Below are 54,041 nucleotides of genomic sequence, written 5' to 3' on the forward strand. Positions count from 1 at the left end.
CGCTCGTTACCGGCGTCTTCGTGCTGGTGTTCGGTGGCTTGACGTTGTGGCTGCAGGACGACCATTTCATCAAAATCAAGCCGACCATCGTCAACGGTCTCTTCGCGGCAATTCTATTCGCGGGGCTTCTCTCGGGCCGTCTGTTTCTCAAGATCGTATTTGGTGACGTCATGCGCCTCTCGGAGGAGGGCTGGCGAATTCTGACGCTCAGATGGGCGTTATTCTTCGTATTTCTCGCGATCCTCAACGAAGTGATGTGGCGGCTGTTCTCCACCGACACGTGGGTGGCATTCAAAGTTTTCGGTATTATGCCGATAACATTCCTTTTCGCACTCGCCCAAATAGGCCTTCTGAAGAAATACGAGGCCGCAGCCGGCGATGGGCCTAACGCGCCGTAATTCGCGAGTCCGCGTCGGCGCCTTTCTGTTATTCGCAAATTTTTGAACGCCGTTTGCCTTTTCACTGGACGGAGCACTCCGCGTAGTATTTCTTGGCAGGAACTACCGGACTAAACGTTGGGTTTGATCATTTCGCCTTATCGCTGAGCCACGATTTTTGAGTCGTGGAACTTCGATGAATCTTTCGGGGGGAGATGGGTGGAATGTACTGGGGCATGGAATGGCACGAGATACAATCAACCGCCTTGAACGGTCGCCTTTGCATCTTCTACACCGAGCCGGACAATGTGCGGCTGAAATCTTCCAGAGTGAACTTGGCGAGGATGATCTAACACCTCGCCAGTATGCGATCTTGCTGACGGTCGCTAACAACGAGGGCGTAAGCCAGACTCAGCTCGTGGAGCTGACAGGCATCGACCGCTCGACACTGGCGGACGTGGTCCGCCGCATGCTCAAGAAGGGCTTGCTTCAACGCCGCCGTACGCGGGACGATGCGCGAGCCTATGCCGTCAAGGTGACGGACGAGGGTGCGAAAGTTCTGAAGGCGCGCGATCCGCTTGCTCGCAAGGTCGATGAGCGCATCCTGTCGGGGCTGCCCGCAGCGCAAAGAGACCGGTTTCTCCAGGATCTCGGCGCGATCATTCAGACGCTCAACCGCCTGAAAGAAAAAGAGAGCGCCGGCAAATCTGCGGACGCTCCCTCTGCTCAGCGGCGTGGAGCTTAAGCGGCCTTCGGTACGAGCCGCTGATTAACGATCGTCTCTGCAATCTGCACGGCGTTGAGAGCTGCGCCCTTGAGTAGATTGTCGGAGACGATCCACATCGCGAGACCGTTTTCGACGGTCGCGTCTTCGCGGATGCGCGATACGAACGTCGAGAATTCGCCGGCTGCCTCGACGGGGGTGATGTAGCCGCCGGGTTCGCGCTTATCGACGACGACAATGCCGGGCGAAGCGCGCAGAATTTCGCGGGCTTCATCTGGGCTGATCGCCTTCTCGAACTCGATGTTCACCGCTTCGGAATGTCCGACGAAGACCGGAACGCGCACGCACGTCGCCGTCAGCTTGATCTTGGGGTCCAAGATCTTCTTGGTTTCGGCGAGCATCTTCCATTCCTCCTTCGTGTATCCGTCCTCCATGAAGACGTCGATGTGAGGAATGCAGTTGAAGGCGATCTGCTTCGGAAACTTCTTCGGATCGACTTCCTGGCCGGGCACGTACTTGCCTTTGGTCTGCTGCCAAAGTTCGTCCATCGCGTCCTTGCCGGCGCCGGAGACGGACTGGTAGGTCGAAACGACGACGCGCTTGATCTTCGCTGCATCGTGAAGCGGCTTCAGGGCCACAACGAGCTGAGCCGTCGAGCAGTTCGGGTTCGCGATGATGTTCTTCTTGGTGAAGCCGCGGACCGCGTCGGCGTTCACTTCCGGCACGATGAGGGGCACGTCCTGGTCGTAGCGCCAGCACGAGGAGTTATCGATGACGATCGTTCCCTGAGCGCCGATACGCGGCGACCATTCCTTCGAAACGGATGATCCTGCCGACATCAAGCAGAAGTCGACGCCGGCGAAGTCGAACGTTTCCAGATCCTGACATTTGATGACGCGATCGCCGAACGAAACCTCAGTGCCCAACGAACGGCGCGATGCCAGAGCATGGAGTTCGCTGACGGGAAATTTGCGTTCCGCGAGCACATTCAGCATCTCGCGGCCTACGTTGCCCGTGGCGCCGACGATGGCGACCTTATAGCCCATAACGTTATGTCCTTGAAAATCTTGGTTTTTATCTACGAGCCTGGCTCGCGCGACGCATGTCTTCCTGGGCGTTCACATACTCGGCCAGACCAAGATTTTCAAGGATTGTCGAGGCATGGCAGCTGCACGCGTTTTTAAATGAACTTCGCGTACGGAAAATGAGGGTCGAGACATCCTGTCCAAGCGTCCGCCGCCGCGAAGGAAACATTTTAAGTCTTTAGTAGCGGCAACACTTCGCCGCTGATGGCAGAAGAAAAAGGGGGCCACCGTGAATCCGTTGAAGACGCTTTCGATGTTTGCCATCGGGGCGCTTGTGCTTACTGCTCCGGCATTCTCGCCATCCAGCTTCGCGATCAGCGCGTGGCTGGACGATGCGGAGCTTCAGCGGTTCAAGGACGCGACGCTAGACGGCCGCTATGCGAACGGCAAGCATTTCACCGAACATTACGGGAGCGATGGGCGGCTCCACTATGTCGAAGCCGCGATGACGCTCCGCGGGCATTGGTCGATCACCCAAGGCACGCTGTGCACGATCTATGATTTCGACGAGACGGGTGGATGCTATCGTGTCAGTCGCGTCGATACGAACTGCTACGAATTCTATTTCGTTTCGCGAACGGAACAAGCAGCGCCAGGTCCTGGCGATGGCAAGCCGCGCTGGACAGCGCGCGGGGCCATACAGGGTCAGCCGAGCGCCTGCCAAGACGAGCCGGCCGTTTGATTGCGCTTGGCGACTCGCGTTCCGCGAGCCGGCCGCCAAGCGCGGCCGTCGTAGCGAAGCGGAGAGCCCGGAACTAGCGCATCTTGTGAAGTGCGATCAGGCGGCGAGCGACTTCAGCTCGTCTTCGATCGCCTTGCCCATCTCGCTCGTGCCGACCTTGGTCATGCCAGGCTGCATGATGTCGCCGGTTCTGAGGCCCTTTTCGAGGACGCGTGCAATCGCCTTATCGACGAGATCGGCTTCTGCGCCGAGGTCGAACGAATAGCGAAGCGCCATCGCGAACGAGGCGATCGTCGCGATCGGGTTCGCAAGACCCTTGCCGGCGATGTCGGGCGCTGAGCCATGCACGGGCTCGTAAAGCGCTTTGCGGCGGCCGGTTTTCGGATCGGGAGCGCCAAGGGATGCCGACGGCAACATGCCGAGCGAGCCCGTCATCATGGCTGCTTCGTCAGAGAGGACATCGCCGAAGAGATTGTCGGTGACGATGACATCGAACTGCTTCGGATTGCGGATCAGCTGCATCGCGCAATTGTCGGCGAGAATGTGCTCGAGCGTTACGTCGGGCGCGTAAGATTTATGGACGTCGGTCGTGACCTGCTTCCAGAGCACGCCAGTCCGCATGACGTTGTGCTTTTCGGCCGAGTGGACGAGATTTTTGCGCTTCCGTGCAAGGTCGAAAGCAACCTTGGTGATACGCTCCACTTCGTGCGTGGTGTAGACCTGCGTGTCGACTGCGCGGCGCTCGCCGTTCTCGAGCGTCACGATTTCTTTCGGCTCGCCGAAATACACGCCGCCCGTCAGCTCGCGCACGATCATGATGTCGAGGCCTTCGACCAGCTCGCGCTTCAGGCTCGAAGCGTCGGCGAGCGCGGGGTAGCAGATGGCCGGGCGAAGATTGGCGAAGAGATCGAGATCTTTCCGCAGGCGCAGGAGGCCGGCTTCCGGGCGATGCTGATAGGGAACGTTTGCCCACTTCGGTCCGCCGACAGCACCGAAGATCACGGCGTCGGCTTTTTCCGCTTTCGCCATTGCCTCGTCGGTGATCGCGACGCCGTGCGCGTCGTATGCCGCGCCGCCGACAAGATCGCGGTCAACCGAGAAGCGGACGACATTGCTCTTGCTGTTGAAGAAACCGATGAGCCGTTCGACTTCAGCGATTGTTTCAACGCCGATGCCATCGCCAGGGAGCAAAAGAAGGTTGTGCGTCGTCATCGGTTAACAATCCTTGGTCCAACTCAGGTGGGGAAATCATTCGGGGGGAGTGCTAGCGTTTGGACAGGCGCGCGGCAAGCTCCCGGCCGCGAAAAACGGCACTTTGGCGCAGAGGGGTGATATGCAGCTTCGACGGTGTCGGTCCGCTTCGGCGGCAATAGGACTTCTGCTGACTGGCCTTCTGACCCCCTTCGCGTTAACCCGGGGCGCGGCTTCAGAGGACCGGCCGGAGCTCTCATTGCCGCTTGCCTGCCAGCCCCATAAGACCTGCTTCATTCAGAACTACGTCGATATCGACCCTGGGCGCACAGCCAAGGACTACATGTGTGGCCGGGCCACTTACGAGAAGCACAGCGGCGTCGATTTCCGCCTGCTCTCGGCCGCCGCGACGACGCCTCCGGTCGCCGTCCTCGCGTCCGCCGACGGTACCGTGAAAGCGGTGAGGGACGGGGTCGCGGACGTTTTCTTCAAAAAGGCAAAGCCACAAGACGTTGCGGGCCGCGAATGCGGCAACGGCGTCATTCTCGATCATGGGGGCGGCTGGGAAACCCAGTATTGCCACATGCGCCAGGGCAGCGTGCGCGTCGCCAAGGACCAGACCGTCAAGCGCGGCGATCAGCTGGGGGATGCCGGATTTTCCGGAATGGCGGACTTCGCGCAAGTCCACATCAGCGTTCGTCACGACGGGAAAATCGTCGATCCTTTTCTCCCGGATGCGGCAGAGGGAAAATGCGATCCCGATGCTCGCGGGCCGGGGATGTGGCAGCCCGCGGCCGCAGCGGCGTTTCCCTATAAAAACGGCGAGATGATCGGCGCGGCCTTCGCAGGCGCGCCGCCGACTGTCGAGGGGCTTGAGATCAACCACGGCGACGTCGTTCCGCTGACGGCGTCGTCGCCCGCAATCGTCCTCTACGGCCGCTTCATCAACCTGATGAAAGGCGACCTCGTGCATTTCGTCGCTTCGGGGCCGGGGAGTGAGATTTTTGACGAGAACGCCGCTCCGCTCGAGCGCGATAAGGCGACGTACGTTGCGTTTGCCGGCAAACGCCGCCTTGGGGATACATGGCCCGCGGGACACTACAGCGGGCGCGTGGAGCTTATTCGTGATAGAGGCGTGATCGCGACCAACCTCGTCAGCTTCGATCTCTCTGGCGCGTCCGGGCCCGAGGCGACGGGGTCCGAGAAGTCTTCCGAGAAGTCTGGCGCGTCAGGACAGGAAGCCCGGTAGCGGAACGAGAAGGGTGAAGCCGCCGATCGTCAGCACCGCGCCGACGCCGCCGAGCACAAAGCTTACGAACAGGAGGAGGTTGCCGCCCGAGATCAGCGCAACGGAAGCAAGCACGATGGCGATTTGCAGGAGCGCCTGACCGTAGTCGAAATAGGGGCCGCGCTTCAGGGCTTCGTCACGCGAGGCTTCAAGGGTTTTGCCTTTCGCAAAGAGTTCATCGAGACCCTCGCCCCGATCCGGATCGGAAGTGAGCAGCTTATCCTGGTTCTTGTAGTCGGCGATTTTTGCTTCGATCATTTTTTTGGCGTCGTCCGGCATCCCGGGCGTCGACTTCAGCATCACATCGAATTCGTCGGCGTGAAGTCGCAGTGACTGGCGGCGGGCATTCTTGGCCTGGAAGAAGGACCAGACGTTCGCGGCGGCGATATTGTGCTGGGTTGCGTCTTGCTGGGAGTTGCTGTCGCCGAGGCTGCAAAGAGCCAGAACGACCGCTAGAATGCCGACATAGACGCCGATGAGCCTCTCTCGGGTTTTTACGGCGTGGTCGCTTGTGCCTTCGCGCTTGACGCTTTCTGCGGCCGCGTCGCCACTGAGTTCTTGCAACGCCATCTCACCCCCCGGTCGATCAGCACTGTCTAGACGATATGGTCCTTAGTCGATGCGGTCGTTGATGCAGTTCTGGCCTCAGACAATACGATCCTCAGGCGGTGCTGCTAATGAGCGTGCCGGAAGCAGATCCTTGCGGTCGATTGCCTTGCCGTCTGCTCCGAGCCTGTAAAGAATTGGAGCGCCTGTCGCGAGTTCGCGCTCTAGGATTTCATCCTTCGACAGATTTTCCAGGATCATCACGAGGGACCGAAGCGAGTTGCCGTGCGCCACGATGATCACGTTCTTGCCCGCCGTGATTTGTGGCCAGATGGCTTCATCGTAATAGGGGCGGACGCGGGCGAGGGTGTCCTTCAGGCTTTCGCCGTCGGGGGGCGCAATGTCGTAAGAGCGGCGCCAGAGCTGGACCTGGGATTCGCCCCACTTCTTGCGCGCCTCATCCTTGTTGAGGCCGGAGAGCGCACCATAGTCGCGCTCGTTCAAAGCGGCGTTGCGAATGATCGGCACATCAGGCTGGTGAAGCTCCGACAGGATGATGTCCAGCGTGCGCTGAGCGCGTTTCAGAGCGCTCGTGAAAGCGATGTCGAACTTGACGCGGTGGTCGCGGATCATCCGGCCCGCTACGCGAGCCTCTATCACGCCCTTCTCCGTCAGATCCGGATTGCGCCAGCCAGTGAAGAGATTGAGCTTATTCCACTCGCTCTCGCCGTGCCGAACAAGCACAAGAATGTTGTCTGTCAGAGCGTCCGTCATTTCTTCTCCCGGCGTCTCCAGCAGCGGTCGGCAATTGCCTGATTAGATACCCAGCACGTCGGTCATCGCGTAGAGACCCGGCGCGCGGCCTTTTGACCAAAGGGCAGCTTTCACTGCGCCCCTCGCGAAAATCCCTCGATCGGCCGCGCGATGGGTAAGCTCGATGCGCTCTCCCTCGCCGGCAAAAATCACCGTGTGATCGCCGACGACACTGCCTCCGCGCAACGTGGCAAACCCGATATCGCCTGCCCGGCGGGGACCGGTGTGTCCGTCGCGGACGCGAACGGAATGTCCTTCGAGCGCAATTTTTCGGCCAGCGGCAGCGGCTTCTCCCAACATCAAGGCCGTTCCGGACGGGGCGTCTATTTTCGCCCGGTGATGCATTTCAACAATTTCGATGTCGTAGTCGTTCCCGAGCGCGGCGGCCACCTGACGTGTCAGCGCCTGCAGGAGGTTGAGGCCGAGGCTCATGTTTCCAGCCTTGACGATCGGCGTCCGCTTTGCGGCGTCAGCAATCGCAGCCAAGCCTTCTGCGTCGAAGCCGGTCGTGCCGATGATATCGGCCGTTCCGGAGCTCGCCGCCAGCCGGGCAAATTCCACGCTTGCTTTCGGGATGGTGAAATCGACGATGGCGTCCGCCGCGGCGATAACGGCGGCGGCGTCGCTCGTCACGGCGATGCCCAGGTGCTCGAGCCCCGCGAGTTCGCCGATGTCCTTTCCAAGGACCGACGAGCCCGGCGTTTCAGTGGCGCCGCTAACGGTGCAGCCGGGTTCGGCGGCGATCGCGCGGATCAGTTCGCGGCCCATTCGGCCGGCCGCGCCCATGACGGCGATCTTCATGACGTCTCCGGTAGCTCGAAGGTAAGCCGCTCAGTCGGGCGGATATAGCAACTCGGTTGCTCGACCGTAAAGGGCAGGTCCGGGATAATTACCGGATTGAGGCCCTTAACGGCGAGCAATCGTCGTCAAATCCCTTAAGCGGGGGTCTTGGCGCGCTTCAGAGCATCCACAATGAGCGATTTGGCTTCGTCAGCGTGGCCCCAGTGGTCGATCTTCACCCATTTCCCGGGTTCAAGGTCTTTGTAGTGGGCAAAGAAGTGCTCGATCTGCTCGATGGAGATCTTCGGCAGGTCGGTATAGGTCTTCACGGTCTCGTAGCGCTTCGTCAGCTTGCTCGACGGCACCGCGATGATCTTTTCGTCGCCGCCGCCGTCGTCCGACATCACAAGAACGCCGACAGGGCGGCAGTTGATGACTGCGCCCGGAACGATCGCGCGCGTGTTGCAGACGAGAACGTCGATCGGATCGCCGTCACTTCCCAATGTATGGGGGACGAAGCCGTAATTGCCGGGGTAACGCATCGGCGTATAGAGAAAGCGATCGACGACGAGAGCGCCGGACGCCTTGTCCATCTCGTACTTGATCGGCTCGCCGCCGACCGGGACTTCAATTACGACATTGATATCATCCGGCGGTGTGTTGCCCGGGCTGATTGCGTCGAGACGCATGGTGGACCTCAAATTAAATCGTTTCGTTTGGTGGCCGGACTTCGCGTGGAAGAGCGGCGGTTCCACGACCGCTTAGGTCACAGCTTGAAAGCATCACATGCGGCAAAAGCAGCCCGCTGGCCATAGGCCAATGGTGCCTTTACCACTCGAACGCGATGCGGGTGCTGAGGACTTTGCCAAATCGGACGCAAGACCGGCGCGTCGGGCGGCCGCCGCAGCGGATGTAGAAGGCGCGGGCCCTGTCATTGCCTTCGAGCGCCCAGACGATCAAGCGCTCCAGGTCGAGGCCGTCGAGCGTCGCGCGGCAGGCCTCGAACAAATGTCCGCCGATGCCGAGGCCTTGGTAAACGGGCGTTAAGTAAAGCTCGTAAATCTCGCCACCGTCACGGCTGCTGCTGCGAGCCCGCCCGCACGTTGCATAGCCCGCGATGGTGTCGCCATGCAGAGCGACGAGCAGATTTCGTTCAGCCGCGATCGCACGACGCCACCAAGCGGCGTCCCGGCGCATAATTTCTCGTTCGAGATGGAGAGCAGGGAGGATGCCGGTATAGGCGAGCCGCCATGAATCGCGGAAAACCTGAGCGATCTCGGCTGCGTCGGCGGACCGGGCGTTGCGGACAGAAACCTCGAGGCTCTGGTTCAGCATAGGAACAGTCTAGCGCCAAGACGGGTAAAACGCATCAGCGGTTCTGGCCTCGATCGAAATAAAAAAGACGCGGAACAAGTGTCCCGCGTCCAGTCTTCGACCGAAGTGCCCCACTCGACCGGCCTTGAAGGCGGCCGTCGTCATACTCGAGTGCTTAGCCGACGCTCTTGAACTGCTCGAACGACTTCGTCGTCGCGGCGCCAACCGTTTCAAGAGTCTGCTTGGTGACCTTGTTCGAGAGCTCGAAGAGCTCCTTCGACTGGGAGCCTGCAACTGCGAACTGCTGCTGCCAATAGTTTGCCTGCAGGCGTGCGATTTCCGGGAACGTGCGGGCGCGTGCCATAGCCTGGGCGGCTTCGAAAGCGGCTTCCGTGTTGGCAAGCGTGTTCGCAACGATCTTCTCGCCGATCGACTTAGCGCCGGCCTGCGTCGTCAAAAGGACTTCCTCGGCGACCTTGGCGTTGTCTTTCGCGAGGGATGTGAACTTGTGATAGGCGTCGCGCGATTTCGCGATTGCATCTTCAGCGAATGCAGAAATGTTCTCAGGAACCTTGGCGTCCTTGCCAGCGGTGAACATCTCTTGAGCCTGCTTGGTGAAGTCTTGAACTTGACGGGTAAAAGCATCGGTCATTGGGGTGACTCCTAATTTTTGAATAAATCGAGTGCGACTTCCAAAGAGGGGCTGGCGCCCGATGGCGAAACCAGTGCTCGATATATATGCAAAGCCATTGTGCGATGCAACATGTTTTTGCTTCGCACTTCAAGAAATGCGAGTTTCAATGCCTAAAGCGCGTCGTTATGCCTCAAATATGTTTAAACGCCGACCCGGAAGGGCAGTTATCCCCTATCCTGTTGTTCGCATGTGCGAAGGGGAGTGCCCGTTTCAAATGCGTCAAAGTTTTGAAAAAACATCGCGATAGCCGATCGCGCTCGGATCGAACATAACGTCGCGGCGCGTGAGAGGACGGGCCAGCGCCAGTCCTTCGAGCGTCCGGCAGCGCGATAGCGCGACATACGTTTGGCCGTGCGCGAACGTGCCTCCGCCGAGATCGACATAGACCTTATCGAGGGTCAATCCCTGGGCTTTGTGAATGGTTAGCGCCCAAGCAAGACGAAGCGGGAATTGCTTGAACGTCCCTGCGATCGTCTCGACGATCTTTTCGGCGGATTGATCGAAAGCATAACGCCGGTGCTCCCAGGCGACCTGCTCGACCTCGTATTCCTTACCCGAGACTTCGACGAAGATCTGCTTTTCCGTCAGGCGCGAGACGCGGGCGATTGTGCCGTTGACCCAACGCTTGTCGGGATCGTTCCTCAGCATCATCACCTTGGCGCCGACCTTCAGCTCGAGAGCGACGTCGGCCGGCTGGACGTTCGTTGCAAAGTCGCCGGTGATGTTCGCATCGAAACGCGTCGGCTGGCCTTTCAGCGCTTCGAGATAAGCGGTGTTGATGCGCTTGGCGGCTGCGTTCGTTGTCGTCAGAATCACGTAGGGCTCGCCTTCGGCAAGCGTGCGGATCGGGCTGACGCGCTTATTGATGAAAGCGAGATCGTCGTCGCTGACGTTGCCCTCGCGCACGGAGTTCAGCACGTGGATCAGCGCGTCATCGGTCTGGCGGAAGATCTGGTCGAGTTCGAGAAGCGCCGTGCCGCTTCCTTCCCGCAGCGCAGGGATCGAAAAGAAAAACGGGCTTCCGTGCGCTTCGACGAGATGCGCGAGGACTTCGCGCTCCTGAATGACGGGCGGCAATTGATGGAGGTCGGCGAACAGCAAGATACGCGCGCCGCCGAAGGGCTCGCGCGGGCGTCCGCGGTTGACCCGAAGCGAGCGGTCTATCGCCCACATCATATCGGATCGCACCATCGAGGCTTCGTCGATGACGACGAAATCGAGTTCGCGCATCACGCGGCCGTTGCGGCTTCGCCGGATGTCGCTTTCCTGGATGAGCCGAGGCGGGAAGCCGAAGAATGAATGGATGGTCTGGCCGCCGATGTTGATCGCGGCGAGGCCCGTCGGTGCGAGCACGACCATGCGGTCTTCGTAGGCGTCGCGCAGCGCTTTGAGCAGTGTCGACTTGCCGGTTCCGGCGCGTCCGGTGACGAACAGGTTGCCCGTCTCTTCTTCCATGAAGGCTGCCGCCCGCTCGAAAGCCGGTGTCGGCGTTACACCATTGGGCCAGTCGATCACTGCAGCCAACGGCTGTCGATGGCCGTCTCCAATGAGGTGTCGATGGAAAGAGGCATTGTCAGGTGGTTCGGCCCATTTCCCCGGTGACGCCGAATTGGCGCCCGGAAGTCAAACCAAACGTCGTCTCATAAGTCAAATCAACGCCGAAGCCTGAGCGGCGGCGGGTCTGCTCAAGGGGCGTGATATGGTCCCGTTGGGTGATGGAGATAAAATTACGGGCGGAACTCCGAAGGAGCCGCCCGAAATGTCAGTCAATGAGTTTGCGACGTCAGTCGGCGCTCATGTCGATCAGCTTAAAGTTCTTATCAAACTTCAAGTCGTACTGGCCGCCCTCTTTGCATTTGGCGTCGTCGAGTTCGTAAACGCCGGTGCCCTCGGATTCCTTTTCCCACTTGCCGCCTTCGCATCCCCATGCGGCTGCTGCGGCAGTCGCGCGCTTCGCCTCATCCTCAGATAGGGGAGCATCGGCGAATGCCGGCAAAGACATCGCAAATACGGCGGATGCCACAACGGCGAAACGCTTCATCAAATCGTTCTCCTATGCTTTCGTAATCGATCCCCTTTAAGTTGGGGCGCACATAGGCATTCGCAACCCGAGATTTTTTCCCGAGGATCCAAATCACGCCGAAATGAAATTGTGTTACGCTAAGCAGCGCCGCTTTCGCGTTCGGCTTCGATCTTACGGCTCTGGCGCTTGCGCTCGTTGGGATCGAGCCAGCGCTTGCGCAGGCGGATCGACTTCGGCGTCACCTCGACGAGTTCTTCGTCGGTGATGTAGCTCATCGCCTTTTCAAGCGTCAGCCGCATCGGCGGGGTCAGCAGAACGGCGTCGTCCTTGCCCGAGGCGCGGACGTTCGTCAGCTTCTTGCCTTTGATGACGTTGACTTCAAGGTCGTTCTCGCGCGAGTGCTCGCCGACGATCATGCCCTCATAGACGCGGTCCTGCGGGTTGATCATGAACGGCCCGCGATCCTGAAGGTTGAAGATCGCGTAGGCGACGGCTTCGCCAGGGCTGTTGGAAATCAGCACGCCCGTGCGGCGTCCGGCAATTTCACCCCGGTATGGCTTATAGGAGTGAAAGAGCTTGTTCATGATGCCGGTGCCGCGGGTGTCCGACAGAAGCTCCGACTGATAACCGAGAAGGCCGCGCGTCGGCACGTGGAATACCATGCGCGTGCGTCCACCGCCGGACGGGCGCATCTCAAGAAGATCGCCTTTGCGCTCAGCGAGCTTCTGCACGACGACGCCCGTATAGTTGTCGTCAACGTCGACGATGACTTCTTCGATCGGCTCGAGGCGTTGGTTGGTCTCAGGATCGGTCTCGAACACAACCTTCGGCCGCGACACGGTCAGCTCGAAGCCTTCGCGGCGCATGTTCTCGATCAAGATCGCGAGCTGAAGCTCGCCGCGGCCCGAGACGATGAAGCTGTCGTTGTCTTCGCTTTGTTCAATGCGAATGGCGATATTGCGTTCGGCTTCCTTCAGGAGGCGATCGCGAATGACGCGGCTTTGAACCTTGTCGCCTTCCTGGCCCGCAAACGGGCCGTCGTTGATGCGGAACGTCATCGACAGCGTCGGCGGGTCGACGGGCTGGGCGGGCAGCGGTTCGGTAACGACCGGATCACAGAGCGTGTCCGCAACGTTCGCCAAGCTCATGCCCGCGAGCGCGATGATGTCGCCGGCGCCGGCGGATTCAACAGGCGTGCGCTCCAGACCGTGGAATGCCAGAACCTTTTGAACGCGGAAGCTCTCCAGAAGCTTGCCCTCGCGGTCGAGGGCCTTCAGCTGCTGGTTCGGCTTAACGGTGCCCGACGTGACGCGGCCCGTGAGAATACGGCCAAGGAACGGATCGGCGTCCAGCGTCGTCGCGAGCATACGGAACGGGCCATCGTCGACGGCCGGCGGCGGCACGTGATCGAGGATGAGATCGAACATCGGCGCCAGATTTTCCTGCGGACCTGCAGGATCGCGCGCCATCCAGCCGGAGCGGCCTGAGCCGTAAAGAACGGGGAAGTCGAGCTGCTCGTCGGTCGCGTCGAGGTTGGCGAAGAGGTCGAAGACTTCGTTCAAGACGTCGAGGTGACGTTCGTCCGGGCGGTCGATCTTGTTGATCGCAACGATCGGGCGGAGGCCGCGCTTCAGAGCCTTCGAGACGACGAATTTCGTCTGCGGCAGCGGGCCTTCGGAGGCGTCTACCAGAACGATGACGCCGTCGACCATGTTGAGGATGCGTTCGACCTCGCCGCCGAAGTCGGCGTGGCCGGGCGTATCGACGATGTTGATGTGGGTACCTTTCCACTCAACGCTCGTACATTTGGCGAGGATGGTGATGCCCCGCTCGCGTTCGATGTCGTTCGAATCCATCGCGCGTTCGGCAACCTTCTGGTTTTCCCGGAACGAGCCGGACTGCTTCAGAAGCTCGTCGACGAGTGTCGTCTTGCCATGGTCAACGTGAGCGATGATCGCGATATTGCGAAGGGCCATTTCAAACCTGAGTTATGGATGAGCGCCACGGGCTGTGCCGCTGCGGCGCAATATAGGGCTCGCACCTAGCATGGCGGCACTGCGCTGGGCTAGGGCAGCTTCCGAAATCTAGGGTGCGGCTTAACAGTCGGAAAGCGCGACATGGCGCCTTTTGGCACGAAATTTGTTCTGTGGTGCCGCAGAGGCGCATATCCAACCCGATCAGGCCGCTCAGGACGTTGCTAGCGGACGGGGACGGTTTCAGCCGCCGGTTTTGGGGGCTTCTTCCTCGGCCCGCAGGGTTGTTAGAAATTCGTCAATATCGGGCCGCGGAGAGGGTTCGCGCGCAAGGCGCCGCCGCTGGTTTTCCGCAACGACGAGCGCCGAGACTGCGGCGCCCGGGGTCTTCAGACGGCGGCTTCCACGGACCAGTAACGGACGCCGCGGCTCCTCCAGGTCGAGTTCTTCCAGGAAGGTTTCGCGCAATGCGTTGAACGCTTGCTCTATGGCATCACGAGCGAGCGTCTTTTTCTCCTTCGGGACCTCCTCGGTTGTGAGGCGCGGATCGAGCGTCTGAAGCGCGCGGCGCATGTCGTGCAATGGTTCGTAGGGATAAAGGCCGATCAGGCCATCGGTCTCGCCGGTGTTGCGATAGACGATCCGCATCGTGTCGATCGTCTCGCTGATCCGGTAGTAGGCTGCCAGATAATCGTCGGTCGCGAGGTAAGGCTTCTCGCAGGTCGACAGCAGGACCGACTTCGTCCGCACGATGTTGCGCCATTCTTCTTCGAGGCTATCGATGAAATTCGACCGCTTCTGGAAGACGTTAGAAATATAGGCGACGCCGCCCGTCGCGATGAGCAACGACATGTCGCGCATGAATTCGTAGACGTTGCTGGCGGCGGAGACGACGAAGGGCGGAAGCCCCGGAATGTCGTTGGCGAACTTCGACGCGAGCAGCAAAAGCAGTACGACGGCGAGCAGCCAGTACAGCCGCGAAAGCGTGCGGTTGACGGAGACGCGGGTCATGACATCAAAACTCCGGCGGGCGCTACGCTACGCGTGAGATATGCCCGGAGAAGCCGGTCTTTTGCAAATGCCGCCTGCTAATTATTTTCCGCGTCGGCGGGCTGCTTCAGGATCGACCAGTTGATGATGGCGATCTGGGCGCCAATCAGCAGCATCACAAGATTGATGCGAAAGCCAGTGAAGGCGGCCCACAACCCGACAATGACGCCGAGCAGGGCAATTGTCCGGACGGCGCCCGATTCAGGAAGTATCGCGCCCAGCATGTCCCGATAGATCCTGCCGCCGTCGAGCGGAAACGCCGGGAGCAGATTGAAGACGAGCATCGCCAGGTTGATGCCGCCAAGCGTCAATGCGGCTTGCAACTTCCAAGGACTGTCTTCGAGCCACGGTGCGGGGTCGATTGGGCCGAAGCGTCCATTGAAGCCGACATCGGGCTGGCCGAGAGCATTCCAGCACAGAAGAAAGATCAGTCCGTTGGTCAGAGGGCCCGCAAACAGGATGATGATGTTTGCGAGCTTGGACGGGGGTGGGCGGAGCATGCGGGTCCAGCCGTAGAAACCGCCGACGAGAATTTCACCGACCGGAACGGCGAAAAGCCGGGCGACGATTGCGTGGCCGATTTCGTGCAGCAGCACCGACAGAAAAACGCCGGCCACGAGGACTGAAAAAGCAACCGGGGACTGCTGGAACATGCCGAGCAGGAACAGCGGCACCAGCGCGAATGTTATGTCGACCTTGATCGGAATTCCGGCGAGGCGGAAGATTTCCAATCTCGGCGTATCCGCAAGGTAATTCATGTCAGCCCTGCTAATCCGCTGAGCGGGAGATCCTTCAGACTTTTATCGCCCGGCCTCTACTCGGCTTGCCGGATGGCAAACTTTATCGAGTCCTTCTTAATGTTGCTGAACTCGACGGTAAACGGTCCGGCATCCAAATTAAAACGAAGTGTCTTTCGGACGCCATCGCAATCGGATTTGCCGCTGTGTGCTGTCGGTTTCAACGGCTTGCCGTTCTGCACGATGTCAATCCAACCGGGAGATTGCAGAGTGATCTGATAAGAGCCGGGTGCGCTCCCCGGACTGTCGAAATCGACGATACCGCCGTAAGCCTTGCCTTCCGGCTTCAGCCGGCCGGTCGGGGCAACTGGAAAAGCCACCGCACTCATCGGTTGCAGCGAAAGTGCGATGGCTTTTGCCGGTGGGACGGGAAGCTTTGCGCCTGATGCTGCTGCTTCGCTGTCAGGCGCTTTCATCCATTCAAGTTCGGTTTTGATGGGCCAGGCGAAGCTTTCGCAACCGCCCGTTTCCGCAGCAAAAGCCGTCGATGCCGCTGTCAACACGACCGTGCAGACAGCAACAGGCAACAATGCGTATTTTCTCATAAATCAGCCCACCATCACCATGACGTCGGTCGCTTTGATTACGGCGGACGCCGCCATGCCTTTGACGAGTCCGAGGTCGTCAACAGCCTCGTTGGTGATCGATGCCATCACGATAGTGCCGCCGCCGACATCGATCCGGACGTGGGAGGTCGTCGCGCCCTTATGGACGTCGACGATCGTTCCCTTGATGACGTTTCTTGCGCTGATCTTCATGTGAATTCCTCTGCGTCAGAAGCGGGCCCTCACATTAGCGAACAACTGGCCGCCTGGCTCTGGGAAACCGTCTGCCAGAGAATAATTTTCGTCGAGCAGATTCATGGCGCCAATCGCAATTGAGGTGCCTTCGGCAAACGTATATTCAGCCTGGAAGTTCACCAGAGCATAGGCGCCGAGATCGATGTAGTTCAGCCTGCCGGTGTAGCCGCTTGTCTTACCGCAGTTGCCGGTCGCGTTGGCTTGGCCCGACGTGTTGACGAGCGTCGATTTGCAGCTGGTGACGAGGGCCGTGCGGTCGGACGCGAGTTCGACGCTCGGCGTCAGCGTCAGCCTGTCGGTCGCTTTCCATGCAAGATAGATCAGACCCTTTCAAACACATCCGCTCAGATGATGCTCTTTGCGTAGAGATCGGTGCGGCGATCGCGGAAGAATCCCCACTCGGCGCGATATGTTTCGATGAGGTCGAGATCGAAGGTGTGAATCAGAACGCCTTCATCCTCGGCACCGAATTTCTGGACGAGCTCGCCGCGGTGGTCCGAGATGAAAGAGTGGCCGTAGTACTTCTGCTTCACGCCGTCGTTGTCTTCCTCACCGATGCGATTGGCTGAAACGATCGGCACGGAGTTCGAAACGGCGTGACCCTGCATCGCGCGCTGCCACTGCAGATGCGTGTCCAGTGACGGATCATAGGGTTCCGATCCAATTGCAGTCGGATAGAACAATATCTCGGCGCCTTGGAGAACCATGGAGCGGGCGCTTTCCGGGAACCACTGATCCCAGCAGATGCCGACGCCGATCTTGCCGCGTTTCGTATTCCACGTCTTGAAGCCGGTATCGCCCGGCCGGAAATAATATTTTTCCTGGTAGCCGGGGCCATCCGGAATGTGGCTCTTGCGATAGACGCCGAGGATTTCGCCGTCTGCGTCGGCAATTGCGATGCTGTTATAGTAGCGGGGGCCGTCCTTCTCGAAGAACGATATCGGGATGACGACCTTCAGCGACTTCGCGACCTCGCGGAGTGCGATCACGCACGGATGCTCCATCACCGGATGCGCGGTTTCAAACCACTTCGGTTCCTGGCGCGTGCAGAAGTAGATGCCTTCGAACAGCTCGGACGGCAGAATGATTTCTGCGCCGCGATCAGCCGCCTCGCGAACAAGCGCTTCCGTCTTGGCGATATTGATTTTGATATCGTGTCCGTAGGACGTCTGAATGCTGCCGACCGTGATCGAGCGTCGCGCCATCTACAGGGGCTCCTGTTGTGTGATGCAGTGAAATGATCCGCCGCCGGCCGTTCCGCAGCCAAGCAAACCGCGAGACGATACGCCGACAACTGCGCGGGTGGGAAAAACAGCCTGCAAAGCCTGAAGCGCGTCTGCCTCGGTCGCAGTTCCATAAATCGGCACAACGACAACATCGTTGGCGATTATGAAGTTCATATGGGAAGCCGGTGAAACGTCTCCAAGAGCGTTGCGGTAAAGGCCGACACCCGGAATGCGAATGACCTCGAGCTTGCGGCCCATCGCGTCAGTCGCGGCTTCAAGGCGAGCCGCGATGGCGTTCAACGTTTCGGCGTTCGGATCGTCGGGGCCGGCGGGCGCCTGGCAGACGACGCGGCCCGGCGCGACGAAGCGAGCGATGTTGTCGACGTGTCCGTCGGTGTGGTCGTTCTTGAGGCCTTCATCGATCCAGATGACCGTCTTCGCGCCGAAGGCCTGGCTTAGCGCCTGTTCGGCTGCCTCTTTCGTCCAGCCATTGCGATTGGGGTTGAGCAACGTCTGCCGCGTCGTCAGGATCGTACCTTCTCCGTCGTGATCGACGGCGCCGCCTTCGAGCACAAAGTCAAAATGGCGAATGGGTGTCTTCGCGAGTTCGGCAACGTCGTCGCCAACGGTCGCGTCATCGGGGAGATCGTATTTTCCACCCCAGCTGTTTGTTTTGAAGCGAAGAGCAACGGCGCTGTTGCGGATCTGCGCGAAAATCGGGCCGGTGTCGCGCAACCAGATATCGCCGTACTTCGCGGGGATGATTTCGGCGGCGTTGCCGAGCGCTGCCAGCGCCGAGTTGCGCGCTTCTTCGCCGTTCGCGAGAAGCCGGACCTTGTTGCCGGCGATGCTGAGCGCGCGGATGAGCGCCGCCACGTCGCGACGGGGCGTTTCGAGATCGCCGCGCCATTCATCGGGATCGGCCGGCCATGCGGTCCAAATCGCCTTTTGAGGCGCCCATTCGGCGGGCGTCACCACTGGCGTTCGATCCGCCGCTGCATTCATTCTCAGGCCCTCACAATTATCGTTTCGAGACGCATTTTATCATCGAGCACGCGATGTCGGGGATCGAGACACCCTCGTCAAGGCCAGAGATGGCCGAGGGGGTGCGTCACACCGCAAAATTCCGCGGGCGAGGGGTGCGTATCCGACAATGACGATGGGGAGATGACGGTTTCGGGCGGCCGAAGGGCGGCGGAAGCTGGCCGCGGACAATCGGGCCGGTTCTAGAGGCCCTGAAAAGTGCGAAACGGGAGCGACTGCCCGATGATTGGGGCGCGTGCCGAGTGAAACGCCCTGGACGCCATCGGGGGGCCAGCCGGTCCCGTTGAAACGTAAAATGCCGATTGATTCTTTAACGATCCGTTAACTCGTCAGCGTGCGGCGCGTTCCTTCGGATGAGCGCGCCGGAACGCCTTAAACGCGCTCGCCGAACATCGATGCGAACAGGCCGACGATGATCAGCGCCGGGATGACGATGAGCGCGACGGTGCCGATCGTTATCGCGATCCCGAGCATCAGGAATGCCATGACGGCGAACAGCAGGACCGCCGCCATGAACACCAGAAACTTGACTGCCCATTCGCGCCATCCGGTGAGCACCGTCGTCACGCCGTTTCTAGTAATGACGATCATGATCTCGTTCTCTAATTAATGTCGGTTCAGTATTTAGTGTCGTCAGGGAACTCGTGCAGCCATAGCGTCAGCGATTTCCTGCGATCCTTGGATGACGATATCTGTGCCACAAGCTTTGAGGTGTGTAACCTCAGCGTCAGAATGACCTCGGACGATGATCGGTAACCCCGGGTTCGCCGCCCGCGCCTGGGCCACAATTTGCCCTGCTTCGAAGCTATCGGGAATAGCAACGAGCAGGCATTTCGCTTGCTGCAGGTTGGCAAATTTGAGAAGGGCGACGGCGTTGCCCGCGACCGCTTCAACCTTCTTTTCCTTGAGTTTATTCACGACTTCATCGTTCTCGTCGATGACGTACATCGGTATATTCCGCAGTTCCAGTGTTTCGCCGATAGGACGTCCTACACGGCCGTAGCCAATCAATACGGCGTGTTCCTGCAACTTCGTCTTTTCGATTTTGACGGGCGGTGCGGGCTCAGGCGCCGCGTTCGCCGCCTCTCGCTTTTCGAGCTTCTCCTCATACCGGTCGAGCGCGAAGAATAGCAGCGGGTTCAGCATTATCGAGCCAATGGCTCCCGCCAGGATGAGCTCCCGGCCAAGTTCGGGCAAGACGCCGAGCGTGACTCCCAAGCCCGCAAGAATAAACGAGAACTCGCCGATCTGCGCCAAGCTGACGGAAATCGTGAGTGCGGTCGTCGCGGGATATCCGAATGCGCGAACGATCCCGTAGGCTGCCACCGATTTGCCGACGATGATGATCGTCAGCGTCGCCACGACGGCAAGGGGATCACGGAGAAGAATGGCCGGATCAAACAACATGCCGACCGATATGAAGAACAGCACGGCAAAGGCATCGCGCAGCGGAAGCGTTTCAGATGCCGCCTGCTGACTGAGCGTCGATTCGCTCAGGATCATGCCTGCAAAGAAGGCGCCGAGAGCGAACGACACGCCGAACAGCTTCGCCGCCCCGAAGGCCGTTCCGAGCGCAATCGCGAGCACGGCCAAGCGGAACAGTTCTCGCGACCCGGTATGGGCTGCGTAATGCAAAATCCATGGAATAATTCGGCGTCCCGCGACGAGCATCAGAACGACGAAGGCGACGATCTGGAATACGGTGATTCCAAATGTCTTCAGAAGATTGAAGCTTTCGGCATCGCTTACCGGTTGGTCCGCCGTGGCGACGTTGAACAGTGGGAGCAGCGCCGGCAGCAGCACCAGTGTCAGCACCATTACGATGTCTTCGACGATGAGCCAACCGACGGCTATGCGGCCACGCTCTGTATTGAGAAGCCGTCTCGCCTGCATCGCGCGCAACAATACGACGGTACTGGCGACGGAGAGCGCGAGGCCCATGACGATGCCGGCTCCCGGCTGCCAGCCGAGATGAAGCGAAAGGCCTAAGCCGAGCAGCGTCGCGACGACGATCTGCACGACTGCGCCGGGAATCGCGATCGCCCGAACCGAAAGAAGATCTTTCAGCGAGAAATGCAGTCCGACGCCGAACATCAATAGAATGATGCCGACTTCCGCGAGTTCGGAGGCGATCGTCTGATCTGCAACAAAGCCCGGCGTTCGTGGCCCGAGCACGACGCCTGCGAGAAGGTATCCGACTAACGGCGAGGCCCGGAGACGCTGCGCTATCGCTCCAAACAAGAAGGCCAAGCTCAGGCCAACGACGATCGTAGCGATAAGAGGCGTTTCGTGGGGCATCAATCCTGCTTCCGAGTGGAGGAAGCAGTACTTTTCACTACGATCGCCATAAATTCAACCTCGTGACCATCACGACGCTTTGAGCGCGCCGCAGATGGTCACGTCGGGAGAAGCGAAATTATGACTTGTTTCGGCGGCCGAGCGTGCGCAATCGCAGAGCGTTGAGCTTGATGAAGCCTTCCGCGTCCTTCTGATCGTAAGCGCCCTTGTCGTCCTCGAACGTGACGAGCGTCGGCGAGTAGAGCGACTTCGGGCTCGCGCGGCCAATGACGATGACATTGCCCTTATAGAGTTCGAGCGTGACTTCGCCCTCGACGTTCTCCTGGCTCTTGTCGATCAGAGCCTGAAGCATCTCGCGCTCTGGCGAGAACCAGAAGCCGTTGTAGATCAGCTCGGCATAGCGCGGCATGATCTCATCTTTGAGATGCGATGCGCCGCGATCGAGCGTCAGGCTTTCAATGGCGCGATGGGCGGTGAGCAGAATCGTGCCGCCGGGCGTCTCGTAAACGCCACGCGATTTCATGCCGACGAAGCGGTTCTCGACGAGGTCGAGACGGCCGATGCCGTTGTCGCGGCCGAGATCGTTCAAGGCCTTCAAGAGAGTGGCGGGAGAAAGCTTCTTGCCATCGAGCGAAACCGGGTCGCCCTTTTCGAAGCCGATCTTGATGGTCGTCACCTTGTCGGGTGCGGTCATCGGCGAGATGGTTCGCTGATAGACCATCTCGGGCGGCTTCGTCGCGGGGTCTTCGAGCACTTTGCCTTCGGACGAGGAGTGCAGAAGGTTGGCGTCGACAGAGAATGGGCTCTCGCCTTCTTTGTCCTTCGCGACGGGGATCTGGTTCTGCCGTGCGAAATCCAGAAGGTCTTCGCGACCTTTGAACTTCCATTCGCGCCAGGGCGCGATGATCTTGATGCCGGGCTCGAGCGAGTAATAGCCGAGTTCGAACCTCACCTGATCGTTGCCCTTGCCCGTTGCGCCATGGCAGACGGCGTCGGCGCCGACCTTGCGCGCGATCTCGATCTGCTTCTTTGCGATCAGCGGACGGGCGATGGACGTGCCGAGCAGATAAACGCCTTCGTAGACCGTGTTGGCGCGGAACATCGGGAAGACGAAATCGCGGACGAATTCCTCGCGCAGGTCTTCGATGAAGATGTTTTCTTCCTTGATGCCGAGCATCAGGGCCTTCTTGCGGGCCGGCTCCAGCTCTTCGCCCTGTCCGAGGTCGGCGGTGAACGTCACGACTTCGGCGCCGTAGGTCTCCTGCAGCCACTTGAGGATGATCGAAGTGTCTAAACCGCCGGAATAGGCGAGTACGACCTTTTTCACGGTCTTAGGCGCGGCGCTCATGGGAGATCTGGCTTTCGAATTTGGAATGGGACGGAAACGCGCGGCACTATAGGGTTGGCGGCGCTGCCTGCAAGTCCGGTTGATGCCATATCGCGACATGTCGCAATCGGCCCTTAGATATTAACGACAGCGGGCCCAACTGAGGAAGCGCAATGAAACCGACTATCGTCTTCTGGTTCGAGTTCGCGTCGACCTACTCTTACCTGAGCGCCATGCGGATCGAGGAAACGGCCGCGCGGGCCGACGTCGCCGTCGACTGGAAGCCGTTCCTGCTCGGACCGATTTTCAAATCGCAGGGCTGGGATACCTCGCCATTCAATATCTATCCGGCGAAGGGCCGCTACATGGTGCGCGATATTGCGCGCACGGCGTCGGCGCGCGAGATTCCTTTCCATATGCCGGCGACATTTCCGGCCCATGGATTGAAGGCCGCGCGTCTTGCGATCGCGGCGCGTAGCCAAGGCGCCGACGCCGCGTTCAGCCGTGCGGTCTTTGCCGCTGCCTTCGCCAAAGGTTTGGACATCTCCGATGACGCTGTGTTGACGGATTGCCTAACAAGCGCCGGTCTCGAAGCCGACGACCTGCGGCGGCTCAGCACGGACATTGCGGTCAAATCGGAGTTGCGGGCCAATACGGAAGAAGCGCAGGCGCTCGGGATATTCGGTGCGCCGAGTTTCAGCACACTGGACGGCGAAATGTTCTGGGGTGATGACCGGCTCGACCAGGCGTTGGCCTGGGCCAGGAAGCGCGCGCCCGCTTGAATGAGGCTTGATTTTGCAATGTTTTGAGCAAGATGCAGGCTTCGGCCGATCACTTCTCGGCGGGTATTTGTGGCGCAAATGACGCGCATTAACCGCTCTCGCACCGCAGCAAACTCATGAACATAAAAAAGGCATGGCAAAGGTGTTTGCGGTGTTTCTAACCAATGTCAGCTGATACAAGCTCGGGAACATATCTCATCGGGGGAGAGCGGCCGTGATCAGGTCGAATCGCATCGTCAGGAATCTGGTGTGGTTAGGTTTGCTCGGCTGCGCCTTGGCGGCGCCGCTGGCTGCAGAAGAGGTCACCGTAACGATCCCGCCGGACGATCCGCCGGCACAACAAGCGGCGGCTCCTGCTCAGGCGGCGCCTCAGCCTTCGGCGGTCCCGGCGTTCACGCCTCACGACAATCTCCAGAAGTCAGCCGACAGCAGCGATCCGACGGCGCATCCGACCGACTCGGTCGCGGCGCCAGCTCCAGCTGCTCCGGTCAAACACAAGCAGAAGGCAGCGGCTGCACCAGCCGCCGCCGCGCCGGCTCCAGCGGCTGCTGATGGTTCGGCCAGCCCGGCTGCAACTGACGGAACGGCAAAGCCCGCCGAAAAGCCGAAGACGGCAAAGGCGAATTCGCCATGCTTCAATATCGATGAGAACGCCTGCGGCCAGCTCAGTAAAGTGTGCATCTGGGTTGCGGCAGGTACCAACGATGCGGGCAAGCCGACGAAAGCCCGGTGCCGGTCCCTCGCAATTCTGAAGAGAGAAGAAGCGAAGGCCGCAAAGGCTGCCAAGGCCACGGGTGCAACGCCGGAAGTTCTGCCGTGGGCCACGAACGGCGCAGCGGCAGCGCCAGCTGCCGCGCCCGCTGCCGATGGAGCCGCTGCGGCTGCTCCGGCCGACGCAACCAAACCGGCGAAGAAAACAAAGACGGCAGCCGTCAAGAAGACGCCGAAGCCGAAGCCAGAAACGGTCAATGCCGCACCGGCTCCTGCGGCTGGTGAAGCAGAGGCCGCGCCTGCGCCTGCTTCCGGTTCAGCTCCGGAGCCCGACGCGCAATAGGGGTTTCAGGCTGAATACGTAGCGCCTGCCCGGTCGACTCCTGGTCGAGCGGCGCTGCTCTTTAGTCTTCAGTGCAAATAGGCGGACCACGGCGAACGCTGCGCGAAGTGCCGGTCCATCGCTTGGCGTCCCTCGGGATTTCCAAAGACAAGCCGCCACTGCGTGCATGCGGCGTCCGCTGCGTCCATGGCTGACGTACTTGCCCGGGCCGTCGGCGCCGCCACTGCGTAGGGCACTCCGTAGGACAGCATCATCGCCATCATGGGACCCTGATAGAGCGCCCAAGGCGTGCTGCTCCAATATGCCTGAACCGATGCCGGCCAGAACGTATCACCGCCGGGAAATACACGGGACGCGGCGACCGCTTGCTGCGCGCCGGGCCAGTAGGCGACAGAGGCGCTGGCCATCGCCAACCACGCCTGCATGATTTCGTTTTGCAGGGGTGCGGGCGCGTGGGCCACGAGGGTCCAATCACCGAACCAAGCAGACCAGGCTAAGTGTTGTGGAGCAGGAGGTTCAGGCGTGCGGAGTCCTTCGGGCGTCATTTCGTCGTAAAAGCGCTTCTGGCACGCCAAGCCCGCGGCCACCGAGGCCTGTCCCATCTCGAACATGGCTTCCGTCGCTTTCTGCAGAAAGCGGAAATGCAGGGCGCAATCGAACAAAATACAGTCCCTCGGTTCAGCTTTGACGGTACCAGGGATGGTGCGTCGCAGCAACGTTGAAGCCGTTCTGCCGCACTCTTGGTTAATCAACTGTTCGCGAGGTTGGTTCCGAAGGGCGGGTGTCAGTGCAGCGTCTGGGACTTGTCGCGGCCGTTTGGGGGCAGATCGCCGTTTCGATCGATCATCTCGTCGTCGCTCTCGTTCGCCGAGCCGGTGGCCGCGTAGTCGGACTGTTGGCGGCCAGACCTCGTCTTCGATAGCGTCAGGCGCTGCATGATCGGACGCCCACTGCGCGTTTGCTCGTCCACGGTCGGTGGTCTCGTGATCACGACTTCGGCGCCGTCATTATTTTCGGCGCGTGGCGCTGCTTCAGGGGGCGCGGCAGCGGTCACTTCAGCTGTTTGGGGCACCGCATTCGTTCGCGCGCGATACTCGCCCTGCGGACGCCCTGCGAACTGACCCGCGGCGAGCCAGTAAAAGAAGCCGCCGAAGAAGCCGATCGTGAGGAATGCCTTGACCGCGTAGTTGTTGAGGATCGTCGTCGGCTGGCCCACGACCTCGCTCTCATATTGTGCGGTGAAGCCAAGCATCGAGATCGCGACGCCGGCGAACAGAAAGAACGTCAGCGAGCGGACGGAGAATGACTCGCTCAGGATCGCGATGATGAGAACGAAAACGGATGCGAAGATTCCGAGATGCGTTGCGGCGAGCAGACCGAGCTCGATTGTTTCGCTGGCCGTTTTCGGCAGCCGCTCTATGGGCTCCGTCAGCACGTCCATAGGCGTCGTGACGAACATGACGGTCACGAGCCCCGCGGCCAAGCTCGCGAGGACGAACCCGAACACTACACGCGCTATTGTGCTGAGGAACCTTAGCACGACCACCCCGCCCCTTCGTCCCATCTCGGGCGAAATGTATATGAGCGAGCGCGGCAGGCTCAATCAAAATAACGCGGCGATCGTGAGGGAACCGCTCGTCAGGCGCGCTCGGACGCGGTGTTCCGCTGGCTGGCTGAGAGCTTGAGGCTTTCGGACCTAAGTTGCCCGCAGGCCGCAAGAATATCGCGTCCGCGGGGTGTGCGAACGGGGCTCGCGTAACCGGCCCTATTTACGACGTCTGCAAATCGTTCGATCGTTTCCCAATCCGAGCACTCGTAGCGCGTGTTCGGCCACGGGTTGAACGGTATCAAGTTGATTTTGGCGGGAATTCCCGCGAGGAGGCGAACGAGCGCCCGCGCCTCCGCGAGGCTGTCATTGACGCCTTTCAGCATCACATATTCGAACGTGATGCGGCGCGCGTTCGAGAGGCCCGGATAATTTCGGCAGGCTTCGATAAGCTCGGCGATGGGATATTTACGATTGAGCGGCACGAGTTCGTCGCGCAGCGCATCGTTCGTTGCGTGCAGCGAGATGGCGAGCATGGTGTCGGCCTCTTCGCCCCAACGCGGAATTTCGGGAACGACCCCCGATGTCGACAGCGTGATGCGCCGCTTCGAGAGCGAGAGGCCTTCGCCGTCCGACGCGATGTCCATCGCAGCCTTGACGTTGTCGAAATTGTAGAGCGGCTCGCCCATGCCCATCAGCACGACGTTCGTTATCTTGCGTTCGCTTTGCGGGAGCAGCCGGCCGTCGCCGGGACCCTTGGCGCCGGGCCAGTCACCGATGCGGTCGCGCGCCAACATGATCTGGGCGACGATTTCTTCCGTTTCGAGATTGCGCACGAGCTTCTGCGTGCCGGTATGGCAGAACGAGCAATTCAGCGTGCAGCCGACTTGGCTCGAAATGCAAAGCGTGCCGCGGTCACTCTCGGGGATGTAGACGGTTTCGATTTCCGGCGCGCGCGCTTCGTGTCCGCGTTTCGGAAGTCTGAGTAGCCATTTGCGCGTACCGTCGACCGAGATCTGTTCGGAGACGATTTCGGGACGGTCTAACGTGTACAGCTCTTCGAGCTGGCGACGGAGGTCTTTCGACACGTCCGTCATGTCTTCGAAGCTGGTGACGCCGCGCACGTAGATCCAGCTCCAGAGCTGGCCGACGCGCATGCGAAGCTGCTTTTCCGGAACGCCGGCCGCGGCGAGCGCCAGTTTCAAGCGGTCACGCGTCAGCCCCGCGAGCGAAGGCTTTGCGGCGGGCTGGTCGGTGTCGATCTTGATCAAAGGCGCGGCGGTCATAGAGAAAACACAAGCTTTCAGTTCGGAAAGGGCCCTTTTACAGGCGTTCGGTCCGGGTGAACAGGTCTCGGATGCCGCGCTGCCCTTCTCCCTCTCCCCGCGCGCGGGGAGAGGGTCGGGGTGAGGGGCCGCAACAGGCAACGGTTTCGGAGGCCGCCCCTCACCCTAACCCTCTCCCCATGCGAGAAAGAGCATGGGGAGAGGGAATTTTAATCACAAAATGAAGCGGCTCAGATCGGCATTCTTCGAAAGCGTTCCGACGCGTTCCGACACGTAGGGGCCGTCGATAATAACGGTTTGCACGCCACGATCGGAGGCTTCGAACGAGACGTCGTCAAGGACACGCTCGAGTACCGTCTGCAGCCGCCGCGCGCCGATGTTTTCAACGGTTGAGTTCACCTCGACGGCCGCGTCGGCAATGGCGTCGATCGCGTCCGGCTTGAATTCGAGCGTGACGCCTTCGGTCTGCATCAGGGCCACGGACTGCCTGATGAGGCTGACCTGCGGTTCCGTCAGGATGCGTTTCATGTCTTCGCGCGTCAAAGCGTTCAGCTCGACGCGGATCGGGAGACGGCCCTGCAATTCCGGCAAGAGGTCGGAAGGCTTCGAGACGTGGAACGCGCCCGAGGCGATGAAGAGGATATGATCTGTCTTCACGGGGCCGTGCTTGGTCGCGACGGTCGTGCCTTCGATCAACGGCAGGAGATCGCGCTGCACGCCTTCGCGCGAGACGTCGGCACCACCGCGTGTGCCGTCGCCGCGGGATGAAATCTTGTCGATCTCGTCGAGGAAGACGATGCCGTTGTTCTCGACCGCAGCGATCGCTTCGCCGGTAATCTGATCGCTGTCGATCAGCTTGTCGCTTTCTTCTGCGATCAGGATATCGAAGCTATCCTTGACAGTGACGCGCCGGGGCTTCGTTCGCTGTCCGAGCGCCTTGCCAAGCATCTCGCCGATGTTGATCGTCGCCATCGTGCCGCCCGGCATGTCGAAAGAGGGAATGGGCGAGGACGTATCGGCGACGAGGATATCGATCTCCTTGTCGTTCAACTCGTTATTGCGGAGGCGCTTGCGGAAGCTGTCGCGCGTCGCGGGTGATGCGCCGGAGCCGACGAGCGCATCGAGTACGCGCTCTTCCGCGGCCTTCTCGGCCTTCGCGCGCACGCCATGGCGCTTCGCTTCCTTGACGAGAGCGATGCCGACCTCGACCAAATCGCGAACGATACTGTCGACGTCGCGGCCGACGTAACCGACCTCGGTGAACTTCGTCGCCTCGACCTTCAGGAACGGGGCGCCGGCAAGCTTCGCCAAGCGGCGCGAAATTTCGGTCTTGCCGACGCCAGTCGGGCCGATCATCAAAATGTTCTTCGGCAGAACTTCTTCGCGAAGCTCGCCGGTCAACTGCTGACGGCGCCAGCGGTTACGAAGGGCTATAGCGACGGCACGCTTGGCGTCGGCTTGTCCGACGATATAGCGGTCGAGTTCAGATACGATTTCGCGCGGTGAAAAATTCGTCATTGTCTCGATTCAGGAAGGTAGGGAGCTAGGATAGTTTTCTGCAGGCCTGGCAGCACGCGGTTTCTGATGGGGTGCCAAAAGACGCCCAGAAACAGCACAAATGCGCCGACGACGCCGAGCGTCAGCACAAACGAGCCCGAGCCTCCGTCGCCGCCCGGCAAAGGAATGCTGCCGTTCAACAAATCGTAGACGGCGACCGTGAAATAGACGAGCGAGGAAACGAGCAGTGCGCGCCGGTCGATGGCGAGCGCGAACAGGGCGAGGAAGAACACCGTCGCCAGGATGGCGGCGGAGGTCGCCGCGCCGATCGTGGTGCCTTTGATTAGAAGGATGACCGGCGAGACGATCAGCGGCGCCGCCACGAGCTGCAGCCAGAAAGCACAATCGGAAAGGCGCGTCTGACGCTTCGGGTCGCGGGCATCGTATGCAAGTGCGACCACGAGGACGGCAAGGCCATAGCCCAACGCGACGAAGGACGGGCCGATCTCCGCAAACTGGTAGAGGCCCTTGCTGACGACGGCGTAGCCAAAGAAGGCGATCAAGGCGAGCGCGAAGGGCAGGCGGAAGCGTATGTAGTAGATGATCGCGGCGATAAGGGCGGGCATTCCGAACCTGAGCGAGGGGTTTCGCCAGAATGCGAATTCGGAATCGACGCTCCAGTTCGACGAGCTGAAGCTCGTCCAGTGCATTTGAACGACGACGGCCGCAGCAGCGAAGGCGACGAACAGCACCGAGAGAACCATTCCGGGCAGCACGGCGCGGAGGCGACCGACGAGAATTTCGCTCAAGATCCAGAACGTGGCTGCAGCGAGCGCGAGGGTGCCGAACCAGCTCATGCCAAACGTGCTGGCCGTCGAGCTGGCGATGAGGAACGCGCCGGCGACGAGCAGCACACCGATCGTCAGGAAAACGTCGTTGAAGCCGTTGAGGAAGCGAAAGCGCTCTTCATCGGCGATGGCCGGTTCTCCATCCGGACCCAAAACTGCGGAACCGCGGCGCATGGCTTTCAGCTTCTCGGCTTGCGCCGCATCGATGACGCCGGCTTCGACCGCAGCCTTCAGGTCTTCTGGTGATAATGCGCTCGGCATCTGTCAGTCATCCGGCTGTTGGTTTTTCGCTCGGTAGCGGGCCTAGATTTTCCGTGCCTGTCGTTAGCTCGCCGTATCGAGGGCTTCGACGACGATGTTCTTGTTCGTATAGACGCAAATGTCGGCGGCAATGGACATCGCCTTGCGGGCGATGGCTTCGGCGTCGAGAGGCTGGTCAATCAGCGCGCGGGCGGCCGCGAGCGCATAATTGCCGCCGGAGCCGATGCCGGCGATGGCGTTTTCGGGCTCGAGAACGTCCCCGGTGCCGGTCAGGACGAGGGTCGTCGACGCATCGGCAACGATCATCATGGCTTCGAGGCGGCGCAGGAAACGGTCGGTGCGCCAGTCCTTCGCAAGCTCGACGGCGGCGCGGGTCAGCTGGCCGGGGTACATCTCGAGCTTGGCTTCCAGCCGCTCGAATAATGTGAAGGCGTCCGCCGTCGCGCCGGCGAACCCGCCGATCACGTCGCCCTTCCCGAGGCGACGGACCTTCTTGGCATTGGCCTTGATGATCGTCTGGCCGAGGCTAACCTGGCCGTCACCGGCAACTACAACACGGCCGCCCTTGCGAACGGTAAGTATTGTGGTGGCGTGCCACGACGAATCGCCAGCATTTGGGCTCTGGTGGGTCATTTGTACCGCGTCAGTTAAGCTTTTGCAGGCAGGATGCAAGTGAAGCCGGGTGCCTGCGGCCACGGGGCCGTTGCGGCGACCTTGGCCGGGCGGGCCACAAGCTGATAAACGCTCTCGCATGTGTCGGGCAACCGGAAGAGTTTCTGTCGGCCCCGATGCTCTCATCCGGAGAGCCGGCCGACCGAGTAGAATGGGTTAAGGATATGACGGGCGTCGGAGAGATTCACGTGAAGCAGCGGCAAGCCTCGATCACGCGCAAGACCAAGGAGACGGAGATCTCCGCGACCGTCGATCTCGATGGGACGGGCGCATACGATATTTCGACGGGGATCGGGTTTCTCGATCATATGCTGGAGCAACTCGCCCGGCATTCGCTGATCGACATCACGCTCAGGGCCAAGGGCGACCTGCATATCGACTTCCACCACACGGCCGAAGACACCGGCATCGTCATCGGGCAGGCGATTGCGAAGGCGCTTGGCGATAAAGCCGGGATCGTGCGTTATGCCGACGTGCATCTGCCGATGGACGAAACCCTGACGCGCGTTGCGCTCGATGTCTCGGGGCGGCCCTTTCTGATCTGGAAGGCGGAGTTCTCGCGGCACAAGGTCGGCGAGATGGACACGGAGCTATTCCGCGAGTGGTTCCAGGCCTTTGCGCAGAACGCCGGCATCACGCTGCACGTCGAAAACCTTTACGGCGAGAACAATCACCATATTGCCGAGACCTGCTATAAGGGTTTGGCGCGGGCGCTGAGGGCCGCTATTGCTCTCGATCCGCGGCAGGCGGGCCGTATCCCGTCGACAAAGGGCATGCTGCAAGGCTGAGTTCCGGCGAAGCCTTTCGTAGCATTGGCTCCCGCTAGCCTGAGTTCGATGGACCAAGGAGTTTTGAGTTCCGTGGCGACCTACACCGTGCACGAACCCCCCGTTTCCGATTCCGACCGGGTCGACCGTGCTGTCGAACTCGCATTCGTGAAGGACGGATTTTCCTGGCTGACGGCCATTTTTCCGCCGTTCGGCTTTCTTGCCCACGGCCTGTGGCTGATGGCAATCGCCTACCTCGCCGGAACGGGTCTTCTCAGCTACGTGCTCACCAAGGCCAAAGTCGACCCCGACTGGATCGGGCTGATCATCCTCATGTTCAATATCTATCTCGGCTTCGAGATTTCCACGTTGCGGCGCTGGATGCTCGATCAAAAAGGCTGGCGCATGCTGGGTGTCGTCAACGGCCGCTCGATCGCAGAATGCGAACGGCGCTTCTTCGAGAGCTGGCTGCCCGATCAGCCGGTCATTCAGAGCGATACGCCGAAAGCGCCAGGCAATCCCACGTCGGCGGGCGGTTCGCGCTTCTGGCCGTTCGGGGCGAGGGCTTGAGGCCGCAGCACTGATGCAGAACGTCGTCATTATCGATTACGGGTCGGGAAATCTCCATTCGGCCGCCAAAGCATTCGAGAGCGCTGCTCGCGATAGCTCCACTCCATCCAAAATCGTCGTCAGTCCGCGGCCGGAGGACGTGCTCGCAGCCGATCGTATTGTGCTGCCGGGTGTCGGCGCCTATGGCGACTGCAAACACGGTCTCGAGCGCGTTCCGGGGTTGATCGCGGCGCTCGAGGAAGCCGTTCGGCAGAAGGGCCGGCCGTTTCTCGGCATTTGCGTCGGCATGCAGCTCTTGAGCGAGCGCGGCCTCGAGTTCGTCGAAACGCCTGGGCTCGGATGGATCAAGGGCGAAGTTCGGGCGATCGAGCCCAAGGATCCGGCGCTCAAAATCCCTCACATGGGCTGGAACACGCTCAATGTCGTCAGCCCGCATGCGCTGCTTGACGGCATTCCGACGGGCTCCGATGGCTGGCACGCGTATTTCGTGCACTCATTCGCGATGGTGCCCAAGGAGCGCCGCGTCGTCGTCGCCGAGACGGACTACGGCGGGCCGATTACGGCGCTCGTTGCGGATGGCAATATCGCGGGCACGCAGTTCCACCCCGAGAAGAGCCAGAAGCTCGGCCTCAAGCTGATTGCGAACTTTCTCGGCTGGAAGCCGTAACTGCGTCCTTGGCTGATGCGGCTGCGCCCGTCAGCATTTCGACGGCGGAATTGAGCGTCGACCAGACGCCGCGGGGCATGTGCCACGATGATCCGTCGGGTTCATCCTCTTCGAGGCGGCCTTGCAGCCAATTCAGCCGTGCCGTCGAAGCCCGGTCGGCGCGGCCGAGTTCGTGCACGCCGAGTTCGTCCGGGTGATCGAAGAGGATCGCGAGGCGGCGCTTGATCTGATCGGCTCCGAGCCACGTCCGCACGTACCAGACGCCATTACCGGCGGGGGCGTATTCGGTCGCGATGTAGGGGAGCGAGAACGTCACCGTCCAGGTGTCCTGGTTGGCGGACTTGGGGGTGTGATGGAGAAGGAACGTTTTCATGGGGAGCATTCCGGTGCGGGGGGCTGGGAAAGCGGGAACGCAGGAACGCAACTTGGGTACAAACTAGCCGACTGACTTGGCTAGGAACTGACTTAACCTAGGAACTCTGGGGTTATTCAAAAAGGGAGCCCAGGGGGACCAAGCTTCCTTTCCAGTCGGGTCTAACACCGGGGCTTTGGACGGGACGGACCCGTTGGGAACGGCGAGGGGGGAGAAAGTCCGCCCCGCCCAAAGACCGGAATTCGTTTGTTCGAGATCAGCCGGCCTTTCAACCAGCTCTGGCGAACGGCAGCTCTGGCTCCATCGGCTCGGCGGCGGCGACTGCCGGCAGCGGGAACGCGATGACGTTGCCATCGGGAGCAAGGTCGAGACCCGGACGGCGCTGGCGGAACCAGCGGAGCGACGTGTTCGTCATCACCGCCTCGCGCTTCGTCGCCTGGATCACCAGACCGTCCTCTTCGGCGAGAAGTTCTTTGAGCTCGGTCTCAAGCTCGAACTCTTCGCGGTCCGACGTCACGTACCAGGTGTTGGAGAGCGGCCGTGCCCACTTATCGCCGAGGCCCATGATGACCTGCGCAAGGACGTGCTGGTTGCGGTTCGGTTGGGCGAGATCGTACGAGATGAGGTAGGTGCGCATGGGGGCTCTCCTAGTGTTGTGGGGAGGGTCTAACACGCTACTCTGACCCGGGGAGGCGCCTCTTTTAGGGCGCCAGTGAACATAGACAGAACATGCCACGACTCACAGGCTTTGTCCAGCGTTTGTTCCAAAAATGTTCTTGCGAAGTACTTAACGGCATTGCTTATGCAAGGCGCGAATTTAACCAGGAAATCGCGTGATTTCGGTAATTCTCAACCATGTCTTGGCGGTTACGCGCGGCACCCGCGTGCCGAGGCATTCTCGTTCTGCACGGCGCGTCTCCTCAGAACTTACGGAAAGAGGCTGAGCTGATCGGGATGCGGCGCGAGAGGGATTCGCCGATGCGGCCCCGGGTCAAAGCGCGGTTCTAGACCCGGGAAGCGGCTCTGAAACTCCTCGAGCGCCCGCTTGCGGCTGCCGGGAAAGCGTGTCTCTTCCCAGATTTCGTAGAGCCGGCGCGGATCGCAGGCGTAGCGCCGCTGGAGGTCCACGGGGCGGATCTTGAGCCAGCGCGCAATCCAGATATCTACGGCGTCGTCATCGGTCAGGGGACGGCGTGCGACGCTTGGCGGTGGCTCGTTAAGGAACGCAATGGCCATCGGACTCTTCTGGTTTGCGCATTGCGACTCCCCTCCGGGGAGCCGGCCGCAATGCGCGCTTGACGTAGCGTGCGATCCGCGATTGATCGCACGGGAAAAATAGAAACCCAAGATAGCAATCTGATGGCCGCGCGCGCTTCATTCGGCGTCGCGGAGGCAAGCGAGACCCGTTGATCCTTTTTCCTGCAATTGACCTCAAGGACGGCCAGTGCGTCCGGCTGAAGCTCGGCGAGATGGACGCCGCGACCGTGTTCAACGACGATCCGGCGGCGCAGGCGGCCAGCTTCGAGCGCCAGGGCTTCAAATATTTGCATATCGTGGACCTCAACGGCGCGTTCGCGGGCAAGCCCGTGAACGGCGCGGCGGTCGAAGCAATTTTGAAGGCGATTTCGATCCCGGCGCAGCTCGGCGGGGGTATCCGCGATCTGGCGACGATCGAGGCTTGGCTCGAGAAGGGCATTCGCCGGGTCATCCTCGGCACTATCGCGGTGCGCGATCCGGCGCTCGTTCGTGAGGCTGCGAAGCGCTTTCCTGGGCGGGTTGCCGTCGGCATCGATGCGAAGGGCGGCAAGGTCGCCGTCGAAGGCTGGGCGGAGACGTCGGAACTCACGGCCGCCGATCTGGCCAAAAGATTCGAGGATGCGGGTGTCGCCGCGATCATCTATACGGACATCGAGCGCGACGGGGTCCTGAAGGGCCTCAATTTGCCGGCGACGGCGGCCTTGGCCAACGCGACGCGCATTCCGGTCATCGCGTCCGGCGGACTCGCCTCGATCGCCGACGTCCGCGAGCTCATAAAGCCCGAATACCGCATGCTCGAAGGCGCGATCACTGGCCGTGCACTATATGATGGGCGGATCGATCCCAAAGAGGCGCTCGAACTTCTGGAGACGGCATGAAGATAGGTGACAAAGTCCGCGTTATCAGAGCGCCTGCTGACCTGCCGAAGGACAACAAGCAGCTGACAACGCTTTTCCGCGGCTGCATCGGCAAGACCTTCCCGATCGTCAAATTCGACGACGGCCTGGTCGAGCTGCACGTAGGCGAAGTTTTCGGAAAGCCCGCCGAATATCACCAGATCTGGCTCGAACCGAGCCACGTTTCGCTCGTCGAGGCCTGATCCTTTTGAACGTGATGCCCCAATCCTCGCTCGCCCAAGCGGAGCTGCCGCCCGAGATCTCGCGCCGGCGCACGTTCGCGATCATTTCGCATCCTGACGCCGGCAAGACGACGCTGACGGAAAAGCTTCTTCTGTTCGGGGGAGCGATCCAGATGGCGGGCGCCGTCAAGGCGCGCGGCGAGCGGCGGCGTACGCGCTCCGACTGGATGCAGATCGAGCAGCAGCGCGGCATCTCCGTCACGTCATCGGTCATGACGTTCGAGCGGAACGGCATCGTCTTCAATCTACTCGATACGCCGGGCCACTCCGACTTCAGCGAAGACACGTACCGGACGCTTTCGGCCGTCGACGCGGCCGTCATGGTCATGGACGCGGCGAAGGGCATCGAAAGCCAGACACGGAAGCTGTTCGAAGTTTGCCGTCTGCGCGACATTCCGATCATCACGTTCATCAACAAGATCGACCGTGAAGCCGAAGATCCGCTGACGCTGCTCGATCAGATCGCGTCCGACCTGGCGCTCGATCTCGTGCCGATGGGTTGGCCGGTCGGCATGGGTTCCGATTTCCGCGGCGTTCTCGATCTCGTGGGCAACAAGATATTGCTGCCGGAAAGCGACGACCGCGGTGCGTCCTATGGGCGTTCGCAGCCGCTCGACACATTCGAGGGCTTGCGGCGGATCGAGGGTATCGACGAGCGGATCGTGGACCGGACCATCGAAGGCGTTGAACTCGCGCAGGGCGCGCTTCCCCAGTTCGATCTCGAGGCATTCCGCGAGGGGCATCTGTCGCCCGTCTTCTTCGGCAGTGCGCTGAAGAATTTCGGCGTCGAGCAGCTGCTCGACGCGCTCGGGCAATGGGCGCCCGGTCCGTTGCCGAGGGCCGCGACACAGCGAACCGTCGAGCCCGGCGAAGAGCAGGTGACGGGCTTCGTCTTCAAGGTGCAGGCGAACATGGATCCGAACCATCGGGATCGCATGGCGTTCGTGCGTCTTTGTTCAGGACGCTTCAAGCGCGGCATGAAGCTCATTCACGTGCGCGAAAACAAGGCGATGACGATATCGTCGCCGACGTTCTTCTTCGGACAGGGGCGGGAAACGGCCGACGAAGCATGGGCCGGCGATATCATCGGCGTGCCGAACCACGGAACGCTACGTGTCGGCGATACACTGACGGAGAAGGAAAGCCTGAAATTCACCGGCATTCCGAATTTTGCGCCGGAGCTTTTGCGCCGCGTCGTCATTCAGGATGCGATGAAGGCGAAACAGCTCAATCGCGCGCTCGACGATTTGGCGGAAGAAGGCATCGTGCAGGTGTTCACGCCGATTGCCGGCGGTCGCCAGATTCTCGGCGTTGTCGGACAGCTGCAATTCGAGGTGCTGCAGTCGCGGGTCGCAGTCGAATACGGCGTGCCGGTGACGCTCGAGCAATCGCCTTACGAGTTGGCGCGCTGGATTTCGGCCGACGACCCGGCGAAGCTTCAGAAGTTCGTCGATGCGCATCGCGGCGAGATCGCGACAGATCGCGACGGGGCACTGATCTACCTCGCCGAGAGCCCCTGGATGCTGAAGTACAAGAGCGAGAAATTCCCCGACATAAAATTCGCCGCACTCAGGGAGCGCGGCGAATAGAGGTCAGTTGTGTAGAGGTTAGAGCGTTTAAGTTTTCACATCGAAATGTTGGGCTCACGGCGCTTTGCACTGGCGAAGCGGGTCTCGACGGTTCCGAGCCACTCGGTCAACGCCTTTTCGAGCGCATCGGTCTGAGCGGACGCCTTGCTGTGCTGGAGCTCGGTTACGGTGCCCTCGGTGTCCAGAGAACCCCGGATTGCGTCGTGCTGATCGATAAAGTTGGTCAGCGCGTCGCCCTGGTCGCCGATGAAGCCGTGGGCCTCGAGCTGGGTCCTGGCCTGGGCAATGCGATCCTGCACCGCGTCGAGACGGGCGCGAAGGTTCTTAGGGGCAAATTCGTCGACCATTAATTTCAGTTCCTTGAAAGCTAGCGCGCAACCGCACGTGACAGCTTAACTGCCAGATCAATCCAAAGTTCCAGGCGGTTCGGTTAAAATTCTCGACGCCGTCTCACGCTCCGTGATACTTGGCGGCGCTGACAGCAGAAAGAAAACTTTGCCAATATGCTGAAAATCCGGATCATTCCATGCCTCGACGTCAAGGACGGCCGCGTCGTCAAAGGGGTTAATTTCGTCGACCTCATCGATGCCGGAGATCCGGTCGAGGCGGCGGCGGCTTACGATGCCGCGGGCGCGGATGAACTCTGTTTTCTCGACATCACGGCAAGCCACGAGAACCGGGATACGATTTTCGATGTCGTCGAACGCACCGCCAACCGGTGCTTCATGCCGCTGACGGTCGGCGGCGGCGTTCGCACGGTCGAGGATATTCGCAAACTGCTCGAAGCGGGTGCGGACAAGGTCTCGATCAATACGGCAGCCGTCGACAATCGCGCCTTCGTCAAGGAAGCGAGCGAGAAGTTCGGCGCGCAGTGCATTGTCGTGGCGATCGACGCGAAGAAGGTTTCTGCCGAGGGCGAGACGCCGCGCTGGGAGATCTTCACGCACGGCGGCCGTAAGGCGACGGGGCTGGACGCTGTCGCCTATGCGCGCGAGGTCGCCGAACTCGGGGCGGGCGAAATTCTGCTCACGTCAATGGATCGCGACGGCACGAAGGCCGGTTTCGACGTGGCGCTGACGCGCGCGATTGCGGATGCCGTTACGATCCCCGTCATCGCTTCGGGTGGCGTCGGCACGCTGCAGCATCTGGTCGATGGCGTCGAGAAGGGTCACGCCAGCGCAGTGCTCGCCGCGTCGATCTTCCACTTCGGCACGTATTCGATCCCCGAGGCGAAAGACTACATGGCCAAGGCCGGCCTCGCGATGCGGCTGGATACATGAAATCTGAATGATTGATCCTATCAGAACCCTAGAACGCGAGGCTTTCGATGCGCAAAAGCGGGGAGATCTTATGCTCGCCGCTGATTGCTGGCTACGCATCCTAAGTGCTCATGACAATTGGGAGCACGGCTACGCGCACTATAATCTCGCGAACTGCTATACGAGTCTCGGCAGACTTGACGACGCGGAGAGCGAGTATCGCAATGCGATACGCATAGCGCCGAACGACGCGCTCTTTGCTGAGGCGCTTTCCTCCCTACAGGCCGCAAGAAGAGATGGTCTTATTTAGCCGTAGGCGCAGGCGTCTTGTCCGGGAAGAGGCAGAGGTCGTTGACGATGCAGCGCCAGCATTCGGGTTTGCGGGCCTTGCAGACGTAGCGGCCGTGCAGGATTAGCCAATGGTGCGCGTGCATCAGATATTCGGGCGGGACGACGCGCAGCAAATCTTCTTCGACGGCGAGCGGCGTCGTTCCGTGCGACAAGCCGATGCGATTGGCGACGCGAAAGACGTGCGTGTCGACGGCGATCGTCGGGTGTTGAAACGCGATGTTCATCACGACGTTCGCGGTCTTGCGGCCGACGCCGGGTAACGATTCCAAGATGCCGCTGTCGGCCGGAACCTCTCCCCCGAAATCATCGACGAGCCGTTGCGAGAGCCCGATGACGTTCTTTGCCTTGGCCCGATAGAGGCCGATGGTCTTTATGTAGTCGCGGACCTTCTCCTCGCCCAATGCCAGCATCTTCTCCGGCGTGTCGGCGGCTTTGAACAGCGCGCGCGTCGCTTTGTTGACGCCTGCATCGGTCGCCTGTGCCGAAAGGACCACTGCAACCAAGAGCGTATACGGATTAATATGCTCAAGCTCGCCCTTGGGTTCGGGGTTTGCGGCGTGAAAACGCCGGAAAACCTCGCGAATTTTCGCTTCGCTCAAGAGGCTTGGCTTGGCGCTTTTCTTGGTGCCTCCCCCTTTAGCTGCCGACTTTCTAGGCTTGCCTTTTGAAACGGAACTTCGGATGCTTGCTGATCTTATGTCAGAGGACGCTTTGGCCATCAGAACTCCGTTTCGTTGATGCGCAGCGCCCTTGGGAAAATCACGCGAGAGACGTACGACGGGCAGTGTTGCGAAATGATCGATAATCGATCCGAAAATCAATCCTCGAAAGAGGCGCAGTTCGTGCTTCATCCGCACCGGTCGCTGCCGCCAAGCGGTTTCGTGATCATGATGGTGCTGATCAGTCTCGTCAGTTTCATCGTCGGCATGGTCTTCTTCCTCATGGGGGCGTGGCCGGTCTTCGGATTTTTCGGGCTCGACGTGGCGTTGATCTATTGGGCGTTCAAGCTCAACTACCGTGCGGGCCGCCTTTACGAGACGGTGACGCTATCGCCGGAGCTTCTGAAGCTGACGCGGGTGTATCCATCGGGGAAGCGCGAGGAGTTCGATTTCAATCCCTATTGGGCGCGCGTTCGCTGTATTGTCGACCGGCCTGACGGACGGACGTCGCTGCACCTCGTGGCGCAAGGCAAGGACATCCTGTTCGGACAATTCCTGACGGATGATGAGCGGCGCACTTTTGCCGATGCGCTCTCGGGTGCGCTCGTCGCGACACGGGGCTCGCAATTCTAGAACTCTCGTTACACGAAGACCATTCGAACGCCCGCCGCCAGCAGAAGGCCGGCGAGAATGTAGCGCAATGTCTTCGGCTGCAGGAATTGGATGCCGAGGCTGGAGCCGAGCAGTCCACCTATTCCGACCGCGATCATCCACCAGGGCAGCTGTTCGGGCATTGCGGGGATCACCGTCCAAATCGCGGCGAGCGCTGCGGCGGAGTTCAAGAGATTGAAGACAGCGGAAACGCCGGCCGCCTGTCGCGTGCCGATCCAGCCGAAAGCGAGCACAAGGGGGCTAAGAAATATGCCGCCGCCGACTCCCGTCATGCCCGAGACGTATCCGACAATCGCTCCGACTAGGAGCGACGGCCCGAATGGCGGCGTGGCTGAGGCGGTCTGATCGATCTCGGCGGCGCGTGCAGCCGAACGAAGCATCAAAGCGCTTGCGGCGATCAATAACGCTCCGACGACGGGCTGATAGAGGCGATGCGGCAAGTCGCTGATGCCGCCGAGAACCGAGAACGGCGCGCCGAGGATGGCGAAGGGATAGAAGCTTCGCCACGTCAGCAGTCGTGCGCGGGCAAATCTCACGCAGCCGATGGCAGCGACGATGACGTTCAGCGCGAGGGCGGTGGGTTTGATGACCTCTGGGCCGTAGCCTGCGAGGCCCATGATTGCGATGTAACCGGTGCCGCCTGCCTGTCCTACGGATGCGTAGAGCGCGGCCACAATCGCGAAGACGAGGGGTAGCAGCGCATGCTCGAAGGTGAGGGCCATGCGCTTTGGTGGCCGCTAATCGTTCAGCATCGTCAAAGCGGCGCGGCGGTCACCGGGCTTCAGCCGCAGGAATTGCGTGCGCGCGGCCTTGATGTCTTTTTCCGCCCCGCTCTCGGATGCGGCCTTCAGGGCTTTCGTTGCCGCATGATCGGCGCCGACGAGGAAAGACAGCGCGCCAGCAAGGCGACCCATCACGGCCGCGTCGAACTTGAAGTCGTCATCGGCCATGATCGTCGAGACCCCGGTTATTGAAAGCGTCCGCCGCGCTGAAGGACCTCAATCTTGTAGCCGTCCGGATCTTCGACGAAGAAGAACGTGCCGAACGGTTTGCCTTCGAAGTTCATCGTCTTGATGTCTTTCGGCTGGTAGCCGGCGGCTGCGATCCGCTTGTGGTCCGCTTCGAGATCACCGGTGACGAATGCGAGATGGCCGTAGCCGTCGCCCAGATTGTAAGGCTCTGTGCGGCCTTTGTTGACGGTCAGCTCAACCTCGAAATCGGTCTCGAGGTTCTTCATGTAGATGAGCGTGAAGTCAGGCCATTCCTTCCGGTCTTCAACCTTGAGGCCGAAGCACGCCTCATAGAATCTCACCGAGCGGGCCTCGTCGAGTACGCGGATCATCATGTGGATGGTTTTGGCCATCTCGGTTGTTCCTCAGTTCAGAGCCAGGGGCGCGTTGAGGCGGTCGACGTTTCGAATGACGAGATCTGCTTACCCTTCTCGAGCGTCAGGCCGATGTTATCGAGTCCGTTCAAGAGGCAATGCTTGCGGAACGGATCGATTTCGAACTTGATGACGCCGCCGTCGGGACCGCTGATTTCCTGCTTCTCGAGATCGATGGTGATCTTCGCGTTGGCGCCGCGGTTGGCGTCGTCCATCAGTTTGTCGACGTCGCTCTGCGGCAGCTTGATCGGCAGGATGCCGTTCTGGAAGCAGTTGTTGTAGAAGATGTCGGCGAAGTCGGTTGCGATCACGCAGCGGATGCCGAAATCCAGCAATGCCCAGGGTGCGTGTTCGCGCGACGAACCGCAGCCGAAGTTATCGCCAGCAACGAGGATCGTCGCGTCGCGGTACTGCGGCTTGTTCAGGACGAAATCCGGAATTTCCTTACCGGTCTCCGGATCGTAGCGCATTTCGTAGAACAGCGACTTGCCGAGGCCCGTGCGCTTGATCGTTTTCAGGAACTGCTTCGGGATGATCATGTCGGTGTCGACGTTGCGGATCGGCAGGGGTGCCGCGACGCCAGTCAGAACCGTGAATTTGTCCATGCTTACGTAGGTCTCCGCTTAAGTCTCGGGGTGTCAGGCGCGCAACGTATCCGCAAGCGCCCGGAAATAGCCTTCGGCCGAGGCGAGACGCCGGGCGTGCCGGAAAGCACCGAACTCCCGGATGGCGGCCTCGAGATCGAAGGGCTGCAAATGTTCTAGGCGTCGTTTAACGCCAGCGCGCTTACGCCCGTCAAGATGATCTTCAAGCGTCGCCACAATCGTCTCGACGTAGCCGGCGATGCGCCCGAGTTCACGGGTGGCCGAAAGTAGCGCTGGGCGGTCGTTTGGGTAAACTTCCAATGTCGCAAGGTTCGCGGCCGCCCGGGCGAGGGTCGCCGCCACTTCCTCGGCGTAAAGTGCGACCTTCTCGCGCCGAAGGACGTCGAGCCGTGCCGCCAGCGCTAACCAACGGTTAACGGTTCGGGCAAGCTCGGAAAGGCGCTCAGTATATTCGGCAAGCCGCATTGCAGATCCTCGGGTCGGCGGATCTGCAATTTTAAGGGGCGGGCGACGCGCGGGGATAAGTTTCTTCGATTGAGGTAGATGGTCCAACCCCTAACGTCATCCCGGCGAAGGCCGGGATCTGTCCAGGCCCAGGGTTTGGCGCACACTTGAAACTTGGACGGATCCCCGCCTACGCGGGGATGACGATGCTGAGAGTGACGGGGCGGGATTAGGCAGCGATGGCTTCGACCCAACCCGCTTCAGCGGATATTCGGGTCCTCGTAGCACTTGCGCATGTACTCGCAGCGATAGGAGCCGGAGAAATGCATGCTGTCGCCCTTCGCGGGGGTGATGAAGGTGCAGATCTCTTCGAGACCGTCAGGCTTCAACCATCCCTGGCGGCGGCCGCGCTGGACGGCGAAACAGTCTGCCGTTTCCTCATCGGGGCCGCGGAACTGGTGGCCGCATTCGTGCGCATAGATCCATTGCTTGACCGGCGTCGAGACGCGATCGAGCAATTTGGGGTTCATGATGAGAAAGCCCGGATAAGCAGCGCCGTAATCGTCGAGCTTGTTGTCGATCACGGTCGGCCGCTGGCCGCAGTATTGCGTACGGCCGTCGAGCTTGAATTCGCCGGGCGCGACGAGATGGCTGTCACCGCCGACTGTCGAGATGTACTGCTCGGGCGTCGGGATGCCATCGCGTATGGGCGTCGTGGTGTCTTGGGCGTACACGGCAGGGGCGTAGGCGAACGGCGGCAACGCCAGCGATAAAACCGAAGTTACACCCAAGACGAATCCGTGAATGAATCGTCGCACTCTCATACGTCCATGCTTTCAGAAGAGCCCCGCCTGCCCGCTCGGCCTGCCACTACAACATGGCCCGAAATTTCTCTCGGCTCAAGCTGCGGTATCTTGTGACACAAAGGGAGTTAAGCCGGTGTGACTTCCGGCCACGGGCTCAGTCTGAGACCCGTTCCTCGATCTGCTCCATGTCGTCGTCGGAAAAGCCGAAATGATGGCCAATCTCGTGTATCAGCACATGGGCGACGAGATGGCCGAGCTCTTCCTCGCCGGAGGCCCATTCGTCGAGGATGGCGCGGCGGTAGAGAATAACCATGTCGGGCTCGCGGGTTTCGGGCGTCGCGCCCTGCCGGTCAAGGCTCACGCCGTGGTAAAGGCCGGTCAGCTCGAACGGATCGTCGATGTCCATTTCGTCGAGGAGATCGTCGGACGCCAAGTCCTCGATGCGAATCACGACATCGCCGGCCATCGAGCGGAACTCGGACGGCAGTGAATTCCATGCCGCCTGCGCAAGCGCTTCGAAATCAGCCAGCGTTGGCGGTGTCGCGTGATTCCAATCTGTCGACATTGAGCGCACTCCCGGAGTTGAGTGCAGGAGATAAGTCCGGTTGGACCAAATAGGAAGGCTATTCGGTTCGATCTGTCCGATCGGCCACAAGGAGCAGTTCTTGCAGCGTGAAATGCAAGGCACCGTTCTCGTCGAGCCGCGGCTTCAGAAATGATCGCAAGTGTGCCGGGCCCGAGTCCAAAATACGCTTCAGCTCGGAAATGACCGCGGGCGTACAGCGCATGCGGGAGACCCAAGGATCGAAGTCGAGTTCTTTTTCGATCTGTTCCTCAGCCACAATCGCTAATCCGGCGTTGCGCACGAGATCGAGCCAATATTCGGGTGGCGGCGCAAAACCGTGACTCGGATCGCGCAATTTCTCGAAGGCATTGTAGGCGGAGATCGCGTCGTCGATGTCGTCGTCGGTCGCGCCCGGCAGGCGCTCCTGGTCGGGCGCGACGTTGTCGACGAGGGCGAAGCGTCCGCCCTTTTTCAAAACGCGGCGAACTTCGGCGACGAACTTTTCGAGATCCGGGAAGTGATGTGCCGCCAAGCGACAGCAAACGAGATCGAAGCTTTCATTCGGGAACGGTAACGCGCCGGCCGATGCCGTCGCCGTCGACATATTCGCGAGCCCTCGCGCCGTTGCGAGTTTCGCGGCTTCTTTCAGCATCTCATCGGTGATGTCGCTCGCGATGACGGTCGCGACATGGGGCGCGAAGACGGCGGCCGTATGCCCGGCGCCCGTCGCAACATCGAGGGCAACCCAAGTTTTTTGCGGTGCCGCAAGCTCGACGATCCGAGCGAGGCTTTCGCCTTTCGCATGCACCTCGGATGTCGCGTAGTCGGCCGCGGCCGCACCGAACTTCGAGCGGACGACGGCATCCGAATCCCTGGTCACGTGGCACCTCTGCATCAGTATCGAAAACGTTTTTGTGTCCGTAGGGTAACTAGGAAATCTTAATGCAACAAAAGAACAAATGCCGCGTTGTTGTCGGCTAAAAGCCTCCTATCTCTCCGCGAACTTTCTATTCGCATAGCTCACTGCCCGCCAATTCGAGAATTCCATATATGTCGATACCGCTGTCGTTTCGCCCCCGGCAAGACACTCTGCCGCCCGATGAGGGATCTTGGCATGGCGACACGCAAAGTTTCGAGCTCAAGGTGTTGTCGAAGGAAAGCGACGTCAGCGATGCGACGGCGCTTCGGCTGCGGGCCTATCAGGCGATCGGCTACGACGTCTCGAGCGACAACGGGAAATATACCGACAGGTTCGATGCGCTTCCGACCACGGTGCTGCTCGGCGCCTACGATCACGGCCGTCTCGTCGGCAGCGTAAGACTTTGCTTCAATCATCCGTGGCAGACGGTTTCGTCGTTGCCATGCGGTCCCTATTATCCCGCGCTGAAAGAGATCAAAAGCAAAGTTGATGGCGCGCTCGTCGAAGTCTCGCGCCTTTCCATCGAGCCGGGCATCAACAACACGTCATACCGGACGACGCTCTACGCTTTTCTCGTGCGCGCGGCGCTGACAGCGGCGCAGGCAGCTGAGGTTTCGATGCTGCTGATCGCGACGCGGCCCGACTGGGTGAAGTTCTATAAATATATGCTGGGCTTCCAGCCGATCGGCGAACCCGCTTTTTATCCGCCGGGCGATTTCAAGATCACGCTGTTGGGCGGGAGCTTGAAACTGGCCGAGAAGCGCCAGAAGCTGCAGAACCGCTTCTTCAAGATTACGCCGGAAGAGGTCGCCAGCATGCGGGTTGCTATTCAACCCGCGCTTGCCGCTTCGGCCGTTCGGGACGACGACGATAAGGTGGCAGTTACGGGGTAATCGGCGTTCGATCTATTGGATCGACGCAAATGATGGCAGGCCGTTTGGCCTGCCAATTTTTTTACTGCCAGTTTCTCACGTCGACGAAGTGGCCTTCGAGCGCTGCAGCTGCCGCCATGATCGGCGAGACGAGGTGCGTGCGGCCCTTGTAGCCCTGGCGGCCTTCGAAGTTACGGTTCGACGTCGAGGCGCAACGCTGGCCCGGCTTCAGCTGATCCGGGTTCATGCCGAGGCACATCGAGCAGCCCGGTTCGCGCCATTCGAATCCGGCATCCTTGAAGATCTTGTCGAGGCCTTCGGCTTCCGCCTGCTCTTTAACGAGGCCCGATCCCGGAACGATCATCGCGTAGGCGAGGCGCGAAGAGATTTTCTTGCCGTCGACAACCTTGGCAACAGCGCGCAGGTCTTCGATGCGGCCGTTCGTGCAGCTTCCGATCCACACGACGTCGAGCGCGATATCGGTGATCTTCGTGCCGGGCGTCAGGCCCATGTATTCGAGCGCGCGCTGCATCGAGTTGCGCTTGTTCTCGTCGTGCACGTCGGCGGGATTGGGAACAGAGGACGCAACCGACGTCACGTCCTCAGGGCTCGTGCCCCAGGAAACGATCGGCGGCAGCTTCGCGGCGTCGAGGCGAACTTCGCGATCGAAGTGCGCGCCTTCATCCGTACGCAGCGTTTCCCAGTATTTCATCGCCATGTCCCAAGCTGCGCCTTTGGGCGCCTTGGGCCGATCCTTGAGGAAAGCGAAGGTTTTCTCGTCGGGCGCGATCATGCCGGCGCGGGCGCCGCCTTCGATCGACATGTTGCAGACCGTCATCCGGCCTTCCATCGACAGCGCGCGAATGGCTTCGCCCGCGTACTCGATGACTGAGCCGGTGCCGCCTGCGGTGCCGATCTCGCCGATGATCGCCAAGGTGATGTCCTTGGCGCCGACGCCGTGCGGGGCGACGCCGTCGACCGTCACGCGCATATTCTTGGCTTTTTTCTGGATCAGCGTCTGGGTGGCGAGCACGTGCTCAACCTCGGACGTGCCGATGCCGTGGGCCAATGCGCCGAACGCGCCATGCGTCGAGGTGTGGCTGTCGCCGCAGACGATCGTGGTGCCGGGAAGGGTGAAGCCCTGCTCCGGACCGACGACGTGAACGATGCCCTGGCGCTTGTCGAGTTCGTTGAAGTACTGGATCCCGAAGTCGCGGGCGTTTGCCGCCAAGGTCTCGACCTGGACGCGGCTTTGCTCATCGGCGATGCCTTTGGAGCGGTCGGTGGTCGGGACGTTGTGATCGACGACGGCGAGCGTCTTTTCCGGAGCGCGAACCTTGCGGCCGGCCATGCGGAGGCCCTCGAAGGCCTGCGGGCTCGTGACTTCGTGGACAAGGTGGCGGTCGATATAGAGGAGGCTCGTTCCGTCCGGCGACTGTTCAACTACGTGATCGTCGAAGATTTTATCGTACAGCGTTTTTGCCATGACTTCGTTGAGCCTTTGGAGAACGGCGGATGATGATGAGCCGGTTAGATAGCGTCTGGCGCCGGTTTCCGCAAATCAGTGCTCGTCGCAGGTGCGATAAGCCGAGAAGGGCTCCGTAGCGCCAGCCGGATCGCGATTTAGACCATCGCGATTAACGTCAAGTGTTTCTATTTTTCGAGATCTTCGAGATCAGGAAGTCACGCAGCAGCTGGACTTTTTTCGAGGATTTGAGCTCTTCCGGGTAGGCGAAGACCATATTCAGCGAGGGCTGCTCGATATCCGTCAGCACGGGCACGAGGTCGGTTAGCTCCTCGGTCAGGTAATCCGGGATCATCCCGACGCCGATACCGGCGCGGATTGCATATTTGATCGCTACGACGCTGTTGACCCGGAGGGCCGCGTCGCGCGTGCCCGAGCCGTTGCGGCCCGCCGTCTCGATCCAAGACATGGCGTCGAGATGCTGGGCTGATGGCCCCGTGTAGCCGATGATGCGGTGCTGATCGAGGTCGGCGAGGCTTTTGGGCGCGCCGTATTTCCGGATGTATTGTGCGGATGCGAAGGCGCGGACACGGCTTTCGAACAGGGGCCGGCGGATGAGGTCGGCCTGCTCAGGTTCGCGGGTCCAGATGGCCGCGTCGGCGGCACGCATGCCGATATCGACCTGATCGTCGTTGAGGATCAGTTCGACGCGGATATCGGGATAGAGTTCGCCAAACTCGCGAAGGCGCGGCGTCAACCACATCGTGCCAAAGCCGATCGGCGCCGTAATCCTGAGGTCGCCGGCCGGCTTCGTCGTGGAATCGGACAGTAGTGTCTCGGCCGTCTGGAGCTTTGCAAAGACCTCTGCGACCGTCCGGTTCAGAAGCTCGCCCTGCTCGGTGAGCACGAGACCGCGCGCATGGCGGTGAAACAGGGTGACGCGAAGGTTTGCTTCGAGGGCCGAAATCTGCCGGCTGACGGCCGATTGGCTCATGTGGAGCTGTTCGCCCGCATGGGTGAAACTGCCAGCCTCAGCGGCCGCATGGAAGATGCGAAGCTTATCCCAATCCATTGTGGAAGCCTGCGAATGCAGTTGATGGGCCATAGCATTTAGCTATGCACTGGACGCAATGCAACCCGTGCATGGCGGAATAGCAACAGGACGTGTTGGCCGAGTGCCGTCTTGTCGCGCTATTCAGCGTTTCAAATGGCGCCCGGATCCTATTCGGCGGCGTCGGCCTGGTCCTCGACCTGGGCCAGATAGCGTTCCGCTTCGAGTGCGGCCATGCAACCCATGCCGGCGGCAGTCACGGCCTGGCGGAAGACCTCGTCCTTGACGTCGCCTGCGGCGAACACGCCGGGAATTGACGTCGCGGTCGAGTCCGGCGCCGTGATCAGATAGCCCGACGGGGTCGTCTCGAGCTGCCCTTTGAAGAGCTCGGTCGCAGGCGCGTGGCCGATGGCGACGAAAACGCCGTCGGTCGGAAGTTCCGACGTCATCCCGGTCTTGAGATTTTTGAGGACGATGCCCGTCACCGATTTCGGCGAATGGGTGCCGACGATTTCCTCGACGACGCTATCCCAGATGACATCGACCTTCGGGTTCTTGAACAGCCGCTCTTGCAGAATTTTTTCTGCACGCAGGAAATCACGGCGATGGACAAGCGTCACCTTGCTCGCGAAGTTTGTAAGAAAGATCGCTTCTTCGACGGCCGTATTGCCGCCGCCGACGACGACCACTTCCTTGCCCTTGTAGAAAAAGCCGTCGCACGTCGCGCACGCCGATACGCCGTGGCCTTTGAAGTGCTCTTCGGAATGCAGCCCGAGCCAACGCGCCTGAGCGCCCGTCGCGATGATGAGCGCGTCGCATGTATAGGCGTCGCCGCTATCGCCTTCGAGACGGATGGGGCGCGTGCGAAGTTCGACCTTGTTGATGTGATCCATCACGATGTTCGTGCCGACGTGCTCGGCCTGCGCCTGCATCTGCTCCATCAGCCACGGACCCTGGATCGGATCAGCGAAGCCCGGATAGTTCTCGACGTCGGTCGTGATGGTCAGCTGACCGCCGGGCTGCGAACCTTGGATGAGGGTCGGCGCGAGCATGGCGCGGGCGGCGTAAACCGCAGCCGTATATCCGGCGGGGCCAGAGCCCAGGACTATCACCTTCGCGTGATGCGGTTTTTTTGTCATGCTCTCAAATCTCCGGCACGCTCGCGGTGCGGTCAGGGTTGCTAATTAGGGGGGCCATCGACCAATCGTCAATGTCGCTGGGCATGGCGTCCCCGTTACGAGCAGAACTGCGGCACTCCGGCGCGGCGCGTGCTAGATTCGTCGAAAAATGCGGAGGGAAAAGGCGCGTGCAAGACATAAAGGCCACGCCGGCGCTGAGCATGCCTCAGCGGATAAAGGCCATTCTGATCGGTTCGTCGGGCAATCTGGTCGAGTGGTACGATTTCTACGTTTACACGGCCTTTTCGCTCTATTTCGCCAAAGCGTTCTTCCCCGAGGGCAACCAGACCGCCCAGCTCTTGAACACGGCGGCGATCTTCGCTGTCGGCTTTCTGATGCGTCCGATCGGGGCTTGGTTTTTCGGCCGGATGGCCGACCGGCATGGACGCCGTGTGGCTCTGACGACTTCGGTGCTGCTGATGTGCTGCGGTTCGGCCCTCATCGCGGTGACGCCGGTCTATGCAACCATCGGTGTCGCGGCGCCGATCATTCTGCTTCTCTCGCGCATGATTCAGGGTCTCAGTCTCGGCGGCGAATACGGCACGAGCGCCACCTATCTTTCCGAGATGGCGACATCCGAGCGTCGCGGGTTCTATTCGAGCTTTCAGTATGTGACGCTGATCGGCGGGCAGCTGGCTGCCATGTCGGTGCTGATCGTGCTGCAAAGGTTTGTTCTGACGCCGGCTGAGCTCGAAGCGTGGGGCTGGCGAATTCCGTTCGCCATCGGAGCGTTTCTCGCCGTCATCGCGTTCGTGATGCGCCGCGATCTCGTCGAGACGGAGTCCTTCCGGCGCGCGAAGTCCCATGAGGGCTCGATAGCGGCGCTGATGAGGCACCCGCGGGAAGTCGCGATCGTCGTCGGGCTGACGCTTGGCGGCACGTTGGCGTTCTACACTTTCACGACGTACATGCAGAAATTCCTCGTCAACACGTCCGGTTTTTCGAAAGACACCGCGACGATGATCTCCGCGTCGGCGCTGTTGATCTACATGCTGCTGCAGCCGATCGTCGGTGCGCTGTCGGATATCGTCGGCCGTCGTCCCGTGCTGATCGCCTTCGGCGTGCTCGGATCGCTTTGCACCGTACCGATCCTCACCACACTGCAAACAGTGAACGAGCCATTACAGGCGTTCGCTCTGGTGATGGCGGGGCTCGCTATCGTCTCCTGTTACACGGCCATCAACGCGGTCGTTAAGGCCGAGCTTTTTCCGACATCCGTTCGGGCGCTGGGCGTCGGCCTGCCGTACGCGATCACGGTTGCGGTGTTCGGCGGCACGGCGGAATGGATTGCGCTGTGGCTAAAGCAGATGGGGAACGAGACATACTTCTACTGGTATGTGTCGGGCTGCATCGCCGTCTCGCTCTGCGTCTATTGGACGATGCGAGATACGCGTTACGACAGTGCGATCGACAAAGCGGGTGGGGCTTAAGACGATCCAGCCCAGATCAGGCGCAGGACCTTAAGACTCGCGTAACCATCGCGGCCGACGACGATATGCTCATGAACGGCGCTGCTCGATAAACTGGCCGCGGTCCCGCGTTTTCCAAATCCGATCTGGACATGTCATGAAAAAAATCAAGACATCACTTGTCAACGCCTGTATGGCGGGCGGCCTTGCCGGAGCCATGACCTTTACGCCAGCTGCAGATGCCTGCACCCGCCTCGTCTATCTTGGCGCCAACAATCTGAACATGACGGCCCGGTCCATGGATTGGAGCGAAGAGATCGGCACCAACTTATGGATTCTGCCGCGCGGCATGGAACGTAACGGCGCTGCGGGCCCGAATTCGGTGAAGTGGACTGCGAAATACGGCAGCGTCATCGCGACCGCCTATGACATCTCTACGACCGATGGAATGAACGAGGCGGGCCTCGTCGCCAATGTGCTGTGGCTGGCAGAGTCGCAGTATCCGGAATACGACGGCAAAACGCCGGGGCTCGCGATTTCGGCCTGGGCGCAATACGTGCTCGACCAGTTCGGGACGGTTGATGAAGCGGTGAAGCATCTGCAGTCCGAACCCTTCACCCTGGTGACCGACAAGGTGCCGGGGCAGGACCGTCTGGCCACGCTTCATCTGTCGATCTCGGACGCAAGCGGCGACAGCGCCATCATCGAATACCTCGACGGCAAGCAGATTATTCACCACGGTCGTGAGTTCCAAGTCATGACCAACTCGCCATCTTTCAAACAGCAGTTGGCGCTGAACGCATACTGGAAGGACATCGGCGGCACGGTGATGCTGCCGGGAACGAACCGCGCGGCGGACCGCTTCGCCCGCGCAGCGTTCTATGTGAATGCCATTCCGAGGTCAGAGGATACCCGCGAGGCGACCGCCAGCGTTTTCAGCGTTATCCGCAACGCCTCGGTGCCCTACGGCATCAGCACCCCAAACCAACCCAACATTGCCTCCACGCGCTGGCGCACCGTCGCTGACCAGAAGAACCTGACCTATTTCTTCGACTCGGCCCTGACCCCGAATGTGTTCTGGGTGAATTTCAGCAAGGTCGATTTCTCGAAGGAGACCGGCAAGGTGCGCAAGCTGGATTTGGGGCCGGATCAGCGCAATACCTATTCCGGCCCGGCCAATGACAGCTTCGTCGAGACAAAGCCGTTCAAGTTCCTCGGGCTCTGACGACAGGGCTTTGTTGCAGAAAAGGGAAGCGCTGGCGGGCTTGCCAGCGCTTTTTCCGTGTGCACGTCCGCTTCAAATCAACCGCAGCGCCTTCAGGCTCGCATGACCGTTGCGGCCGACGATGATGTGATCGTGCACGGCGACGCCGAGCGGGCGCGACGCTTCTATGATCTGCTTGGTCATGTCGATGTCGGCGCGTGATGGCGTCGGATCGCCAGACGGATGATTGTGCACGAGGATGATAGCGCTCGCCGAGAGCTCGAGGGCGCGCTTCACGACCTCACGCACGTAGACGGGCGTGTGATCGACCGTGCCGTGTCCCTGCACCTCGTCGGCGAGGAGCTGGTTCTTCTTGTCGAGAAACAGAATGCGGAATTGTTCGCGCGTTTCGAAGCCCTGCACGAGGCGCAAATAATCGAGCACGCCGTTCCAAGATGACAGCGCGGGCCGGGCGGCGATCTGACCTCGTGTCAGGCGCTCAGCCGCGGCCTTGATCAGCTTCAGTTCTTCGACGGCACGATCGCCGACGCCTTCCACTTCCTTCAGCCGGTTGGCGGGCGCCGAAACCACATCGGCGAACGAGCCGAATTTCGCGATCAGCCGCTTGGCGATCGGCTTCGTGTCGATCCGCGGAAAGGCGCGGAACAGGATCATTTCAAGAAGTTCGTAATCCGGTAGGGCGTCGGCGCCGCCGTTCTCAAAGCGCTCGCGCAGCCGGCGGCGATGGCCCACCTTGTCGTCCGCCGCCTTTGCGCCGGGTGCGCGTTTCACTTCGGTCTCGGGCGCGACGGAAAAAAAGGTCGTTTGCTCGGCAGCGCTTGTCTTGTCGCGAAATCCATCGGAGCGCGACATCGACATTCACTCCATCAAGCGGCGGCGCGAACGCCGTATGGCGGAAAATGATATCCGGCGGGACTTTCGGTGAAAATCTCGCAGCCGGTTTCGGTTACGCCGACCGTGTGCTCGAACTGGGCGGAAAGCTCGCGGTCACGCGTCACGGCGGTCCAACCGTCCGCCAGAATTTTCACGTGCGGCTTACCGAGGTTGATCATGGGCTCGATCGTGAACAGCATCCCCGGCTCAAGCACGGTGCCTTCGCCCGGCTCGCCGTAATGCAGGATGTTCGGGCGGTCGTGGAAGACGCGGCCGAGGCCGTGTCCGCAGAAGTCGCGGACGACGCTGCAGCGTTCGCCTTCGGCAAAGCGCTGAATTGCAGCGCCGATGTCGCCCGTGGTGTTTCCTGGCTTCACGACGGCGATGCCACGCATCAGGGATTCATACGTTACATGCATCAGGCGTTCGGCGCGGCGCGAAACATCGCCGATGGCATACATGCGGCTCGTGTCGCCGTGCCAGCCATCGACGATCAACGTGACGTCGATGTTGACGATGTCGCCCGACTTCAGGGGCTTGTCGTTGGGCATGCCGTGGCAGACGACGTGATTGATCGACGTGCACGTTGCGTAGCGATAGCCGCGATAATTGAGCGTCGCGGGGATAGCGCCGTTGTCGAGCGCGAAGGAGAGCACCAGTTCATCGATCGTCGCGGTCGTGACGCCCGGCTGGACGATGGGAACGAGCATATCGAGCGCTTCGGCTGCGAGCTTTCCAGCTTTGCGCATCGCGGCGAACGCTTCGGGACCGTGCAGCGGAATCTTGCCGTCGCGACTGGCCGTTTTCGATACTTCGATGTTGGACATATGACTCCACGCCACTTCGGACGGTGCTTACGATTCTATATCTAGTGCGAAATGTTCGCCGGCAAAATACCTTGTGACACCGCGCGGCAATTCTAATGCAAAAAGCGCCGGAGAGATTCCCCGGCGCCTTTTTAATTCGATAGCCACCTTCAGCCGAAGCTGGGGTTAAGCCTTGGCTTCTTCAGCGGGGACTTCAGAGGCCGTCAGCTCAGCGAGAAGACGCTGTGCCTGTCCAACCCAGTCCTGCTTCTCGATCGCGCCCTTGAGGGCCAAGGTCTCGTCGAGGTTGGCGATATCCTCGTCCGAAAGGTTGGCGATCTGCTCCACCTTGTAGCAGTTGAGCTGCTTCAGGCGGTTCTGCAGGTCGATATCGATGCCCTTGATCTGCGTCAGATCCTCGGCCTCGCCCTTCGGCTTCTTGAAGCCCTTCCAGGCAGCGTTCAGGCGGCGAGCGCGTGCGTCCGTACGTTCGAAAATACGGGCGGCTTTGCCGCGGCGGCCGCGGAGGTAATAGAGCTTGGCGCGGCGGACTTTGCCGCGGCGCACGACTTCAATTTCGCCGATGTAGGGCGAATAGACCGGGAATACGCGCTCAACGCCTTCACCATAGGAAATCTTGCGGACGGTGAAGTTCTCGTTGAGGCCGGCGCCGGAACGCGCGATCACGACGCCTTCGTATGCCTGAAAGCGGATCGTCGGCTCCTTGGCGGCGCCGCCCTTCTTCTTCTTGTCCTTGGGGTCATCGGCGGCCTCGACGACCTTGACCATCACCTTGACGGTATCGCCGGGACCGAATTCGGGGACGCCTCGCTTTGCGAGGATGGCGTCCATCTGCTCGCGCTCGAGCTGCTGGATAATGTTCATCTTATTGATTCCATTTCGTTTTTTGATGACGCAGAGGATCGACTTGGCGTCCATCAGGACCCGAGCCGGTCATGCAGCCCACGAGGGCAACCCGTTTGAGGGAATTATTGTTGGGCGCGTGATAGCGGAAGAGGCTGGTTTTGTCGAGTGGGCCCAAGCCCATATCGCGGGCCGCGGGGCCTTCTGCGTCAAACTTTCTGGGCCGGGCTTGCGGGTCGGACTTCCCCAGGGGGGGCCGATCGGCGCCGGGTGTCATCGTGGGAACAGCGGCGGC

The 54,041-nt window shown here is 60.7% G+C and carries 63 protein-coding genes (1 of these 63 cut by a window edge); 18 read left to right on the forward strand and 45 right to left on the reverse strand.

From position 1 onward, the window contains the following. Positions 1–398, forward strand: the 3' portion of a protein-coding gene (locus tag K2Q04_RS12780; RefSeq protein ID WP_291164249.1) for a septation protein A. Its footprint begins 214 nt before the window's first position; 398 of the gene's 612 nt are visible here — the last part of the coding sequence; its start codon lies off the left edge, out of view; the stop codon is at positions 396–398. A gap of 220 nt (positions 399–618) precedes the next feature. Continuing rightward, positions 619–1,122: a MarR family transcriptional regulator gene (locus tag K2Q04_RS12785; protein WP_291164252.1), complete on the forward strand. Its 504-nt coding sequence runs from the start codon at positions 619–621 to the stop codon at positions 1,120–1,122. Here the strand turns inward: K2Q04_RS12785 and K2Q04_RS12790 are convergent. After that, positions 1,119–2,147: an aspartate-semialdehyde dehydrogenase gene (locus tag K2Q04_RS12790; RefSeq protein ID WP_291164255.1), complete on the reverse strand. Its 1,029-nt coding sequence runs from the start codon at positions 2,145–2,147 to the stop codon at positions 1,119–1,121. The genes K2Q04_RS12785 and K2Q04_RS12790 overlap by 4 nt on opposite strands. A 268-nt stretch (positions 2,148–2,415) precedes the next feature. Between K2Q04_RS12790 and K2Q04_RS12795 the strand changes: the two genes are divergently transcribed. Then, positions 2,416–2,868, forward strand: a complete 453-nt coding sequence (locus K2Q04_RS12795; protein WP_291164258.1) for a hypothetical protein — start codon at positions 2,416–2,418, stop codon at positions 2,866–2,868. Positions 2,869–2,964: 96 nt separating this feature from the next. Here the strand turns inward: K2Q04_RS12795 and leuB are convergent, their stop codons facing one another. Continuing rightward, positions 2,965–4,080: a 3-isopropylmalate dehydrogenase gene (gene leuB, locus K2Q04_RS12800; RefSeq protein ID WP_291164261.1), complete on the reverse strand. Its 1,116-nt coding sequence runs from the start codon at positions 4,078–4,080 to the stop codon at positions 2,965–2,967. A gap of 238 nt (positions 4,081–4,318) precedes the next feature. Between leuB and K2Q04_RS12805 the strand changes: the two genes are divergently transcribed. Then, positions 4,319–5,308: a M23 family metallopeptidase gene (locus K2Q04_RS12805; RefSeq protein WP_291164263.1), complete on the forward strand. Its 990-nt coding sequence runs from the start codon at positions 4,319–4,321 to the stop codon at positions 5,306–5,308. Here the strand turns inward: K2Q04_RS12805 and K2Q04_RS12810 are convergent. The 18 genes from K2Q04_RS12810 to K2Q04_RS12895 form a co-directional block, all read right to left on the reverse strand. After that, a complete protein-coding gene (locus K2Q04_RS12810) occupies positions 5,288–5,917 on the reverse strand; it encodes a DUF4337 domain-containing protein (protein ID WP_291164266.1) in 630 nt (209 codons plus the stop codon). The genes K2Q04_RS12805 and K2Q04_RS12810 overlap by 21 nt on opposite strands. A 75-nt stretch (positions 5,918–5,992) precedes the next feature. Continuing rightward, complete coding sequence (locus K2Q04_RS12815; protein WP_291164530.1) at positions 5,993–6,655, reverse strand: 2,3-bisphosphoglycerate-dependent phosphoglycerate mutase; 663 nt, start codon at positions 6,653–6,655, stop codon at positions 5,993–5,995. A gap of 54 nt (positions 6,656–6,709) precedes the next feature. Continuing rightward, entirely contained in the window at positions 6,710–7,507 is a 798-nt protein-coding gene (dapB, locus tag K2Q04_RS12820) for a 4-hydroxy-tetrahydrodipicolinate reductase (protein ID WP_291164269.1), read from the reverse strand. 134 nt (positions 7,508–7,641) lie between these two features. Then, on the reverse strand, positions 7,642–8,175 hold the full coding sequence (gene ppa, locus K2Q04_RS12825) for an inorganic diphosphatase (RefSeq protein ID WP_291164271.1): 534 nt from the start codon (positions 8,173–8,175) through the stop codon (positions 7,642–7,644). Positions 8,176–8,314: 139 nt separating this feature from the next. Continuing rightward, positions 8,315–8,821, reverse strand: a complete 507-nt coding sequence (locus K2Q04_RS12830; protein WP_291164274.1) for a GNAT family N-acetyltransferase — start codon at positions 8,819–8,821, stop codon at positions 8,315–8,317. Positions 8,822–8,975: 154 nt separating this feature from the next. Further along, entirely contained in the window at positions 8,976–9,452 is a 477-nt protein-coding gene (locus K2Q04_RS12835; protein WP_092868809.1) for a phasin family protein, read from the reverse strand. A gap of 261 nt (positions 9,453–9,713) precedes the next feature. Then, complete coding sequence (locus K2Q04_RS12840) at positions 9,714–11,009, reverse strand: AAA family ATPase (RefSeq protein WP_291164533.1); 1,296 nt, start codon at positions 11,007–11,009, stop codon at positions 9,714–9,716. 268 nt (positions 11,010–11,277) lie between these two features. Next, positions 11,278–11,535: a hypothetical protein gene (locus K2Q04_RS12845; protein ID WP_291164279.1), complete on the reverse strand. Its 258-nt coding sequence runs from the start codon at positions 11,533–11,535 to the stop codon at positions 11,278–11,280. A gap of 119 nt (positions 11,536–11,654) precedes the next feature. Next, positions 11,655–13,493: a translational GTPase TypA gene (gene typA / locus K2Q04_RS12850; RefSeq protein WP_291164281.1), complete on the reverse strand. Its 1,839-nt coding sequence runs from the start codon at positions 13,491–13,493 to the stop codon at positions 11,655–11,657. Positions 13,494–13,733: 240 nt separating this feature from the next. Next, a complete protein-coding gene (locus tag K2Q04_RS12855; protein ID WP_291164283.1) occupies positions 13,734–14,501 on the reverse strand; it encodes a hypothetical protein in 768 nt (255 codons plus the stop codon). Between the two features lie 77 nt (positions 14,502–14,578). After that, positions 14,579–15,298, reverse strand: a complete 720-nt coding sequence (locus tag K2Q04_RS12860; protein WP_291164286.1) for a site-2 protease family protein — start codon at positions 15,296–15,298, stop codon at positions 14,579–14,581. Positions 15,299–15,354: 56 nt separating this feature from the next. Continuing rightward, positions 15,355–15,882 carry a hypothetical protein gene (locus K2Q04_RS12865; protein ID WP_291164288.1) on the reverse strand — a complete coding sequence of 176 codons (528 nt, stop codon included), beginning with the start codon at positions 15,880–15,882 and terminating at the stop codon, positions 15,355–15,357. A gap of 3 nt (positions 15,883–15,885) precedes the next feature. Further along, the gene (locus K2Q04_RS12870) at positions 15,886–16,095 is read right to left on the reverse strand and encodes a TOBE domain-containing protein (protein ID WP_291164291.1); all 210 of its coding nucleotides are present in this window, start codon (positions 16,093–16,095) and stop codon (positions 15,886–15,888) included. Between the two features lie 386 nt (positions 16,096–16,481). Continuing rightward, positions 16,482–17,342 (reverse strand): N-carbamoylputrescine amidase, encoded by an 861-nt coding sequence (gene aguB, locus K2Q04_RS12875; RefSeq protein ID WP_291164294.1) that lies wholly within the window; start codon positions 17,340–17,342, stop codon positions 16,482–16,484. Beyond that, positions 17,343–18,368: an agmatine deiminase family protein gene (locus tag K2Q04_RS12880; protein WP_291164297.1), complete on the reverse strand. Its 1,026-nt coding sequence runs from the start codon at positions 18,366–18,368 to the stop codon at positions 17,343–17,345. A 411-nt stretch (positions 18,369–18,779) separates the two neighbouring features. After that, positions 18,780–18,998, reverse strand: coding sequence for a hypothetical protein (locus K2Q04_RS12885; protein ID WP_291164300.1), 219 nt, complete (start codon positions 18,996–18,998; stop codon positions 18,780–18,782). A 42-nt stretch (positions 18,999–19,040) separates the two neighbouring features. Then, positions 19,041–20,705 carry a YbaL family putative K(+) efflux transporter gene (gene ybaL, locus K2Q04_RS12890; RefSeq protein ID WP_291164302.1) on the reverse strand — a complete coding sequence of 555 codons (1,665 nt, stop codon included), beginning with the start codon at positions 20,703–20,705 and terminating at the stop codon, positions 19,041–19,043. A gap of 118 nt (positions 20,706–20,823) precedes the next feature. Next, entirely contained in the window at positions 20,824–22,053 is a 1,230-nt protein-coding gene (locus K2Q04_RS12895; protein ID WP_291164305.1) for an argininosuccinate synthase, read from the reverse strand. A gap of 152 nt (positions 22,054–22,205) precedes the next feature. Between K2Q04_RS12895 and K2Q04_RS12900 the strand changes: the two genes are divergently transcribed. After that, a complete protein-coding gene (locus K2Q04_RS12900; RefSeq protein WP_291164308.1) occupies positions 22,206–22,814 on the forward strand; it encodes a 2-hydroxychromene-2-carboxylate isomerase in 609 nt (202 codons plus the stop codon). A gap of 214 nt (positions 22,815–23,028) precedes the next feature. Continuing rightward, positions 23,029–23,868: a hypothetical protein gene (locus tag K2Q04_RS12905; RefSeq protein ID WP_291164310.1), complete on the forward strand. Its 840-nt coding sequence runs from the start codon at positions 23,029–23,031 to the stop codon at positions 23,866–23,868. Positions 23,869–23,936: 68 nt separating this feature from the next. Here K2Q04_RS12905 and K2Q04_RS12910 read toward each other — a convergent pair whose 3' ends face one another. From K2Q04_RS12910 to hslV, 6 genes are all read right to left on the reverse strand, one after another. Continuing rightward, on the reverse strand, positions 23,937–24,530 hold the full coding sequence (locus K2Q04_RS12910; protein WP_291164313.1) for a hypothetical protein: 594 nt from the start codon (positions 24,528–24,530) through the stop codon (positions 23,937–23,939). Positions 24,531–24,652: 122 nt separating this feature from the next. Then, entirely contained in the window at positions 24,653–25,375 is a 723-nt protein-coding gene (locus K2Q04_RS12915) for a hypothetical protein (protein WP_291164316.1), read from the reverse strand. Between the two features lie 131 nt (positions 25,376–25,506). After that, positions 25,507–26,700 carry a 23S rRNA (adenine(2503)-C(2))-methyltransferase RlmN gene (rlmN, locus tag K2Q04_RS12920; protein WP_291164319.1) on the reverse strand — a complete coding sequence of 398 codons (1,194 nt, stop codon included), beginning with the start codon at positions 26,698–26,700 and terminating at the stop codon, positions 25,507–25,509. A gap of 213 nt (positions 26,701–26,913) precedes the next feature. Continuing rightward, positions 26,914–28,218 carry an ATP-dependent protease ATPase subunit HslU gene (hslU, locus tag K2Q04_RS12925; RefSeq protein ID WP_291164322.1) on the reverse strand — a complete coding sequence of 435 codons (1,305 nt, stop codon included), beginning with the start codon at positions 28,216–28,218 and terminating at the stop codon, positions 26,914–26,916. Next, entirely contained in the window at positions 28,215–29,306 is a 1,092-nt protein-coding gene (locus K2Q04_RS12930) for a hypothetical protein (protein WP_291164323.1), read from the reverse strand. The genes hslU and K2Q04_RS12930 overlap by 4 nt, the downstream gene beginning before the upstream one ends. Positions 29,307–29,369: 63 nt before the next feature. Beyond that, positions 29,370–29,939 carry an ATP-dependent protease subunit HslV gene (hslV, locus tag K2Q04_RS12935; RefSeq protein WP_291164326.1) on the reverse strand — a complete coding sequence of 190 codons (570 nt, stop codon included), beginning with the start codon at positions 29,937–29,939 and terminating at the stop codon, positions 29,370–29,372. Positions 29,940–30,142: 203 nt separating this feature from the next. Between hslV and hisB the strand changes: the two genes are divergently transcribed. The 3 genes from hisB (at position 30,143) to hisH (ending at position 31,982) form a co-directional block, all read left to right on the forward strand. After that, complete coding sequence (hisB, locus tag K2Q04_RS12940; protein ID WP_092868827.1) at positions 30,143–30,766, forward strand: imidazoleglycerol-phosphate dehydratase HisB; 624 nt, start codon at positions 30,143–30,145, stop codon at positions 30,764–30,766. 72 nt (positions 30,767–30,838) lie between these two features. Continuing rightward, positions 30,839–31,315 (forward strand): DUF2628 domain-containing protein, encoded by a 477-nt coding sequence (locus tag K2Q04_RS12945; RefSeq protein ID WP_291164330.1) that lies wholly within the window; start codon positions 30,839–30,841, stop codon positions 31,313–31,315. Between the two features lie 13 nt (positions 31,316–31,328). Further along, the gene (hisH, locus tag K2Q04_RS12950; protein ID WP_291164333.1) at positions 31,329–31,982 is read left to right on the forward strand and encodes an imidazole glycerol phosphate synthase subunit HisH; all 654 of its coding nucleotides are present in this window, start codon (positions 31,329–31,331) and stop codon (positions 31,980–31,982) included. Here hisH and K2Q04_RS12955 read toward each other — a convergent pair. The 3 genes from K2Q04_RS12955 to K2Q04_RS12965 all read right to left on the reverse strand — a co-directional run bounded on the left by K2Q04_RS12955 (position 31,945) and on the right by K2Q04_RS12965 (position 33,591). Then, positions 31,945–32,355 carry a hypothetical protein gene (locus K2Q04_RS12955; RefSeq protein WP_291164336.1) on the reverse strand — a complete coding sequence of 137 codons (411 nt, stop codon included), beginning with the start codon at positions 32,353–32,355 and terminating at the stop codon, positions 31,945–31,947. The two genes, hisH and K2Q04_RS12955, sit on opposite strands and share 38 nt — an antisense overlap. A 268-nt stretch (positions 32,356–32,623) precedes the next feature. Further along, on the reverse strand, positions 32,624–32,992 hold the full coding sequence (locus K2Q04_RS12960; protein ID WP_092868830.1) for a hypothetical protein: 369 nt from the start codon (positions 32,990–32,992) through the stop codon (positions 32,624–32,626). Positions 32,993–33,282: 290 nt separating this feature from the next. Further along, positions 33,283–33,591: a hypothetical protein gene (locus K2Q04_RS12965; protein WP_291164341.1), complete on the reverse strand. Its 309-nt coding sequence runs from the start codon at positions 33,589–33,591 to the stop codon at positions 33,283–33,285. A gap of 170 nt (positions 33,592–33,761) precedes the next feature. Here K2Q04_RS12965 and hisA point away from each other — a divergent pair, with 170 nt between their 5' ends. From hisA to K2Q04_RS12980, 3 genes are read left to right on the forward strand one after another with little or no spacing between them, the layout of a single operon-like run. Continuing rightward, entirely contained in the window at positions 33,762–34,490 is a 729-nt protein-coding gene (gene hisA, locus K2Q04_RS12970; RefSeq protein ID WP_291164344.1) for a 1-(5-phosphoribosyl)-5-[(5-phosphoribosylamino)methylideneamino]imidazole-4-carboxamide isomerase, read from the forward strand. Then, a complete protein-coding gene (locus tag K2Q04_RS12975) occupies positions 34,487–34,711 on the forward strand; it encodes a hypothetical protein (protein ID WP_291164348.1) in 225 nt (74 codons plus the stop codon). The genes hisA and K2Q04_RS12975 overlap by 4 nt, the downstream gene beginning before the upstream one ends. A 14-nt stretch (positions 34,712–34,725) precedes the next feature. After that, complete coding sequence (locus tag K2Q04_RS12980) at positions 34,726–36,339, forward strand: peptide chain release factor 3 (protein WP_291164536.1); 1,614 nt, start codon at positions 34,726–34,728, stop codon at positions 36,337–36,339. A 35-nt stretch (positions 36,340–36,374) separates the two neighbouring features. Here the strand turns inward: K2Q04_RS12980 and K2Q04_RS12985 are convergent, their stop codons facing one another. Next, positions 36,375–36,686, reverse strand: a complete 312-nt coding sequence (locus K2Q04_RS12985) for a hypothetical protein (RefSeq protein ID WP_291164351.1) — start codon at positions 36,684–36,686, stop codon at positions 36,375–36,377. 156 nt (positions 36,687–36,842) lie between these two features. Here K2Q04_RS12985 and hisF point away from each other — a divergent pair, with 156 nt between their 5' ends. Further along, positions 36,843–37,619, forward strand: a complete 777-nt coding sequence (gene hisF / locus K2Q04_RS12990) for an imidazole glycerol phosphate synthase subunit HisF (RefSeq protein WP_291164355.1) — start codon at positions 36,843–36,845, stop codon at positions 37,617–37,619. Positions 37,620–37,626: 7 nt separating this feature from the next. Further along, positions 37,627–37,908, forward strand: a complete 282-nt coding sequence (locus tag K2Q04_RS22230) for a tetratricopeptide repeat protein (RefSeq protein ID WP_366935754.1) — start codon at positions 37,627–37,629, stop codon at positions 37,906–37,908. Here the strand turns inward: K2Q04_RS22230 and nth are convergent. Next, positions 37,901–38,668 carry an endonuclease III gene (nth, locus tag K2Q04_RS12995; RefSeq protein WP_291164358.1) on the reverse strand — a complete coding sequence of 256 codons (768 nt, stop codon included), beginning with the start codon at positions 38,666–38,668 and terminating at the stop codon, positions 37,901–37,903. The genes K2Q04_RS22230 and nth overlap by 8 nt on opposite strands. 75 nt (positions 38,669–38,743) lie before the next feature. On the opposite strand from nth, the gene K2Q04_RS13000 reads away from it, so the two are divergent. Further along, positions 38,744–39,241, forward strand: coding sequence for a DUF2244 domain-containing protein (locus K2Q04_RS13000; RefSeq protein WP_291164361.1), 498 nt, complete (start codon positions 38,744–38,746; stop codon positions 39,239–39,241). Positions 39,242–39,249: 8 nt separating this feature from the next. On the opposite strand, the gene K2Q04_RS13005 is transcribed toward K2Q04_RS13000, so the two are convergent. The 8 genes from K2Q04_RS13005 to K2Q04_RS13040 form a co-directional block, all read right to left on the reverse strand. Continuing rightward, positions 39,250–40,002: a sulfite exporter TauE/SafE family protein gene (locus tag K2Q04_RS13005; RefSeq protein ID WP_291164364.1), complete on the reverse strand. Its 753-nt coding sequence runs from the start codon at positions 40,000–40,002 to the stop codon at positions 39,250–39,252. A gap of 15 nt (positions 40,003–40,017) precedes the next feature. After that, complete coding sequence (locus tag K2Q04_RS13010) at positions 40,018–40,230, reverse strand: hypothetical protein (RefSeq protein ID WP_291164367.1); 213 nt, start codon at positions 40,228–40,230, stop codon at positions 40,018–40,020. 17 nt (positions 40,231–40,247) lie between these two features. Continuing rightward, on the reverse strand, positions 40,248–40,643 hold the full coding sequence (locus K2Q04_RS13015) for a VOC family protein (RefSeq protein ID WP_291164370.1): 396 nt from the start codon (positions 40,641–40,643) through the stop codon (positions 40,248–40,250). 17 nt (positions 40,644–40,660) lie between these two features. Next, positions 40,661–41,269, reverse strand: a complete 609-nt coding sequence (gene leuD, locus K2Q04_RS13020) for a 3-isopropylmalate dehydratase small subunit (RefSeq protein WP_291164373.1) — start codon at positions 41,267–41,269, stop codon at positions 40,661–40,663. 33 nt (positions 41,270–41,302) lie between these two features. Then, positions 41,303–41,734, reverse strand: a complete 432-nt coding sequence (locus K2Q04_RS13025) for a hypothetical protein (protein WP_291164376.1) — start codon at positions 41,732–41,734, stop codon at positions 41,303–41,305. A gap of 239 nt (positions 41,735–41,973) precedes the next feature. Further along, positions 41,974–42,504, reverse strand: coding sequence for a hypothetical protein (locus K2Q04_RS13030; protein WP_291164378.1), 531 nt, complete (start codon positions 42,502–42,504; stop codon positions 41,974–41,976). 169 nt (positions 42,505–42,673) lie between these two features. Beyond that, positions 42,674–43,084 (reverse strand): metallopeptidase family protein, encoded by a 411-nt coding sequence (locus K2Q04_RS13035; protein ID WP_291164381.1) that lies wholly within the window; start codon positions 43,082–43,084, stop codon positions 42,674–42,676. A gap of 58 nt (positions 43,085–43,142) precedes the next feature. After that, positions 43,143–43,964, reverse strand: a complete 822-nt coding sequence (locus tag K2Q04_RS13040; protein ID WP_291164384.1) for a class I SAM-dependent methyltransferase — start codon at positions 43,962–43,964, stop codon at positions 43,143–43,145. Positions 43,965–44,134: 170 nt separating this feature from the next. Between K2Q04_RS13040 and K2Q04_RS13045 the strand changes: the two genes are divergently transcribed. Next, positions 44,135–44,896 (forward strand): acyl-homoserine-lactone synthase, encoded by a 762-nt coding sequence (locus tag K2Q04_RS13045; protein WP_291164387.1) that lies wholly within the window; start codon positions 44,135–44,137, stop codon positions 44,894–44,896. 61 nt (positions 44,897–44,957) lie between these two features. On the opposite strand, the gene leuC is transcribed toward K2Q04_RS13045, so the two are convergent. The 3 genes from leuC to trxB all read right to left on the reverse strand — a co-directional run bounded on the left by leuC (position 44,958) and on the right by trxB (position 48,530). Continuing rightward, complete coding sequence (gene leuC, locus K2Q04_RS13050) at positions 44,958–46,361, reverse strand: 3-isopropylmalate dehydratase large subunit (protein ID WP_291164390.1); 1,404 nt, start codon at positions 46,359–46,361, stop codon at positions 44,958–44,960. 157 nt (positions 46,362–46,518) lie between these two features. After that, the gene (locus tag K2Q04_RS13055) at positions 46,519–47,412 is read right to left on the reverse strand and encodes a LysR family transcriptional regulator (protein WP_291164393.1); all 894 of its coding nucleotides are present in this window, start codon (positions 47,410–47,412) and stop codon (positions 46,519–46,521) included. Positions 47,413–47,561: 149 nt separating this feature from the next. Beyond that, positions 47,562–48,530, reverse strand: coding sequence for a thioredoxin-disulfide reductase (gene trxB, locus K2Q04_RS13060; RefSeq protein WP_291164396.1), 969 nt, complete (start codon positions 48,528–48,530; stop codon positions 47,562–47,564). A 200-nt stretch (positions 48,531–48,730) separates the two neighbouring features. On the opposite strand from trxB, the gene K2Q04_RS13065 reads away from it, so the two are divergent. Both K2Q04_RS13065 and K2Q04_RS13070 read left to right on the forward strand, forming a co-directional pair. Next, the gene (locus K2Q04_RS13065) at positions 48,731–49,999 is read left to right on the forward strand and encodes an MFS transporter (RefSeq protein ID WP_291164399.1); all 1,269 of its coding nucleotides are present in this window, start codon (positions 48,731–48,733) and stop codon (positions 49,997–49,999) included. A gap of 172 nt (positions 50,000–50,171) precedes the next feature. Next, entirely contained in the window at positions 50,172–51,203 is a 1,032-nt protein-coding gene (locus K2Q04_RS13070; protein ID WP_291164539.1) for a linear amide C-N hydrolase, read from the forward strand. 72 nt (positions 51,204–51,275) lie between these two features. On the opposite strand, the gene radC is transcribed toward K2Q04_RS13070, so the two are convergent. The 3 genes from radC to rplS all read right to left on the reverse strand — a co-directional run bounded on the left by radC (position 51,276) and on the right by rplS (position 53,767). After that, on the reverse strand, positions 51,276–52,055 hold the full coding sequence (gene radC / locus K2Q04_RS13075) for a DNA repair protein RadC (protein ID WP_291164402.1): 780 nt from the start codon (positions 52,053–52,055) through the stop codon (positions 51,276–51,278). Positions 52,056–52,069: 14 nt separating this feature from the next. Then, positions 52,070–52,903: a type I methionyl aminopeptidase gene (gene map / locus K2Q04_RS13080; RefSeq protein ID WP_291164405.1), complete on the reverse strand. Its 834-nt coding sequence runs from the start codon at positions 52,901–52,903 to the stop codon at positions 52,070–52,072. A gap of 165 nt (positions 52,904–53,068) precedes the next feature. Next, complete coding sequence (gene rplS, locus K2Q04_RS13085) at positions 53,069–53,767, reverse strand: 50S ribosomal protein L19 (RefSeq protein ID WP_291164408.1); 699 nt, start codon at positions 53,765–53,767, stop codon at positions 53,069–53,071. Positions 53,768–54,041 lie beyond the last annotated feature (274 nt).

This window comes from Hyphomicrobium sp. (assembly GCF_019753045.1).
Taxonomy (GTDB): Bacteria; Pseudomonadota; Alphaproteobacteria; order Rhizobiales; family Hyphomicrobiaceae; genus Hyphomicrobium_B.

Excerpts from the sequence above, each read along its gene's own strand:
- K2Q04_RS12785 (WP_291164252.1), top strand. The coding sequence starts at position 619 with ATGGCACGAGATACAATCAACCGCCTTGAACGGTCGCCTTTGCATCTT.
- K2Q04_RS12790 (WP_291164255.1), bottom strand. The coding sequence starts at position 2,147 with ATGGGCTATAAGGTCGCCATCGTCGGCGCCACGGGCAACGTAGGCCGC.
- leuB (WP_291164261.1), bottom strand. The coding sequence starts at position 4,080 with ATGACGACGCACAACCTTCTTTTGCTCCCTGGCGATGGCATCGGCGTT.
- K2Q04_RS12810 (WP_291164266.1), bottom strand. The coding sequence starts at position 5,917 with ATGGCGTTGCAAGAACTCAGTGGCGACGCGGCCGCAGAAAGCGTCAAG.
- dapB (WP_291164269.1), bottom strand. The coding sequence starts at position 7,507 with ATGAAGATCGCCGTCATGGGCGCGGCCGGCCGAATGGGCCGCGAACTG.
- ppa (WP_291164271.1), bottom strand. The coding sequence starts at position 8,175 with ATGCGTCTCGACGCAATCAGCCCGGGCAACACACCGCCGGATGATATC.
- K2Q04_RS12830 (WP_291164274.1), bottom strand. The coding sequence starts at position 8,821 with ATGCTGAACCAGAGCCTCGAGGTTTCTGTCCGCAACGCCCGGTCCGCC.
- K2Q04_RS12835 (WP_092868809.1), bottom strand. The coding sequence starts at position 9,452 with ATGACCGATGCTTTTACCCGTCAAGTTCAAGACTTCACCAAGCAGGCT.
- K2Q04_RS12845 (WP_291164279.1), bottom strand. The coding sequence starts at position 11,535 with ATGAAGCGTTTCGCCGTTGTGGCATCCGCCGTATTTGCGATGTCTTTG.
- typA (WP_291164281.1), bottom strand. The coding sequence starts at position 13,493 with ATGGCCCTTCGCAATATCGCGATCATCGCTCACGTTGACCATGGCAAG.
- K2Q04_RS12855 (WP_291164283.1), bottom strand. The coding sequence starts at position 14,501 with ATGACCCGCGTCTCCGTCAACCGCACGCTTTCGCGGCTGTACTGGCTG.
- K2Q04_RS12860 (WP_291164286.1), bottom strand. The coding sequence starts at position 15,298 with ATGAATTACCTTGCGGATACGCCGAGATTGGAAATCTTCCGCCTCGCC.
- K2Q04_RS12865 (WP_291164288.1), bottom strand. The coding sequence starts at position 15,882 with ATGAGAAAATACGCATTGTTGCCTGTTGCTGTCTGCACGGTCGTGTTG.
- K2Q04_RS12870 (WP_291164291.1), bottom strand. The coding sequence starts at position 16,095 with ATGAAGATCAGCGCAAGAAACGTCATCAAGGGAACGATCGTCGACGTC.
- aguB (WP_291164294.1), bottom strand. The coding sequence starts at position 17,342 with ATGGCGCGACGCTCGATCACGGTCGGCAGCATTCAGACGTCCTACGGA.
- K2Q04_RS12880 (WP_291164297.1), bottom strand. The coding sequence starts at position 18,368 with ATGAATGCAGCGGCGGATCGAACGCCAGTGGTGACGCCCGCCGAATGG.
- K2Q04_RS12885 (WP_291164300.1), bottom strand. The coding sequence starts at position 18,998 with ATGATCGTCATTACTAGAAACGGCGTGACGACGGTGCTCACCGGATGG.
- ybaL (WP_291164302.1), bottom strand. The coding sequence starts at position 20,705 with ATGCCCCACGAAACGCCTCTTATCGCTACGATCGTCGTTGGCCTGAGC.
- K2Q04_RS12895 (WP_291164305.1), bottom strand. The coding sequence starts at position 22,053 with ATGAGCGCCGCGCCTAAGACCGTGAAAAAGGTCGTACTCGCCTATTCC.
- K2Q04_RS12900 (WP_291164308.1), top strand. The coding sequence starts at position 22,206 with ATGAAACCGACTATCGTCTTCTGGTTCGAGTTCGCGTCGACCTACTCT.
- rlmN (WP_291164319.1), bottom strand. The coding sequence starts at position 26,700 with ATGACCGCCGCGCCTTTGATCAAGATCGACACCGACCAGCCCGCCGCA.
- hslU (WP_291164322.1), bottom strand. The coding sequence starts at position 28,218 with ATGACGAATTTTTCACCGCGCGAAATCGTATCTGAACTCGACCGCTAT.
- K2Q04_RS12930 (WP_291164323.1), bottom strand. The coding sequence starts at position 29,306 with ATGCCGAGCGCATTATCACCAGAAGACCTGAAGGCTGCGGTCGAAGCC.
- hslV (WP_291164326.1), bottom strand. The coding sequence starts at position 29,939 with ATGACCCACCAGAGCCCAAATGCTGGCGATTCGTCGTGGCACGCCACC.
- hisB (WP_092868827.1), top strand. The coding sequence starts at position 30,143 with ATGACGGGCGTCGGAGAGATTCACGTGAAGCAGCGGCAAGCCTCGATC.
- hisH (WP_291164333.1), top strand. The coding sequence starts at position 31,329 with ATGCAGAACGTCGTCATTATCGATTACGGGTCGGGAAATCTCCATTCG.
- K2Q04_RS12955 (WP_291164336.1), bottom strand. The coding sequence starts at position 32,355 with ATGAAAACGTTCCTTCTCCATCACACCCCCAAGTCCGCCAACCAGGAC.
- K2Q04_RS12960 (WP_092868830.1), bottom strand. The coding sequence starts at position 32,992 with ATGCGCACCTACCTCATCTCGTACGATCTCGCCCAACCGAACCGCAAC.
- K2Q04_RS12965 (WP_291164341.1), bottom strand. The coding sequence starts at position 33,591 with ATGGCCATTGCGTTCCTTAACGAGCCACCGCCAAGCGTCGCACGCCGT.
- K2Q04_RS12975 (WP_291164348.1), top strand. The coding sequence starts at position 34,487 with ATGAAGATAGGTGACAAAGTCCGCGTTATCAGAGCGCCTGCTGACCTG.
- K2Q04_RS12980 (WP_291164536.1), top strand. The coding sequence starts at position 34,726 with ATGCCCCAATCCTCGCTCGCCCAAGCGGAGCTGCCGCCCGAGATCTCG.
- K2Q04_RS12985 (WP_291164351.1), bottom strand. The coding sequence starts at position 36,686 with ATGGTCGACGAATTTGCCCCTAAGAACCTTCGCGCCCGTCTCGACGCG.
- hisF (WP_291164355.1), top strand. The coding sequence starts at position 36,843 with ATGCTGAAAATCCGGATCATTCCATGCCTCGACGTCAAGGACGGCCGC.
- K2Q04_RS22230 (WP_366935754.1), top strand. The coding sequence starts at position 37,627 with ATGATTGATCCTATCAGAACCCTAGAACGCGAGGCTTTCGATGCGCAA.
- nth (WP_291164358.1), bottom strand. The coding sequence starts at position 38,668 with ATGGCCAAAGCGTCCTCTGACATAAGATCAGCAAGCATCCGAAGTTCC.
- K2Q04_RS13000 (WP_291164361.1), top strand. The coding sequence starts at position 38,744 with ATGATCGATAATCGATCCGAAAATCAATCCTCGAAAGAGGCGCAGTTC.
- K2Q04_RS13005 (WP_291164364.1), bottom strand. The coding sequence starts at position 40,002 with ATGGCCCTCACCTTCGAGCATGCGCTGCTACCCCTCGTCTTCGCGATT.
- K2Q04_RS13010 (WP_291164367.1), bottom strand. The coding sequence starts at position 40,230 with ATGGCCGATGACGACTTCAAGTTCGACGCGGCCGTGATGGGTCGCCTT.
- K2Q04_RS13015 (WP_291164370.1), bottom strand. The coding sequence starts at position 40,643 with ATGGCCAAAACCATCCACATGATGATCCGCGTACTCGACGAGGCCCGC.
- leuD (WP_291164373.1), bottom strand. The coding sequence starts at position 41,269 with ATGGACAAATTCACGGTTCTGACTGGCGTCGCGGCACCCCTGCCGATC.
- K2Q04_RS13025 (WP_291164376.1), bottom strand. The coding sequence starts at position 41,734 with ATGCGGCTTGCCGAATATACTGAGCGCCTTTCCGAGCTTGCCCGAACC.
- K2Q04_RS13035 (WP_291164381.1), bottom strand. The coding sequence starts at position 43,084 with ATGTCGACAGATTGGAATCACGCGACACCGCCAACGCTGGCTGATTTC.
- K2Q04_RS13045 (WP_291164387.1), top strand. The coding sequence starts at position 44,135 with ATGTCGATACCGCTGTCGTTTCGCCCCCGGCAAGACACTCTGCCGCCC.
- leuC (WP_291164390.1), bottom strand. The coding sequence starts at position 46,361 with ATGGCAAAAACGCTGTACGATAAAATCTTCGACGATCACGTAGTTGAA.
- K2Q04_RS13055 (WP_291164393.1), bottom strand. The coding sequence starts at position 47,412 with ATGGATTGGGATAAGCTTCGCATCTTCCATGCGGCCGCTGAGGCTGGC.
- trxB (WP_291164396.1), bottom strand. The coding sequence starts at position 48,530 with ATGACAAAAAAACCGCATCACGCGAAGGTGATAGTCCTGGGCTCTGGC.
- K2Q04_RS13065 (WP_291164399.1), top strand. The coding sequence starts at position 48,731 with ATGCCTCAGCGGATAAAGGCCATTCTGATCGGTTCGTCGGGCAATCTG.
- K2Q04_RS13070 (WP_291164539.1), top strand. The coding sequence starts at position 50,172 with ATGGCGGGCGGCCTTGCCGGAGCCATGACCTTTACGCCAGCTGCAGAT.
- radC (WP_291164402.1), bottom strand. The coding sequence starts at position 52,055 with ATGTCGCGCTCCGATGGATTTCGCGACAAGACAAGCGCTGCCGAGCAA.
- map (WP_291164405.1), bottom strand. The coding sequence starts at position 52,903 with ATGTCCAACATCGAAGTATCGAAAACGGCCAGTCGCGACGGCAAGATT.
- rplS (WP_291164408.1), bottom strand. The coding sequence starts at position 53,767 with ATGAACATTATCCAGCAGCTCGAGCGCGAGCAGATGGACGCCATCCTC.